The organism is Chitinophagales bacterium (assembly GCA_013816805.1).
In the GTDB taxonomy this organism is placed as follows: domain Bacteria; phylum Bacteroidota; class Bacteroidia; order Chitinophagales; family UBA10324; genus MGR-bin340.
In genome coordinates this window covers 173,014-230,684 of the sequence record JACDDS010000002.1, presented here as the reverse complement: position 1 = coordinate 230,684, position 57,671 = coordinate 173,014, and the positions used below count along the sequence as shown (strand labels likewise).

The window sequence follows — 57,671 nt, the reverse complement described above, 5'->3', positions numbered from 1 at the left end:
GCAGGCTGAAGCGGTGGCTGACCTGATTGCAGCCGATTCGGACAGCGCACACCGGGCTGCAATGAACCACATGCGCGGTGGGTTTTCTGCCGAAATAAAAAAGCTTCGTGAGGAGTTGATCCATTTTGCTTCCTTAATTGAGCTCGAACTGGATTTTGCAGAAGAAAATGTGCAGTTCGCAAATCGCAACGAGCTTACCGGACTGATCTTAAGTCTGAGAGATCATCTGCTGCATCTTAAAAGTTCTTTCCGGCTGGGAAACGTGATCCGTCACGGCGTTACAACCGTAATTGCGGGAAGGCCTAATGCCGGCAAATCAACATTGCTGAATGCATTGCTGAACGAAGAGCGGGCTATTGTCTCGGAGATTCCCGGTACCACGCGGGATGCTATTGAAGAGGTGGTCAATATTGATGGAGTTTTATTCCGGCTCATCGATACCGCCGGTATCCGTGAAGCTACGGACGTGATTGAGAAGCTGGGCGTTGAAAAAACAATGGAAAAAATAAGTCAGTCAACGGTGCTGCTCTACGTTTTTGATGTAAACGAAATGGACCGTGAGGAACTGCTAAATGAATTGTCAAAGTTACCGCAAGGAAAAGCCGCTGTGGTGGTAACAGGTAACAAAATAGATGCTCAGCGGAATAACAATTTAGAGAACCAATATTTGAATATTGAGAACCTGATTTTTGTTTCTGCGAAACAGAAAATACACCTCGACTTTTTAAGAAAAAAGCTGGTCTCACTTGTTGCCGGTGATGCACAGGCAGGCGATAAAACCATTGTCACCAACGTGCGGCATTATGAAGCGCTTTCGAAGGCAGACCAGGCGCTGGAAGATGTTTTTCATTCTTTGCAATCAGATGCTTCCGGAGAGCTCTTTGCGGCTGATATCAGGCGGGCATTGAATGCCTTAGGGGAAATCACCGGTGAAGTGACTACAGAAGATATTTTAGGGTCGATATTTTCGAAGTTTTGTATCGGGAAATAGTCTAGTCTTTCTCACAGGTTTGGCATCAGCAAAGATTTTTCTGCAGTTTTTTGGTTAAAGAATTATTAATCCTGATAATCAAGTAATTAATATTATTTTATTTAAATAAAATAATAAATATCAATCAGAAATTAGAAAATTCTGAATTTTGTATTTAGATAATATGAATTAAATTGATTTTTCAACTCCAGCAAGTCGCTGCACTTCAGTTTGGTCTTTATGAAAATCCAGTCCCGACCGGAGATATTATTTACCTGCAAGGTATAAATCTTGTAACTGAACTGCGCCACCATTCTTTTAATACATTCCTTCCAGTAGATAAGGTTTCACCTAATCATATTCTTCAGAAAAATGATATCCTTATAGCCTCCAAAGGTGTGAGTAATAAGGCCATCAAGTACGACGGCTCCTTTGGTCCGGCTGTAGCCTCATCACTTTTCTTCATTGTGAAGCCGGATATCTCCCAGGTGCTTCCGGATTATCTTACTATTTTTCTTAACGACATCAAAACCCAAAACTTATTAAAATCGCTTGCCGGAACTACAACCGTCCCGCACATAAGCAAAAAGGATTTGGCCGAAATCACTATCCCGATTCCGTCAATCGAAAAGCAGAAAAGAATTATCGTATTCATACAACATTGGCAGCGCGAAAAACAAATCACAAAACAGTTGCTTCAAAAAAAGGAACAATTCTATTCATCACTTTTCAACCAACTAATTCAGAAATAATATGGCAACAAAAATTTCCCAATCTGAGATCAACAACATGGTATGGAAAGCGTGCGACACCTTTCGCGGCGTAATAGATCCTGCTCAATACAAGGACTACATTCTCACCATGCTCTTCATCAAATACCTAAGCGATGTTTGGAAAGACAAGCGCGAAGAGTACATGAGAAAATACAACGATGATCCTGAGAGAACGGATCGTGCCATGAAGCACGAGCGCTTCGTTGTTCCCGATCACAGCACCTTTGATTACCTCTATGATCGGCGCAATGAAGGCAACCTCGGTGAACTCATCAACACTGCGTTGAATGATTTGGAAGAGGCCAATCGCACGAAGCTGGAAGGTGTGTTTAGGAACATTGATTTCAACTCAAACAATTTAGGTCCGGTTAAGGAGCGTAATCTCCGGCTGAAAAATTTGCTCAATGATTTCGCAAATGAAAAACTTGATCTGCGTCCTTCACACCTCGATGACCACGACATCATTGGCAATGCTTATGAGTTTCTGATTGGCAACTTCGCCAGCGATGCAGGCAAGAAAGGTGGTGAATTTTACACGCCAAAAGAAGTGGCTCAGTTGCTCGCAAAACTTTTGCAACCAAAACCCGGCGCACGAATTTCTGATCCTACTTGTGGTTCCGGCTCATTACTCATTCGTGTTGGTAAAGAAGTAGGCAGCAAGAATTTTTCACTCTATGGTCAGGAGAACAACGGTAGCACCTGGGCATTGTGCCGCATGAACATGTTCCTGCACGAAATGGATAACGCAGACATTGAATGGGGCGATACACTCAACAACCCCAAGTTGCTCGAAGGAGATCATCTCATGAAGTTTGACATTGTAGTTGCTAATCCTCCCTTCAGCTTAGACAAGTGGGGAGCGGATTCTGCATCATCTGATCAGTACAAAAGATTTTGGCGCGGCGTACCACCTAAGAGTAAAGGTGATTATGCCTTCATCACGCACATGATCGAGAGCACCTACGAAACGCACGGGAAGGTGGGTGTGGTGGTGCCTCACGGTGTTTTGTTTCGTGGCAGCAGTGAGGGCAGAATTCGCCAGAGCTTTATCGAAGAAAATCTTCTTGAAGCCGTGATCGGTTTGCCATCAAACCTCTTCTTTGGCACCGGCATTCCCGCAGCCATTCTCATTTTCAATCGTGGCAAGCAAACCAAAGATGTTCTGTTTATTGATGCGAGCAAAGAATATGAGCAGGGTAAAAATCAAAACCGCCTGCGTACACAGGACATTGAAAAAATTGTGAGCACCTACAATGCTTTCCGCAGTGGCACTCGTGAAGATGTACCGAAGTATGCGCATGTTGCTTCTCCTGAAGAAATCAAAGAGAATGATTACAACCTGAACATTCCCCGCTACGTGGATACATTTGAAGAGGAAGCTGAAGTGGATATTAAGGTTGTGCAAAAGGAAATTGATACTCTTGAAAATGAACTTGTCGAGGTAAAAAATAAAATGAAATCATACCTCAGTGAATTAGGATTTTAATCCAAAACCTTATGACTATAAAAGAACTCTATCAAAAAGCAGATGAGCTAAAAGGTCAACTCGCAAAACACCAACCTCTGAAGCGCGAAGATGAAGATCGCCTTTGGAAAAAATTCCGGCTCGAATGGAATTACAATTCCAATCACATCGAAGGTAATACACTCACCTATGGTCAAACTGAATTACTTCTCATTTTCGGTAAAACCACCGGCGACCATGATAAGCGTGAGTATGATGAAATGGAAGCACATGATGTCGCAGTGAAAATGATCTATGAACTGGCAAATGATAAGGAGCGTGACCTGACAGAAAATTTTATTCGCCAGTTAAATGAAGTGATCCTGGTACGTCCGTTTTGGAAAGAAGCCATTACACCGGATGGACAACCTACACGAAGAGAAATTACTCCGGGTGAATACAAGAAATTTCCCAACTCTGTCCGGCTGCAAAACGGTGAAATCTTTCACTATGCCTCTCCGGAAGAAACTCCAGCGCTGATGGGCGACCTCTTAGCATGGCATAAACAGGCTTCGTTTGAACACATGGTGCCGGTATCACTTGCAGCACAACTGCATTACAAGTTTGTTCGCATCCATCCTTTCGATGATGGCAATGGTCGCATTGCACGGTTGCTCATGAACTTCATTCTGCTGAAAACTAATTTCCCACCTGTCATCATCAAATCGAAAGATAAAAAAGGATACCTCACCGCATTGAACAAAGCGGACACCGGTGATCTTGAATCTTTCCTATTCTACATAGGTGAAGAACTACAGTGGTCTTTGGGAATTGCCATCAAAGCAGCAAAGGGAGAAAGTATAGAAGAAGCTGATGATTTGGATAAAGAACTTACATTACTCAAAGCAGAATTAAGAGGAGAAAATGTTTTAACTATTGCAGCAAATTCCGAAAATATCTGTAACGCTATGGCTCAAAACATCATTCCTCTTTTTATATTGATTGAAGAAAAATGCGAAGCGCTAAAAGATTTTTTCTTTACTACCGACCGAAAAATTGAGTTTGAAATTGATGGCGAAGATTTAAAAAGATCTGTCGGCACAAAAGATAGTGAATGGGATCAACTAAAAATAAAATGGCTGGAAAATGACCTGAGAGCACAAGGAAAAAAGTTAGGACACATTCGCTACAATTATGAATTGAAAGGGTTTAAAAAAATTGTTTCTGCCAATTCGTTCTTGCTGAGTATCGACGTGTACTTCAATGAATTCAACTACACCATTAACACTGAGCAGAACTCGCAACAACCGTTGAGTTTGCCTTACGGAACGAAACTTCCTGAAGATGAATTACGGAAAATTACCGGGCCTGTAATTAGGCATGTCATGGACCAAATCAAACAAATTAAATAATACTAAAGAATTTGTTCTCAATCACCTCAATGATTATTTGAAATGAAAGCAGTGGAAGAGATAAAGAAAAGCAATCTCAATAGACCTGAGCCAAACTCGATTCCCGAAGATTGGAAATGGACAGAGTTTGGTTCAGTGTTTAAGTTCCTCTCGACATTTTCTTTTTCAAGAGATGATCTCACCAGTGAAAAGGACAATGGTGAATTGCTGTACATCCACTACGGTGATATACATGCCAAGTTTGAAAACGAAATTGTAGATTTTGATTTGGATAACAGAGTTCCGTTTTTGATTGATGGATTTTTCTCCAAAGAAGATTTGGAGGATGATGAATTTCCACTCTTGCAAGACGGTGATTTGATCATTGCTGATGCATCAGAAGATTATGAAGGAGTTGCAGAATGTGTTGAACTGAAAAATGTGAAGGACAAAAAAATTATCAGTGGCTTGCATACGATTGCCGCACGGGATAAAAATGGAAACACCGCACAAGGCTTTCGCACTTACATTTTCAATCACCCCAAGGTTTCAAACTCACTTAAACGATTTGCACAGGGCATCTCAGTTTACAGCATTTCAAAAACACATTTGGCTGAGATCAAGATTCCACTTCCTCCGCTCGCACAGCAGCAGTCCATTGCAAAACTTCTTACCACTTGGGATAATGCCATCACCAAAATGCAATCACTCATCATCCAGAAACAACTGAACAAAAAATGGCTCATGCAGGTCTTACTTATAGGCAAGGAGCGGATCAATGGATTTAATGAAGAATGGAAAATGGATTTCATTTCGAATGTAACTAAGCGAGTTCGTACGGCATTTTCACCTGAGCTAATACAGATGTATCGTGAAATTGGAATAAGATCACACGTAAAAGGGATTTTTCATAAAGAACTCAAATCAGGTAAAGACATTGGAGAGAAATCGGTTTTCTGGGTTGAGCCCGATTGTTTCATTTTCAATATTGTGTTTGCATGGGAACATGCAATTGCTAAAACAACAATGGCTGAAAATGGAATGATTGCTTCTCATAGATTTCCAATGTACAAGCCTAAAAAAGGAGTAATGAACTTGGATTTCTTGCTTTATTATTTCAGTTCTCCGAGAGGAAAGTATTTACTCGGAGTTGCCTCTCCAGGAGGAGCTGGAAGGAACAAAACAATCGGGCAAACAGAATTTCAAAAACTTCAAATCCCGGTTCCACCTATTGAGGAACAAAATGCAATTGCAGAGTTGATGCAGTCAGCAGATAAAGAAATACAACTTCTAAAAAGTGAATTGGAAAAATTGAAAGAGCAGAAGAAGGGATTGATGCAGCAGTTGTTGACAGGGAAGTTGAGAGTTAAAAATTTAAAAACAAAAAATGAAAACCTATGATAGCATTAGGAATACAAATAGTAAGCACTGAGGCAATTCTTGTAGTTATTAAACAACGTGAAGATGATTCGTTGCACCAAATTGAGCAGTCTTGTAAGTTTGGAATAAAGAATCACAAAGACAGTTCACAGGTTCGACAGTTCAGAGACTAGGTAATCGCTGCGCTCAATACCATCAAACCTGATATTGCTGCTATCCTTTATCGCAATCCAAATGCTCCGGCGAAAATGAAGCCTTCACCAATATCCTTTAAACTCGAAGGAGTTTTTCAACTGTACGATGATATAGAGATTGGATTCATAGCTCCACAAACTGTTACAGCCTACCTTAAGAAACATCAACCTCCTATTCAGCCTAAGTACAGTTATCAGCAGCACGCGTTTAATCTCGCTTTCTATTTAATTACAAAATCATAGTCGATGATAGAACTTCTTGATGAGGATGCACCGGAACCAATTAGAAATTTTGTCCGCAATAATCACGATGTAGAGTTCACTCAATATCACAGACGCGGTCAAATGGGAGAAGTATATTTTGGAAGACGCTTGAAGCTCAATGATGATGTTGCTTACAAGTTTTATTGGGCAAAACCCGATTACGATTCTTCAGAGGAAGCCGTCATTCTTCGGCATATTTCTCACAAAAACATTCTTCGACTTTATGAACTCAAATTTTTACCGCCTTCGTTTGCATACTTCGTGACTCCGAAATTGTCTTGTGACCTCCAACAACAGATTGAGGTAGGTAGATTGTCTTCCCGTCGAGCACTTGAAATTACGGCGGATATTCTCCTGGGAGTAACAGAACTTCATTCAAAACATCAACTCGTACATAGAGATCTAAAGCCTCCAAATGTCTTACTTGATGTAAAGTTGTCTGTGATTGCTGATTTAGGAGCCGTAAAGAAGATCAGTGAAGAAAAGGACTTTGTGAATGCATCTAAAGCGACTTGCTTCTATCTGCCGCCTGAATCAATTGAAGAAAACAAATATTACTTTCAATCTGATCTCTATCAAGTAGGACTAATTTTATTTCAAAGTCTGGGTGGTTTTTTCCCTATCAACACGCCTTACGACTGGTTAACTTCTAAACAGCGCCGTGAATTATCGCTTGTACGAGATGGAACTCAACAGCAGCAAGAGTTTGATAGAATGATTGGGAAGCAGATTTTGAAAGGAACTCTTGCTGACCTTCACACTCTTCCTCAGTATTTAGATGGTGGATTCAAGCGTGTTCTCGCGAAGGCGTTGCAAATTGATCATTCGAGGAGATTCAAAAATTCATCTGAGTTTTTGCAAGCTGTTCATGGCTTGATCCGCACTTACCCAGATTATTCGCAGCAAGGGGATACATTGCTAATCATACACGGAACGCACTCTGAATATCGCGCCAACAAAGATGCACAGGGTCGATGGTCCGTTGAGAAGAGAATTGATGGTAAACAATGGCGACGAAATAACAATCACGATGGAAGATTAACTTCAATTCTACGCATTTGTAAGAATAAATAATCATGACCACTCCATCTTTCAAAGAAGATCACATCTCGCAGATACCTGCACTGCAACTGCTCATGAACATGGGCTTTCAGTATTTGTCTCAGGCAAAAGCATTGGAAGAACGCCGAGACAAAACTTCCGTTGTGCTGCTTGAAAATATTTTGCGCAAAGCATTGAATGAAATCAATACCATCCATTACAAAGGAGGCATTCACAAATTTTCTGACAGCAACATTCAGCACGCCATTCAATCACTTAAAGATTTACCCATGCAGGATGGCTACATGGCAGCGAGCCAGCACTTGTATGATCTCATTACAATGGGTAAAAGTTTTGAGCAAGCCATTGACGGTGATAAAAAGAGTTTCACGCTGCGCTACATTGATTGGGAACACCCCGAAAGAAATGTGTACCACGTCACAGAAGAATATCAGGTTTTACGCGCATTCAGTCCTGACCATTATCGTCCTGACATTATCATCTTCATTAATGGCATTCCAATCGTCGTGATCGAATGCAAGCGCCCTGACATCAAAGATTCTTTGGAGCAGGCAATCTCTCAAAGCTTGCGCAACCAGCAGGAGGATGGCATTCGCTCTCTCTATGTGTATTCTCAAATGCTGATGGCATTGGCAGTAAACAATGCACGCTTTGCAACCACAGGTACAGAAGAAAAATTCTGGAGCTTATGGAAAGAAAAATTCAGCAGTAAGGAAGAGGAGCAGCAATACAAAGTGAAGCTGCATCGCCTGAAAAACACTCCACTTAGTGAGGCAAATAAAAAAATGTTGTTCGCCGGGCGCTTCAAATACGTTCGCAGCTACTTTGAAGAACTGGAAAAACAGGAGCGCAGATACACGGCGCAGGATGAAATGCTGTTCAACCTTTGCCGTCCAGGGCGCCTGCTCGAAATGATTTTCAACTACATCATCTACGACGGAGGTGAAAAAAAGATTGCCAGGTTTCAGCAATACTTCACCGTCAAGAGCACCTTGCAGCGGGTGAAAACATTTATCCCAGGTGTAACTCCCGGAACCAAAAGAAGAAAAGGCGGAGTGATATGGCACACACAGGGAAGTGGTAAATCACTCACCATGGTGCTTATGGCACAGCAGATTGTGCTCGATAAAGACATCCGTAATCCGCGCATTGTACTCGTAACAGATCGGGTGGACCTTGATGATCAGATAACAGATACTTTCAAAAAGTGTGGCAAGCCGGTGAAGAATGCGACCATTGGTATTTCTAAGGAAGTGAAAAAGAAATTGGATGGCATACCACTTACAGAAGATGAACAGAAGAAATTGAATAATGACACAAGCTTGGTGGGCCTGTTAATGTATCATGAAGCAATAGTCACTTCAGTAATTAACAAGTTTGAAGCAGCCGTAAAGCAAATCAACAACACACTGACTTCCACAGAAATTTTTGTGTTGGTGGATGAGGGTCATCGCACACAGTACGGACAATTCAACATCAAAATGCAAAAGGTTTTTCCCAATGCCTGTTTCATTGCATTCACTGGAACTCCGCTCATAAAGAGAGAAAGAAATACAGCAGCTAAGTTTGGAGGCCTCATAGAACCATCTTACACCATCATCGAAGCAGTTTCAGATAAAGCAGTCGTGCCACTCTTGTTTGAAGGCAGACATGCGCTACAAAACGTAAATGAAAATCCCATTGATGCATACTTCAACATGATTTCTGAACCGCTTACTACGTATCAGAAAGCAGAATTGAAAAAGAAATTCAGTCGTGCCGACCATCTCAATGAAGCAGATCAGAAACTCTATTGCATTGCATGGGACATTAGCAAGCATTTCCGCGACAACTGGAAAGACACAGGTTTCAAAGGGCAATTGGTTACTCCATCAAAAGTTGCCGCACTCAAGTACAAAAATTTTCTCGATGAAATTGATTTGGTCACTTCAGAAGTTTTGTTTTCTCCTCCCGATGAACGGGAAGGAAGTGATAACGCATTTGAGGAGCCAAATGACAAGGTAGTTGCCTTCTGGAAAAAGATGATGAACAAATATGGAAGTGCAAAAAAATATCAGGACAGAATCATCAGCAGCTTCAAGAAAAGTGAAACACCTGAAATCATCATTGTTGTTGACAAGCTACTCACAGGATTTGATGCCCCAAGAAATACTGTCCTCTATATCACAAAGGAGCTTAAGGAACATACGTTACTACAAGCCATCGCAAGGGTGAATCGTGTGTACCTGGGAAAAGATTACGGTTACATCATTGACTATTATGGCATCTTGAAAAACCTCGATGAAGCATTGACAAGCTATGAAGCACTCAGTGACTTTGACGAAGAAGATTTGATAGGAACTATTACTAACATCAATGAGGAAATAAAAAAATTACCGCAAGCTCATTCTGAGCTTTGGGACATCTTCAAAGAAATCAAGAACAAGTATGATGAAGCCGCCTACGAAGAATTGCTTCGTGATGAAGCACTTCGTTCAATGTTTTACGACAAGCTCTCAAACTTTGCACGGCTCCTGAAATTAGCATTGTCATCAATAGAGTTTGAAAAAAACACACCGGAGAAACAAGTAGAGCGATACAAGGAAGATGCAAAGTTCTTCCTCCAGTTGCGCATTGCAGTGAGGCAACGTTACTCAGATGAAATTGACTACAAGCAATACGAACAACAAATACAGAAACTCATTGACACACACATCACCTCAGACCAGGTGATCAAACTCACTGAGCTGGTAAACATTTTTGACAAAGAAAATTTTCAGAAGGAAGTAGAAAAGGTAGTTGGGGCAGCAGCTAAAGCAGACACGATTGCAACAAGAACGCAAAAAACCATCAATGTAAAATGGGAAGAAGATCCTGCTTTCTACAAAAAGTTTTCTGACATGCTCAAAGAAGCAATCCGTGCTTACGAAGAAAAAAGAATTTCCGAAGCGGAATACTTAGCACGAACTCAAAAGATTCAGGATGCTATTATCAATCACACGAATGAAGACATTCCTCCGAGCTTAAGAAACCATGAAGTAGCACAGGCATTTTTCGGAATCACTATGGAAATCATCAAAGAAAAAATTAGCGATGAAGTAACATCAAAGGAAATTGCCGCGGATGCAGGACTGGAAATTGACGAAGCCATTCACGAAAAAATATTTGACAATGGACAACCAATGGTTGACTGGCAGAATAAATCAAATGTGATTGGTCAAATGAACATTGCAATTGGTGATGTACTCTACGAAATACGAAGCAAGTACAATTTCGAACTAACTAATGAGCATATAGATGCTATTGCAGAACGTGTAATTGAAATTGCAAAAATCAGGTACAGATAAAATGAAAGAACAAGTTCTTAAGAGAGATAAATTTCATTTTGGTTCCACCGAAATTGTGTACAACACTTTCTTGAAGGAAAGAAAATCCATTGGCATTACTGTAAGACCTGATCAATCAATTCTGGTTACTTCACCACTTCACATTTCAAGTGAAAAGGTAAAAGAACTCGTAAAGAAAAAAGCACCCTGGATCATAAAGCAGCAGAGTTACTTTCTTTCTTTCCATCCATTGACACCACCTCGAAGGTATGTTGGAGGCGAAACACATTTATACTTAGGAAGACAATATCGCCTGAAGCTTGTTGAATCGAAAAAGGAAGAGGTAAAAATGAAAGGCGCCTTTATTTTTGTTTACACAAAAAAAAAAGAAAACAAAAAGCAGGTGAAACAGCTCATGAATGAGTGGTACAGAATAAATGCGAACGAGAAATTTGAAAAGTATTTTGCTGAATGTAAGAAACTATTTCACCGTCAGGATTTGAAGGAAGTGAAGATTCAATTAAGAAATATGCCAAAGCGATGGGGCAGTTGCACGGTGAAAGGGAAAATTATTTTGAATCCTGAATTGATCAAAGCTCCGCGAGGGTGCATTGAATATGTGTTGATCCACGAATTGTGTCACACAAAATTCGCCAATCACAGCAATGCATTTTTTCATCTCCAATCTCAAATGATGTCTGATTGGGAAAAGTGGAAAAGCAAATTGGAAAAAGTAATGTCGTAAAACAATGACAATTTATTTACTATTTCATGTACCAAATCTTCAACCCTTCAGGCTTGAACAGAATTTTTTGAAATAATACTTTGCTTGTTAAATAAGTTTTCCTTCAAACCTTATCATTCACCACTATTCTTACCATTTAAAATCCCGCAGGTGTAACTCCATCAGCAAAACAGTCTTACAGTATTTCTCTACTGTGGTACGGACCGAGTACAAAGAACATATTAGTGTTTGATAAGAAGCGCGATTTAATTGCACATATTTAAAATTGGAGGCAAGTATGCTTCCCGTAATTTTAAGCTATTGTTTAAGTTATAAAAAGTATCAGCCATATGACACATATATATTGATAACTGGTTTCTCCGGCACTAAGTATACTTAGAAAATGGTTAGGTAAGATCATTATAATGCACAATAGACTTAAGCGCGGATCTTTTAATATTTTCGCGGTGGAGAGATGCCAGAGTGGTTGAACGGGACGGTCTCGAAAACCGTTTTACCCGCAAGGGTAACGTGGGTTCGAATCCCACTCTCTCCGCATAATTAACTACTCACTGCACCATTAATTTCACCACCTCTCTTTTTCTTTTGAAGTGATGGAAAGAAAATACATCCCTGTTTCGATGCACTCAGCATGACCTTGCAATGTGCCGCGATCAATGGTGAGTACGAGGCGGCTGCCTTGTTGCGTGGTGCGAAATTGCAGCGGCACTTCTCTTCCCAAAAAGAATTTCTTCCATTGCTCTTCTCGTTTGAAGATGCCGAAAGCAGATGAGGAGAGAAGGTGTCTGAACGACGGATGAGGGCCATTGAGATACATGGCGCGGTGTAGGTCGTGAGGTGATAGTGGTGAAATGTTGGAGAAATTGGTAATAAATTTAAAACTAATGTATTTCCCTGACGTGAAAAATTTCCTTTCTGCCAAATGTAGGGCGAATCATTTCGTGCTTTAAAGTTTTTAAGGCAATTGTATTTCCATCCGTAGAAACAAACTCTACATCGTAAGCTTCTCCGTTTTTGTAAACTGAAACTACCGTACCAACATCTCCTGCTTTCAGGTTTTCCTCCGGCAAGTCATTTATAAGAGCTACGGTTTCTAATTCGCTGATCATGCTATCAAAGTTATTTCTTTTTCGGATAAGCGATTACTAATCTTGCTATGTTAGTTCTATCCAGCACATGCCAAACCGTCTAGCATTGCAATATTTTTCCCGATGGAGTTTTGATTTCATTTGAAACGACATAAAAAATTACATACTCATTTTCGCTGATGGATTCCACTTCACAATCGGTAGCTATTTCCGTCAATTGATCATTAAGATCAGAAGCATTCTCAGTAGATAACCGAAGAATGAAAACAGCTTTGCTTTGTCTGTAGCTTTTGTTTGCGTTCCCGAAAGCAAATACTTCATCAACTTTTCATCTGCGATCAATAACTTAAACTGCTCGGTTAGTTTCATTGAGTGTAAACTAAAAAGCTTCTTCTCACTCCACCATCACCTTCACCACCTCTCTTTTTTCTATTGAAGTGATGGAAAGAAAATACATCCCGCTCGGTAATGCACCACGATCAATGGTAAGTACGGTTTGGCTACCTTGTTGCGTGGAATGAAATTGCAGAGGCGCTTCTCTTCCCAACTCATCAAACAGTTGCACGCTGAATGGCGTGAGGCAGTTGGTGAGGGTGATGGTGGTGGAGGTGGTGAAGGGATTAGGGGAGATCCTTAACTGACTTGTGTTTGCAATATTTTCTGTTTGTGTCCAAACAAAATGATCGCAATCAATAGTACTATCTCCGTAGATTTGAATTCCATTCTCAGAGAAACAATTGAGAACAGAAAGACCTTCAAAACAATCGACACCATTTATAAAACCATATGACGTTCCAATGCCTTCCATTAAAGAAATGTTCGGACAACCATCATAGAGTTCATGAAGTATAAACCGTGCGTACCAGTGATTGTTGGCATATATTGAATCGATACTGTCAACTACTGCTTCATAGTAAGCAAGGGTGGTAGTTGTATCTCCTACGGAAAGATTGAAGTCATACAATAGTGAATCACTCAATACAGGAATTCTAATGTAGATATGTTTAAATCCATCGTCCCGAAACGCTCCGGCATAATTATGATACGAAAAGAAAGAATTAAGAGTGTCTCCACCTATGGGGATAACGTAGCTGTGAATATCTGAAAACAGTTTATGGAAATTATTTCCTCCGATAATTGTGTCTCCTTCGATGCGATAAAGCCAGTTGTAATAATTATAAGCATAATCAGATCCATAAATATCGAGATGAGCGTCCGTCACGTTCCATGTTGCATTTTCCGTAGGAAAGGGAGAATACGATTGCGCAGATAGCAAGAAAGGAAAAATGAAATAACCGGTCATACAAATAAAAAAAATAGGAAAAAAGTTTTTCATCTCGTAAAACTAATTAATTACTTACTTCATTTCCATCACCTCCGAAGGAGTCTTCAGCCATCCTGCCAACCATTTCAACCCCCTTTCCACCTCTGCATCATATGGTCTTCCGAAGCTGAATCGGATACCATTTCAAATTGGACGGTTCTATGAGTAAGAACGTTTTCGGTTCAAATCCTTTATCAGCAACTAAAGAATTGGTGAAAACAATTTCACGTCCCCGCCAAAATAATTTTCCCATTCTCAAAAAAGATTTTTCTGCAGGAATGTATTTATATCGTGTTCATTTTGAAATGAAAAAGTGGATGAAGGAAAATTTGTAGTGGAATAAAGAAATGTCTTCTCTTATAGGGTCCTTCATAATTCCTACGTTATATATTTAGAGTAAGTAAGCTAACAAAAGGTTACCGTAGAATCACATCATCTCCCTCACCAATCCCCCCAACCGCTTCAGCCCCCGCTCCACCTCCGCATCATACGGTCGTCCGAAGCTGATGCGGATGCAATTTTCAAACCGCGATTGTGTAGAAAAAATTTGTCCCGGCGAAATGCTGATGTGGTATTTCATGGCGCGCTGGTACAATTCCATGGCGTCAATTTTTTTGTTCAGCTCGATCCACAATACATAGCCACCCTGAGGACGCGAGATTTTTGTGTCGTCAGAAAAAAATTGGGTGATCGCCTGGATGTACCGGAGACATTGCGTGTGCAGCGCTTTCCGCAGACGTCGCAGGTGCAGCTCATATCTTCCGTTCTGCATGAAGAAGGCAACAGCAGCCTGAGTGAGTGACGGTGTACTGATGTTGTGGATAAGCTTGAGGCGGATGATCTCGTCTTTAAATTTACCGGGGATGCACCAGCCCACGCGATAGCCCGGCGCCAGCGACTTCGACACTGAGGAGCACAGCAGCACCAATCCTTTTTTGTCGAAGCTCTTGCATGTGCGCGGTCGCTGTTTCCCGAAAAACATTTCGCCGTAGATGTCATCCTCTATCAGTGGAATGTTGTGCATCGCCAGCAGCTGCACCAGCTTCTTTTTCTTTTCATCGGGCAGGCACGAGCCAAATGGATTGTTAAAGTTGGTAACAAACAGGCACGCTTTGATTTTGAATTTCCCAATGGCTTTTGTTAAGTACTGAAGATTCACGCCATCCACTGCTCCCGAAGGAATTTCCACCACCTTCAATCCCAGTGATTGTATCATGTGGAAGATACCGAAGTAGGTTGGACTTTCTACTGCAACCGTGTCGCCGGGCTTGGTCACAGCCTTCAGGCAAAGCATGATCGCCTCCTGGCAACCCCCTGTGCTCACCACATCATCTTCATGGATGAAGCCGCCCCAGTTAAAGGCATACTTCGCAATCTGGTTTCGCAGTAATACATTGCCCTGGATATTTTCATAACCGAGACAGCTGTCTTTTGAGGCACGGATCGCCTGCACCACGGCTTTGTTCAGCTTCGCTGCCGGAAGCAATTCAAGAGCGGGAGCAGCGAGTGAAAACTTCAGAATATTTTCAGCAGAAATGTTTCTGTGAATCTCGGCGATCATCTCATCCACACTCGTCTTGCGTGCCTCATGCATGGGCATATCCTCATGCGGCACATGAGGAATTTCACGTGGCGTAAATTTTACATAGTAGCCACTCTTCTCCCGCGCCTCAATCAGCCCTTTGTTTTCCAGAATGGAATATGCCTGGAACACCGTGCTCATGCTTACGCCCTGTTCCTTACTGAGCGCGCGCACTGAAAGCAATTTGTCTCCCGACTTCAGCACATGATCATTAATCAGCCGCTCGTAGCGCTCAGCTACTTCGTGGTAGAGAAAATCTTTTTGGACAGGAAGTGTTTGCATAATTGTTAATGATTTAAATGAATGCATACCTTACCCAAACACTCTTTTCGAATGCAGCGCAGCAGTTTTAATACGCAGCTTGATTTGATCGGTTAAGAGGGGCTTGAGCAACTTCGGCTTATCAATGGTTTCATCAAGATCATCAAAGTACGTAAGCGCTTTGAGTGCCATCAATGGATTTATGTAATCATACTTCACCGAAAAAAAATGAAGCATATCATTGACTGAAAAATGTTCAAGCAAAAAATAGATATCAATAAAATCTTTTAGACGCTGACCGGATTGAATGATTGCATTTAGCTTCATAGCGGCAATATCTTCCATGGAAAGAAAGGTGATTCCGTCTTCTGCAATGGGCTCACGTACAAGAGGGTGTGGGTGTGAAATGAAATCCACTTTTACTTCATTAATGCGACTCAGCAGCGTATTCTTAATTGCCAAATCTGCCTGCAGAGAGAAATGCTGACTAAGATCTTGAGCAAGAACATTTCCAAGAAATTCATTTTCAGTAAATAGATCAAGGTCAATAGAATTTCTATGACCAAGTTGCATCGCCAATGAAGTGCCGCCGACAAGATGGTATCCTTCTAATTCAGGAAGTTCCTGTAACTGCTGTAACAGATGAAAAGTTTCAGGAGTAATAATGTGAGAACTCTTATGCAGCATGAAGCATATCGGAGTTCAAAAAGAAGCATGCAAAATCCTTGTCTCTCTTATCTAGCTGCCTTGACCAATTTACTGTCTCTAAAATCTTTTCAGGACCGTAGAACCGGAATATCTCCCTCCACTCACTTAAATCTCCCCGCTGCACTACGCGCTCAATTACAATTTTGTAAGAACGACCCCAATGAAAATTTTCATAATCATATTCCCAAAGAAGGCGGGCCGGAATCTTGGGTTTGTCATGCATAAAAGTTTGTATTTCTTTTTTTAAAGATACAAAACTACTTCTGTATTTCCACTTTTCAGTTCACATTTCTTTCAATCTGTTCTGCTCAAAATTACCAAATCTGAATCTGTTTTGTTTATAAACTTATGCTCACCTTTGTGCCGGATTTTTTCTCTGCCATGAATAGCTCTTCAAATAACAAAGCGCTCCTAGCCCTTGGAATTGTTAGTTTTTTCTGGGGAACTACCTACCTTGCATCGCGTATTGGTGCGCAGGAGATGCCTGGATTATTTCTTGCTGCGCTCCGTCAATTTATTTCAGGTACCATTTTACTTGTTTATTTCCTGGGTATAAAACGGTACTCCATTCCGGATCGAACCACACTGAAAAAGATTTTCACACAGGGATTTTTCATGCTTGTACTCGGCAATGGATTATCAACCTGGTCCGTGCAATATATCAGCAGTGGACTCGCAGCTATTATCGCTGCTTTAATTCCTCTGCTGGTAGTCTTGTTTAGTATCGTGATGCTGAAAAATGCCTCTTTTACACGAAACATAATTATCGGTTTATTAATTGGGCTGGCAGGTATCACTGCAATCTTTTATGAATACTTGAGTGACCTGCTTAATCCAGATTATGCATTTGGCCTTATTCTGAACCTTGTTGCTATTTCCTGCTGGGCATTTGGCACTGTATATACATCCAAAAATAAATTACAGATTGACGTGCTGTATGGCGTAGGCTGGCAAATGTTTCTTTCAGGATGTATTATGTTGCCTGCAAGTTTTCTGCTCGGCCAAACTTCTGACTTTACCGGAGTTCATTTAGATGGTTTTCTTTCGCTTGCATATCTAATCATCATCGGATCCCTTCTCTGTTACAGCGCCTACGTTTATTCCATTAAGCACTTGCCACCTGCCCGCGCAACCATCTATGCTTATATTAATCCCATCATTGCTGTTTTTCTTGGGTGGCTCGTGCTTGATGAGCGATTGAACCTGAACGTGGGCTTTGGGACAGCCATCACTATTGTCGGAGTTTACCTCGTAAATAATGAATTCAGAAAACAAGTAAATATAAGTTCAGGGAAGAATGTTAAAGAAAACACCAGAATACCTGAACTAATAGAAGAGAAGGGATCATTCACAACGCTACCGCTTGAAAAAGGGGAGCTGAAACGAGATTAAACTATATCTAAGTAATGAAGTGAAATGGAGACAATCAACATCTTCGAATTCGAACCCCACCTTCAGCCACATTTTGAAAGGCTGAATCGCGAGTGGATTGAAAAATATTTTGTGATGGAGCCGGTAGATGTGGAAGTGGTAACGCATCCGCAACAGCTGATCATCGATCACGGTGGTACTATTCTTTTTGCTTCATTAAATGAAGAAGTGGTAGGCACCGTGGCACTTAAAAAAGTAAATGATGATGAATATGAATTGTGCAAGATGGCGGTGAATGAGAAGGCAAGGGGCTATCACGTGGGGCTAAAATTAGGTGAGGCAGCACTGAAGAAAGCAAGAATGATGGGTGCACGAAAAGTGATTCTTTATTCACAAAGGACTTTTAACAATAGTATTGCTATCAATCTTTATTACCGCCTTGGATTTAAAGAGATTGCTCTTGAGAAAGGTGGCTACGACCGTTGCGATATTAAGATGCTTTATGATTTTGAGATTCATGATTATTGCAGGGATGTTTCGGATCGTCTTCGAAAACTCGTTACTGATTATCATGAAAAATTTAACCAGGTTCCTTTTAATGAGTGGAGCTTGAAAACAGCGCTTACCAAATGGAGTAAAAAACAAATTCTGGGTCACCTCATCGACAGTGCTTCCAATAATCACCAGCGATTTGTACGCGCACAATACACCAATAAACTTATTTCACCCAGGTATATGCAGGAAGAATGGGTAACACTTCAAAACTACCAGCATCAAAATATTGAGCAACTTATTAGCCTGTGGTTCGCTTACAACATGCAGCTTGCATGGGTAATCGAAAATATGCACTACGAAATGCTTAAAATCCCTTGCATAGTCGGGGATGAGAATCCCGTGACACTCCAGTTTTTAGTTGAAGATTATATTAGCCATTTACTGCATCATTCGTCACAAATAATATAAGATGGTATTGATTAATAATATTTGTAAGTACCTTTCTTGAACGGAATTTAATTTAACGCAGATGCTCATCCTTTAAACTACGCCGCATGAATGTTACTGAAGATATCGCTATCCGGAAAACAGCAAACTCAAAAATTGATGAAGTAGATTTTGATCATCTGGAATTTGGCAGATACACCAGCGATCACATGCTCGTTGCAGATTTTTATAATGGAGAATGGCATGCGCCTGAAATACTTCCTTTTAGTAAGCTGGAGTTAAGCCCTATTTCTCTCGCTTTGCATTACGGTCAGACAGTATTTGAAGGCATGAAGGCCTTTCGGATGCAGGATGACCAGGTAAATATTTTTCGTCCCTACAAGCATCTTGAGAGGTTTAATAAATCACTCGAACGCATGTGCATGCCAAATGTGTCTGAGGAGTTTTTTATACAGGGACTTCATTCACTCATCAACCTGGACTCACAATGGGTTCCTTATTCTGAAGGATCATCGCTTTACATACGACCCTTCATTTTTGCTTCAGAAGAAAGGTTCGGAGTAAAAGTTTCGGAAGAATATAAATACATCATCATTACCGGACCGGTTGGCCCTTACTACGCAAAACCACTTAAATTAAAGGTAGAATGTGATTTTGTGCGGGCTGCAAAAGGCGGAACCGGCTATGCCAAATGCGGAGGTAATTACGGCGGCGCATTTTATCCTACGCAGTTAGCCCGCCAGCTTGGATATGACCAGGTAATCTGGACAGATGCAACAGAGCATAAATACATTGAGGAATCAGGAACCATGAACATCATGTTTGTTATCAATAATGTTTTGGTGACACCCCAGTTATCTTCCTCTATCCTGGATGGAGTAACAAGAGACAGCATCATTACACTTGCGCAGGATTTGGGTTATGTAATTGAAGAGCGTCCTGTAAGTGTGGAAGAAGTCAAAACTTCTTTGCAGAATGGAACTATGCAGGAAGCCTTTGGCGCGGGCACAGCAGCTGTAGTGGCGCCCATCATAACTATTAATATTGAAGACGCCGATATTGATTTGCCTCTTTGGGATGAACACAGCTTTATGATAAAAGCAAAAAAGAAATTATCCGATATCCGGCATGGTTTAGAAACGGATTTTCATGAATGGAATTACATTTTAAAGTAGGCATTAACACAGGTAACCATTCATTGCTGTTTATCCGACTATTACGAAATTTTAATATTTCTCCTGATGTGATTATCATCATTATATATGTGATGCTTGTCCTCTAAGCGAACCCTGGACATCCTGAACTAAGAAATTTCTTCTTTGTTATTCAACGATCATGTCAAACACAGTTCTTTATAAAGCAAACACGCGCGGCCATGCAAACCATGGCTGGCTTGATTCTTACCACACCTTCAGCTTTGCAGGTTATAATGATCCTGGACGAATGCACTTTGGGGCATTACGGGTTTTCAATGACGATAAGGTAACAGGCGGAATGGGTTTCGGAGAACACTCACATAATAATATGGAGATTGTTTCCATTCCTCTCAAAGGTGCTTTGGAACATAAAGACAACACCGGCCGGCATAAAATAATTAAAACAGGTGATGTGCAGATAATGAGCGCAGGAACCGGAATTGCACATTCTGAATATAATGCATCGAAAACGGATGAAGTAAACTTCCTCCAAATTTGGATAATGCCTAAAGCAAGAAATATTCCACCACGCTATGATCAGAAATCATTCGATCTGAATGATCTGCAAAATAATATAGTGACAGTAGTAGAGCCTGCACAAAATACAAGTGCTGTATGGATTAACCAGGACGCATGGTTTTCTCTTGGAAATTTCAGTGCTGGTTTTAAAACAACTTATACGGTTAAGAAGACGGGAAATGGAATTTTTTTATTTATGCTGGAAGGAGACTTTGTAATAGACGAGGAAAGGCTTAGTAGACGAGATTCATTTGGAGTATGGGATACTGAAGCAGTTACACTGGAAGCATCCACTGATGCAAGCGTACTTGTGATCGATGTGCCTATGTTATTCTGAACTTTTCTTTGAGGCTTTCAGTTTTGAATTTTCATCTTACTTAATAAGTCTTCATTATGGAAACTAACACCAAAACTCAATCCATCATTATATGGAATGTTGATCCTTCACACTCTCACATCACATTCAAAGTACGTCATATGATGATCTCTTATGTAAATGGTGAGATTAAAGAATACGATCTGAAAGTTGAAACAACAGGTGAAGATTTTTCTTCAGCTAAGATTTCATTTTCAGCGAATCCTGATTCTATTACTACTGGCAGTGAACAACGGGATGGTCATTTGCTATCAGATGATTTCTTTAACACTGAAAAATTTCCAGCAATGACTTTCAAGGGTAACTCACTTATGCATGTTGGAGATGACCATTGGACTCTTCAGGGAGATATTACTATTCGTGATGTAACCCAGCCTATTTCTCTGCAAGCAAACTATATGGGAAAGATGGATGATCCCTGGGGCAACACCCGTGTTGGTTTTGAAGTGAATGGTAAAATAAATCGCAAAGAGTTTGGATTAAAGTGGGATGTAGTAACAGAGGCAGGCGGCATTGTAGTGAGTGATGAAGTCCGCATCCACTGTAACCTGGAATTTATAAGAGAGAAAACAGCGAACAGTTAAGTCGCAAAGATTTTAAGGACAAGCACACTCAGGCTTATTAATTAGCAAAGATTATCTAATGGCAACTGTGATTGCTCACATAAAAAATGATCACTATAAAACAGCAATCTCAGCTGCGAAAAACAGCTTAATTGCGGACGAGCCTATAAGCCTTGGTGGAAAGGAAGAAGGTTTTTCACCTACTGAATTATTGCTGGCAGGATTGGGCGCCTGCACTTCCATAACATTACGAATGTATGCAGACCGGAAATCATGGAAGCTCACGGAGGTGAAAGTGAGCTTATCTCTTCATACAGATAAAGAAAAAAACATAACCAATATAATACGGAACGTAGAGCTGACTGGAGACCTGTCAGAAGAGGAAAAGCAAAAACTCCTAGCCATAGCGAACAAGTGCCCCTTGCACCAGGTGCTTACGAACCCAATTAATATTGAGACTTCATTAGTTTAGAGAATGCTTTCTTGATATTTAGAGCTGACTATTGTTCAGGTCTTCCATAGATTTTGCCATCACGCCATGCCTTGTCCATTGCTTCCAATTCCTGTTGCTCCTGGGGAGTGGGCGGGAGATCTTTTAAATTACCCAGATCAGGTTTCCCCGCATTTACCCACGCTGTAAACCAAAAACTTCCCACGGCAATAATGGCATCTCTCATTTTTCTCTCTTCCATATTGTTGAGCATTTTCTGATAGGCTGCTGCGTATTCCCGTGAATAGCCACGCATGGTAAGCTCGCCGCGCTGCGTAAAGGAATATTTTTGGTCTGCAGGAAAAGTATTGCTGAGGGTTCTTTCCATGCTTAACACGGAGTCAACTTCTGATGCACTTTTAAGTATCATTTGCCAGGCATAGTCTGTAGTATTGGTAATATAGGTGGCCTTGCCCACAAAATAATCGTAATTATCACCGAATAATTCAGGTACCCGTGATTCCCAGAAACCATGTATTCCCTTTTGATTAGTCATCTGCCCATCATAATTTTCTGTGCAGTGAAGCGGAACATTTGAATCGGCGATATAATGTCCGATCTCGGCTGACAATTTTAGAATCCTGTTCTTATCTTTCTCCCGAAAGGCATCCGTAAGCCGGTAAAGCATCAGCTGTATATACCATGGCACTATTCCATAGGCATTCAGAGAATCTTCCCCATATTTAGCAACTGCTTCATCCCATCTTCTCGGCAAATCTGGATAGGGATATTTTCCGTAATGATCGATGTCAATATAATGATGGGGAGCTTCAGCAGGATTGATGTATCTTCTTTTATCCGGATCTACAGCATGTGCGGTGATGTATTCAATATTTGCTTTGTAAAGAGAAACCATCTGGGGTGGGAGTGTAAACACCGCAATATGATTAATACGCTGATGTGCCCAAAAACCCCAGCTGTAAACGATGGTGGTTATCCCCACAAGAAATGGGATAACAATAAAAGACAACAGGATTTTCTTTTTCAACGTAATGAAATTAAAAGCAAAAATTAATTAAAGCATTTTGCATTTTAAAATATTTATACGGCTGTGAAGATATTTTAATGCATGGCTCTGTTCTTGGCGGAATAATATTGCAATATTGTATTCTATCGATCTCTGCGAAAACTGATTCTAAACCATTAAAGATTTCTATTTTTATCCCGATCAAAATAAATGAGATGAATTTTCAACTGACGGAAGAGCACCTGATGATTCAAAAAGCCGCCCGCGACTTCACCCGGAATGAATTAATGCCAGGTGTGATCGAGCGTGATGATCAGCAGAAGTTTCCGAAAGAGCAGATGAAAAAGCTTGCTGAATTAGGATTTCTCGGAATGATGGTTCCCGTTGAATACGGGGGCAGCGGTTTGGATACATTATCTTATGTTCTGGCAATGGAGGAAGTTTCTAAAGTAGACGCCTCTTCATCTGTTTGCATGTCCGTTAATAATTCCCTGGTATGCTGGGGCCTTGAGGCTTACGGTAGTGAAGAGCAAAAACAAAAATATCTTATTCCCCTTGCCAAAGGCATGCAGGATGGAAACCTGTATATAGGTGCATTTTGCTTATCAGAGCCCGAGGCAGGAAGCGATGCTACTTCTCAGCGAACGACAGCAATTGACAAGGGTGATTATTATCTGATGAACGGAACAAAAAATTGGATCACTAATGGCAACACCGCTTCTGTATACCTGGTGATGGCGCAGACAGATGTGGCCAAAGGAAGCCGTGGCATCAATGCTTTTATTGTAGAAAAAAACTGGGGAGGAGTATCAGTGGGGGCTAAAGAAAATAAGCTTGGCATTCGGGGAAGTGATACTCACAGTATCATGTTTCAGGATGTGAAGGTACCTAAAGAGAACAGGATTGGAGAGGATGGATTCGGTTTTAAGTTTGCGATGAAGACATTAGCAGGAGGAAGAATTGGTATTGCATCGCAGGCTTTAGGAATTGCTTCAGGCGCTTTTGAATTAGCGCTTGCCTATTCCAAAGAACGTAAAGCATTTGGTAAGGAGATTTCAAATCACCAGGCAATTCAGTTTAAGCTGGCTGATATGGCAACCGAGATAGAAGCAGCGCGTTTGCTGGTATGGAAAGCCGCCTGGGAAAAAGATCAGCATCTGGATTATGCTTTAAGCGGCTCTATAGCAAAGGTTTTTGCGTCTGAAGTTGCCATGAAAACTACGGTGGAAGCGGTGCAGATCCATGGAGGTTATGGATATGTGAAAGATTATCATGTGGAGCGATTAATGCGCGATGCCAAGATCACTCAAATATATGAGGGTACGAGCGAAGTGCAGCGCATTGTGATATCGCGGTCCATTCTAAAATAGTTTGGATATGTACGTCGATAGAGGAAAGTAAATACATGGCAACTGGTGTTCTATCGTCATGCTGAATTTATTTCAGCATCCTACCCATCAATGTTGTTTTTTTTAAAAAATTATATTTAACCGGCATCTCTATTTGGAAATCACTCACCGTATTCGCAATTCATAACATACCTTCATCTGCAAAGCTGTAGTATTTATTATCACCTATAATAAGGTGGTCGAGAATAGAAATCTCCAGCACTGTACCTGCTTGTTTTACTTTTTTGGTAAGCTCAATGTCGGTGGAGCTTGGCTTTAAATTTCCTGAGGGATGATTATGGCATAGAACAATAGATACGGCCTGCGATTTTATTGCATGGTTAAAGATCAATCTAACATCGGCAACTGTTCCTGTAAGTCCGCCCGTGCTGATATTAATTTTTTCCATCACTTTATTCGCACGGTTCAATAGCAATATCCAAAATTCCTCATGGTTTTTATCGGCAAGATTACCGTATAAGATTTCGAAAGCATCGCGGCTTGAACCTATTTTCTCCTTTTCCTTTACTTCAGCAAACTGCTTTCTTCGTCCAAGCTCCAAAGCCGCTACTATAGTAATTGCTTTTGTTTCACCCAGACCATCAATACCAATATTTAAAATGTCTTTTACAGAAAGTTTTGCAAGCTCGTTTAAATCATTTTGAACGGAATGCATCAGCGCCTTCGCCACCTCGACTGCATTTTTTTCTTTTGTTCCGGTTCGTACCAGAATGGCGATCAATTCAGATTCACTCAGAGTATGCTTCCCTTTTAACAGTAATTTTTCTCTGGGCCTGTCTTCTTCTGCCCAGCTTTTAATGCCGGTTGGTTCCGGATAATTTTTCGCTGGCACTGGTTCGGATTCCTGCATGGTGAAAAATGATTTATTAAACTGCCGACAATATGACTTCCTATAGAGGTTACAGGATGGTTTAGGATTACTGTTTTTTTAACCGGTCGATCTGTGTTAAATGATGATCAAAATGATCTTTAAAAAATTCCAGCATGTGCAGCAGGTTCATTCTCCCGGCTAACGGATGATAGTAAACCTCCCGCTCAATTAAAGTTTCAGGCATTGAATGAATAAGCTCACTTAACCGGATTCGGGTTTCATTCCAACTATCAACCATTTTATGGTAATTAACTTCTTCAGGCATATCTCCAAGTAGTTTTGGCGCTTTAAGCTTGTACCCTGAACGAAGTACCGTCTTTACCAGCATGGATCTAAATGCTGCAGGTACTCCTGTTTTTTTTATGCTATCACCGCCCAACATCTTTTTTTGAACGTAATTAATGGATATAGATTCTGAAGAGTTGAGGTGATAAAAAACCTGTGCAATACACCATTTATCAGGTGCAGGTTTTGTATGAAAAATTCCTTTATCTTCTTTTTCAAGCTCTGCTAATAATTTTTGGCGTGACGTTTCCAATTGCTCCATTTTTTTTAACAGCAACTTTTTTTTCATCCAAATAATTTTTAGAAAGATAACAGGAAAAATTTTGTATTGTTGAGTTTAGATACACATAAACAAAACGATAAACAGCTAATATTAAAGTTAATATAATCCAGCCTAAATTCATAATATGAAAAAATTTAAAATGTATCTTTTACCTGAAAAATTTCCCGTTCAAACAAAAATTTTACTCCTTCTTCCTGCACTTTTATTTCTTTCTTTTAAGCCCAAGGAAAAGCGATATACTGTTGAGATTAAAACCGATTTCGGAATAATGAAAGTGATGCTGTATAATGAAACTCCAAAAACCCGTGATAACTTTCTAAAGCTGGTAAATCAGCACTTTTACGACAGCACGCTTTTTCACCGTGTAATCAAAGATTTTATGATCCAGGGCGGAGACCCGGATTCAAAGCATGCTCCTTCCGGAATGATGCTTGGGAATGGTGATTTGGAATATACTGTGCCCGCGGAATTTAATCCTGCAATTATCCATAAGAAAGGAGTGATTGCAATGGCACGTGATGAGAATCCACAAAAGGCATCAAGCGGGTGCCAGTTTTATATTGTGCAGGGAAAAAAGATAACAGATGAGGAACTGGAAGCGATTGAGCAGCATAATGGCATTAAGTATACGGCAGAACAAACAGAAACATATAAAACTTCAGGCGGTACTCCGCGTCTGGATCAGAATTATACGGTCTTTGGAGAACTCTACGAAGGATGGAATGTACTTGATAGTATTGCTGGTATTAAAACAGATGGAAATGATCGGCCATTGCAGGATTTAAGAATGCATATTAAAGAAGGTAAGAAAATTAAAATAAAATAAAGCAGTTCCGGATTTTAATCTAACTCAATATCAGTAACTAAATTTTTTTGATGGTGTTACGAAATGGTTAAATTGCACATATTCATCAATAAATTTTATAGTCGTGCACTCATATTATAAGACTGCAATTGCTTTTTGTCTTGGCCTGCAATTGACGGGTTTTAATGTTTCATTTGCTCAGCAAATTCAGGTACCAATTAAAAATTACAGGGTATCTATTCCGAACCTGTATCACCTTGATCCGGTAAAAGATGGATTAACTACCGCTGCTGGCATAACGCTGATCATTGCAGGCAATCTTATAGGTAACACAAAAACACATCTTACAAAAGCAGATTTGAACGATCCAGAGGCATTTAAGAGAATACCTTCCTTTGATGTAAGAGCCACCCATCAGGATAATAAAACTTTTTTAGCTGCAAGCAATGTTTTATTGTACACTGCAATGGCGCTTCCTTTTACCTCGTTTATCGATCTGAGGGTTAAGGGCCATGCAGAAACCATTATCGCCATGTATTTTGAAACACTTTCCATAAGTACCGGTCTCTATTCTATTGCCGCGGGCTCTATCACCCGTCGCCGTCCGCTTACATACAACCCCGATTTTTCTGATACGGTCCGGTTAGGTAAAAAGGGCAAAAACGTTCAGAATTCTTTTTTCAGCGGTCACGTTACCAGTGCCGCAGCTGCCACTTTCTTTGGGGCGAAGGTGTTTACAGATTTCCGGCCATTTTCCAAGCTGGTTCCCTTGGTATGGACCGCCGCGGCAAGTGTTCCCCTTTTTGTTGCTGTGGCCCGCTACAAGGCAGGCAAGCATTTTCCCAGTGATGTAATTACAGGTTATATTGTAGGCAGCACTGTAGGTTTGCTTGTTCCAACACTTCATAAAGTAAGTAATGAGCGAATTGTTTTATCACCTATTATCGGAGATGAAAAGGGTGTAAGCCTGGTATACACATTCTGAGTTACCCTTCTTTCTTTATACTATTAAGTTTTCTCACCACATTTATTTATTGTAGCCATAATAGCAAGAGTAACTATTGCTATTTAAAATATTATTCTGAATTATTCTTTCGTTCCTTTTCCTTATTTTTATGATAAACCAAACCCCTGAGATGAAAAAAGTTATACTCCTTCCAAGCGTAATGCTTTTTTGTATAAACCTTTTTGCCCAAAGCAGAATTATTTCCGGAACAGTTACTGATAAGAATAGCCATGATAGATTAATTGGAGTTACCGTAATTTTAAAAGGGACACAAACAGCCTCCACCACGGATGAACAGGGTCAATACACGCTTGCAATTCCGGAGGCGGGAGGAACATTGGTATTTTCCTATATAGGATACAAAGCGTTCACTTCAGAGGTGACTGATCAATCAATATTTGATGTGGGAATGGATCAGGGTCAGCAGGTGCTCGATGAAGTTTTGGTAGTAGGTTATGGTACGCAGATTAAATCGCAGGTTACCGGAAGTATAACGGTTGTAGGTTCTGATCAGATAGAAAATACGCCAGTTACCTCTGTAGAGCAAACCTTGCAGGGCAAAGCTGCAGGTGTATTTGTAGAAACTAATAATGGTAAGGTGGGAAGTGCGATCCGTGTAAGAGTAAGAGGCTCCACTTCCATAAAGGCAGGTAATGAACCTTTATATGTGGTGGATGGTGTACCAATCAATACAGCTCCGGTGAACGATCAGGTAAATCTTAATCTCAACCCGCTTAATGATATTAATTTCAATGAGATCGCTTCTGTAAGTGTTCTTAAAGACGCTTCCGCCTCTGCCATCTATGGTTCACGGGGTGCAAATGGTGTAGTCTTGATAACTACCAAGAGGGGAAAAGAAGGCAAGCCAAAAATTAATTTCGATCTTCAAACCGGATGGAGCAAGCCTACCCACTTGCGTGAGTTTTTAAATTCCCAGCAGTATATAAGTTTCTTTGAAGATGCAGCCGTTCGTGGTGGTAAATATGCTTACCTGACCGGCAGAGGTAACTATGGTTCTGAACAGGAAGCAATAGATCACTACACTACTACTGTTCATGATCAGTTCACCCAGCTCTCAGGCTGGGCAGACTGGACTAAAAATGAAGTTAATACGGATTGGCAATCATATGCTTTTCAAAAAGCAATGTCCACCTCTGCAAACCTTACCATATCAGGAGGCACCGATAAGCTTCAGTATCTGGTAGGTACCGGCTACTCTCAGCAGGATGGCATCCTTATAAATAATTCAATGAGCCGTGCAAACGGTATTATAAACCTCGACAGTAAAATCAGTGAAAAATTTAAATATGGTATTTCCCTGAATTTTAGTCGTAGCGTAAACCATGATATTCCGAATGACGATTATTTTTCGAACCCGGTACAAATAGTGGCTGCCTCACCCATTAGCCCCCTTAGGGATTTAAATGGAGAGTACTCCGTTGAGCCAGTTACCACCTATTCCAATCCGCTTATAGAAGCAAAATATACTACAGCACATATTTACACTTTTCGCACTATTGGTAATGTGTTTGCTGAAGTTACTCCTATTCGCGATTTTACTCTACGTGGTGAAGCAGGCGGCGATATTACGAACCTTGCACAGGACCGTTTTTCCGGCAGTAAATCGAATACAGGTTTTGGCATTGGCGGTTACGGCGAAGTCTATAATGCCCGCGTAGAAAATTACGATACAAAGCTGTTGCTGAAGTACAACCATGAATTTCAGGAACGCCATAATGTGGATGCCACAGTAGGTTTTGAATACCAGCCTTTTGTTAATTTGTATAGTGAGCTGGACGGTCAGGGTTTTCCGAATGATCAATTAAAGACCCTCGCCAGCGTTTCAGAAATTGTCTATGGAACAAGCAACCTGGAGCAATATCGGTTCCTGTCTTATTTCGCACGTGCTAATTATAATTATGAGGAAAAATACCTGCTTTCTTTAACTGCACGCATTGATGGCTCGTCCCGTTTTGGACAGGACCACCGTTACGGATTATTTCCTTCAGGCTCTATAGGATGGATAATCAGTAAAGAGTCGTTTTTGGCAAACAATCCCATACTGAGCTTTCTGAAATTACGCGCCAGCTATGGGGTTACAGGCAATGCGGAAATAGGCAACTTCAACTTTCTTGGCTTGTATGGAGTATCTACCTATAATGCAAGCGCAGGATTGTACCCTTCCACATTAGCTAACCCCGATCTTACCTGGGAAAAGACGGCACAGTTTGACGGCGGGCTTGATTTTGGAATTTTAAATGATAGGATTAACGGAGTAGTGGATTACTACATCAAAAATACTTCGGATCTATTGCTGGATGTTCCTATACCTTCTACCACAGGTTTTCTTACACAAACAAGAAATGTAGGAAAGATGCAAAACAAGGGTTTTGAATTCGAAGTAAATGGTGATATTCTTGTGAAAAATTTCAAATGGAATGCCAGCTTAAATTTTGCTGCTAATAAAAACAAAGTGGTTGCATTAGAACAGGGTCAGAGTTTGATTGACGATGCAGGAGCTTCGGGATTGAATGTAGTGAAGGTAGGTGAGCCATTAGGTGTCTTTTATGGTCCTGAATATGCAGGAGTGGACCCTGCAAATGGTGATGCATTGTTTTATGTGAATGGGCCGGAAGATGACCGCGCAACCACCAACGATTTTAATCTCGCAAATTTTGTAGTAATTGGAAACCCGAATCCAAAATTTATAGCCGGATTCACCAACAGTTTTTCCTTTAAAAATTTTTCACTGGATATTTCACTCCAAAGTGTATATGGCAATGATATTAACCTTAATGGTGATCATTGGATGAACTCCAATGGCGGATTTTGGGATAACCAAATAGTAAAAGCACTCAACTCCTGGAAGAATCCGGGAGATATAACCGATGTACCTGAATCTCGTTATGGCTTTGATAATGGAGATCAATTCCGGTCCAGCCGTTACGTTACCAGCGGATCCTATCTTCGTGTTAAAACCATTACGCTTGGATATAATATCCCGGTAAAAATTCTGCAGAAAATTAAAATCAGTCAATTAAGGGTATATGCATCTGCTTATAACCTTTTTACAATCACCAACTATGATGGATGGGATCCTGAAGTAAGTACGGACTTCTTTGCTGACAACATAAATGTGGGAATAGATTTTTATAGTGCACCACAACCGAAAACGATAGTGTTCGGAATCAGTCTTGGATTTTAGTCATTACCAACCTTATAAAAACAACAAATTTTATGGAAAAGAAAATAAACATCAGTTGTTTCATTTTAGGGCTTTTACTGCTTAACGCCTGCACTAAAAAGCTTGACCTTCAACCCGCACAGAATATCAGCAATGAATCAGCCTTAACCAGTGATGCAAGCGTAAAGCAGGTGCTGGTAGGTGCTTATGATTATTTTTCGGCATCCAGGTTATATGGAGGTCAGGTTTTGCGCAATGCAGAATTATTCGCAGGGGAAGGCGAATATACCTGGACCGGAACCTTTGAGGGCCCCCTCGAAATTTTTAATCGGCAAATACTCACTGTAAATGACGATGTAACGGCCTACTGGGAAGATGCCTATATCACCATAAACATCTGCAATAATATTCTCTCAGCCTTATCGGTAGTTACAGAAGAAGACAGGCCAAGGATAGAAGGGGAAGCAAAATTTCTCCGCGCATACATATATTTTGACTTAACCCGCTTTTTCGGCCAGCAATATGAAACAGGTCTTACAAATGATCAGTTAGCTGTTCCCTTAGTGCTGCAGCCTACGGTTAGTGCTACAGATAATATAGGTGTATCGAGAAATACAGTTGAAGAATGCTATGCACAGGTTATAGCCGATCTCAATGATGCTGAAAGCTTATTACCGGAAACGAATGGCATTTATGCAAATAAATATGCTGCAGCAGCTATTCTGTCAAGAGTGTATCTGCAGAAAGCAGATTATACAAATGCCCGTGATGCCGCTGACAGAGTTATCTCATCGGGACATTTCGCTTTGGTAAGTAACTATGCTGATGAATTTGCTACAGATGATAATACCACCGAAGATATATTTGCCATTCAGTTATCAGCGCAGGATGGTTCTAATGCTCTGAATGAATTTTTTTCAACAAATCAGTATGGTGGCAGGGGCGATATACAAATTACTACGGCATTTTATAATTTATACAGTGCCGATGATGAACGCAGGTCACTATATTACAAGCTGGCTGGAAAATATCGTACCGCTAAGTTCAATAATCAATTCGGAAATATTTCGCTGATTCGTCTTGCAGAAATGTATCTGGTTAGATCTGAATGTAACGAGCGGCTCAGTACAGCCACGGGTGCGGCCCCGGTTGATGATTATAATGTAGTCCATACACGGGCGGGGTTAGCTCCAGCCATTTCGGTAACGCTTGACGATATTTTATTTGAGCGGAGTTTAGAGCTGGCACATGAGGGATTTAAATTATTCGAAGTAAAGCGGCTCCACCAAAATGTCGGAGCCATGCCTTATAATGATCCGAAACTGGTATTCCCAATTCCGGAAAGGGAAATAGAGGTAAATCCAAACCTGGTGCAAAACCCCGGATATTGAATATCCAATAACAGACTCGTCACATCACTTTTAACGCTGTAATGTGAGCTTGTCGAAACATGTGCATGGCAATTGCCCTAAAGCCATTTAAAAATAATAAAGAACGATAAATCACTTTCGGGCCAACGCACCTCCTTATATAAGCTCAGGATGACATTTGTTTCAAAACAAAGCCAGAAAGTATTATCATAATGAACAGTTAGGGCAAGATAATTTCAACGAATAGTTAGTGTTATTAATGAACTCTATCAACAACGGTTAAAAGAGCAGTATACTTTAAAATTACAGTTGACTATATTGCTTTTGTTAAACCCTGCTTTCATGAAAAATAATTTCTGCCTCCTCTGTATTTTCATTACTTCTTGTCTTCATGCCCAAACAAAGCTTCCTATTACTATAGCCGACATGGACAGCATTCGCGACATAACTGATCCCCAAATTTCTCCTGACGGTAAATGGGTTGCTTATACAGTCAGCTCCACCAATCTTAAAACAGATGAGGCAACATCTGATATCTGGATGTCAGGCTGGGATGGAAACACTGCAATTCAGATAACTCAAACTAAAGAAGAAAGTGAAGCTTCACCGCGATGGAGCCCCGATAATAAATACCTGTCTTTTCTTTCGTCAAGGACTGACAGTAATGAAGCGGATCAGCTCTGGCTGCTGAATCGTGGCGGTGGAGAGGCAAAAAAAATTACTAGCTTTTTTGGAGGCATTGAGGAATATACCTGGTCTCCCGATGGAAAAAAGATTGCAATAATTGCCAATGTCGTTGATACTGCGAAATACATTCCCGGGACTGAAACACCGATACCTATTGTAATTGATCGATTTTATTTTAAAGAAGATTTTTCCGGATATCTTGGCAAGGAGAGGAAGCATTTGTATGTGCTTGATGTGGCTACGAATGACACGATTAGGATTGTTGATGGAAATTATGAAGAACAACTGCCCTCCTGGAGTCCGGATGGAAAATCAATAGCTTTTGTAAGCAAGCGTGCACGTGAAGACTGGGATCGTGATAATAATTTCGACATCTATGTAGCAGAAGCAAAACCACACGCGACTCCAAGACAGATCACCACAAATCAAGGCCCTGATAACGATCCCAGTTATGAATTTCCTCCCGTGTGGAGTCCTGATGGAAAATTTATTGCATACACGGCAGGTGGCCCGCTTAAACTTATATATTATGCAACACAGCGGCTTGCCGTGGTTCCGGTTGAAGGCGGTATTCCTAAAATATTAACTGCGGATTATGATCGTAACATCTGGAACCCGCAGTGGTCAGCAGATGGAAAAGAAATCTATTTTATTGCTGAAGATGATCAGAACCTCGACCTGGATAAGGTAGCAATAACAGGTGGTACCATTCAAAGAATTCTTCCAGGCCGTTATACAATTTATAACTACTCCTTGAACGGAAAAAAAGTTGCAGCGCAATACACGACACCATCGCTTCCCGGAGAGATACTTATTCAGGATGAAAAAGGGATTAGAAAGCTTTCACATCAGAATGACAATTGGCTTTCCAGCCATCAATTTGCAACTACAAAAGAATTTAAATCAACCAGTAAAGATGGAACCGGGATCAGTGGATTTATGGTGCTTCCGCTTGATTATAAAGAAGGAAAAAAATACCCTACCATTCTGCAGATCCATGGAGGTCCTACCAGTCAAAATCAGAATGAGTGGGCCCTTGATTGGCAATTGTATGCATCATGGGGTTATGCTGTAGTTTCCATGAATCCGCGCGGCAGCACTACGAAAGGTGAAAAATTTGCTACTGCCATTTTTGCTGACTGGGGCAATAAAGACATCCAGGATGATCTTTCGGGAGTGGATGAAATGGTAAAGCTTGGTATTGCAGATCCCGACAATCTTGCCGTAGAAGGATGGAGCTATGGTGGTATCAGCACCAACTATGCCATCGTGCAGGATCATCGCTTCAAGTGTGCAGTCAGTGGCGCAGGTATATCTAATATTCTCTCAGGTTTCGGTACCGACATGTATATTCGTGAGTACATTGAAGAACTTGGAACACCGTGGGGGAACACAGAAAACTATCTGAAATTATCTGATCCGTTCCTTCATGCAGACAGAATCACTACACCTACCTTGTTTATGGGTGATAGTAAAGATTTTAATGTTCCGCTCCTTAACCAGGAACAGATGTACCAGGCATTAAAAACTTTAGGCATTGAAACGCAACTCATCATTTATCCTGATCAATATCATGGCATCCAGGTTCCCAGCTATTTACGGGATCGGCTGCAGCGCAGAAAGGATTGGTTTGATAAACATTTAATGAAAAATCAGATTAAAAATTAGTATCCCTATCTCATCTTCACTCATTATATACGGATGAAGCGCCCTGCAATTACTTGCTGAAGGCTAAAAGAAGTGAAAAGCAGTAATTTCAATGGAAGCATCGGTTAATTTTTAAATTTACATCGGGATGTTTCCATGATGACAAAGATCGAAGCGTACAAACCAAAAAATAAGATCCGCATTGTTACAGCTGCCTCTTTATTCGACGGGCATGATGCAGCAATAAATATCATGCGCCGCATTATACAGGCAAGCGGTGCAGAGGTTATCCATTTAGGCCACGACCGAAGTGTTCAGGAAGTAGTGGATTGTGCAATTCAGGAAGATGCCCAGGCGATTGCCATGACTTCTTACCAGGGTGGACACCTTGAATACTTTAAATATATGTTCGACCTGCTGAAAGAAAAAGGCTGTTCACATATCAAGATTTTCGGTGGCGGAGGTGGTGTTATTCTTCCTTACGAAGTTGAAGAGCTGCACCTTTATGGCATTACAAGAATCTATTCTCCGGATGATGGCAGATCGATGGGTCTGCAAGGCATGATAAACGACATGTTGCAGCAATGTGATTTTCCTGCAGGGTCGAACCTTAATGGAGAAATTAAAGAGCTCAAAACAAAAAATCAACATGCCATAGCAGCTCTGATCTCCGGAGCGGAAAATTTTCCTGAACAGTCTCAACCTTTATTGGATGAAGTGCGATGGCTTTCGCAACAGGTAAAAATTCCCGTGCTTGGAATTACCGGAACCGGGGGCTCCGGAAAATCGTCATTAGTAGATGAGCTTGTCAGAAGGTTTCTGCTTGATTTCAAGAATCACACAATTGCAATCATTTCTGTCGATCCTACGAAAAGAAAAACCGGTGGCGCACTACTTGGTGACCGTATCAGAATGAATTCCATTAAAGATGATCGTGTATATATGCGGTCCCTCGCAACACGACAATCGAATCTGGCGCTAAGCAAATATGTAAAAGAAGCAGTGGACATTGTAAAAGCAGCACGTTACGATCTCATCCTATTAGAAACCTCCGGCATTGGACAGAGTGATACAGAAATTATTGAGCATAGTGATGTGAGCATGTATGTAATGACTCCCGAGTACGGTGCAGCTTCACAGCTTGAAAAAATTGATATGCTTGATTTTGCTGACATCATAGCACTGAATAAATACGATAAGCGCGGAGCAATGGATGCATTGCGTGATGTAAAAAAGCAATACAGGCGCAACCACCAGCTTTTTGATGTGGAAGATGAAAATATCCCGGTATTCGGAACCATTGCCTCTCAGTTTAACGATCCGGGCATGAACCGGCTTTATAAAGCGGTGATGGATAAAATCAGCAACAAAACAGGAATTGATTTAAAGCCGCACCTCAATGTCACCGGGGAGATGAGTGAAAAGATTTATATCATTCCTCCCGCCCGTATTCGTTATCTAAGCGAAATCTCTGAAAATAACCGGAAGTACGAAGAGTGGGTAACCAGGCAAAGTGCTGTGGCCACCAAACTTTTTTCATTACGCAATGCCATTCTGTTGTTTAGTGAAACAGATGTTTTGAGCGAAGAGGACAATGCGAATGAGAGATTTTCGTCTCTGCCGGCCTTCCCTGGACAACGAAAAAATTTTATTCCTGAAGGCTCTGCTGAAAGTAATGATAGAACAGCAGGTACTGCGCTGCCCGGCCTTGACACAAAGGGTCTCCATGAACACCAGATAGCCCATGAACTGATCGTAAAATATTTTGAATTAAAAAAAGATCTTGACCCATATCTGTTTGACCAGGTAAAAACCTGGAAGAAAAGAATCAGCCGGTACCACGAAGATTTGTTCATCTATAAAGTTCGGGGTAGAGACGTGAAAGTAAAGACTTACACTGAATCACTTTCTCATTTGAAAATTCCCCGGGTTGCTACGCCGGGCTTTGAATCCTGGGGTAAAATTGTTCAGTGGACTTGCAAAGAAAATTTCCCGGGAGAATTTCCATACACCGCAGGCATTTATCCTTTTAAGCGCGAAGGTGAAGATCCGACCCGTATGTTTGCCGGCGAGGGCGGACCAGAGCGTACAAATAAACGCTTTCATTATGTATCGCTTAACCTTCCTGCAAAAAGACTTAGCACCGCATTTGATTCAGTAACACTATATGGCCAGAATCCGGATCATCGGCCGGATATCTATGGCAAAATTGGAAATAGTGGTGTTTCTATTTGTTGTTTGGATGATGCAAAAAAATTATATAGCGGTTTTAATCTGTGCGATCCAAAAACTTCGGTGAGCATGACCATAAATGGTCCGGCTGCAACCATCACGGGTTTCTTTATGAATGCTGCCATAGATCAGCAATGTGAATTGTATATCAGGGAACAGGGTCTTACAGAAAGCGTTTCTGAAAAGATTAAGGAGATATATAAGAAAAAGGATGTGCTGCAGCCAGCTTATCAGGGCCGGTTACCCGAGGGTAATGATGGATTGGGCTTGATGCTGCTTGGAATTACAGGTAGTGAAGTACTTGATTACGGGATCTATAATAAGATTAAAGAAAACGCGCTGCAACAGGTTCGCGGAACGGTGCAGGCAGATATTCTGAAAGAAGACCAGGCGCAGAATACCTGCATCTTTTCCACTGAATTCTCCTTGCGGCTCATGGGCGATGTTCAGGAATACTTTATAAAAAACAAAGTTCGAAACTTCTACAGCGTATCAATTTCAGGGTATCACATTGCGGAAGCAGGAGCAAATCCTATAACACAGCTCGCCTTTACGCTTGCGAACGGATTTACCTATGTTGAATATTACCTGAGCAGAGGAATGAAGATCAATGAGTTTGCCCCCAACCTTTCCTTCTTTTTTTCAAATGGTATTGATCCTGAATATGCTGTTATAGGGAGAGTAGCGAGAAAAATCTGGGCAAAGGCGATGAAGTTAAAGTACGGTGCCAATGAACGTTCGCAAATGCTGAAGTATCACATTCAAACTTCCGGCCGCTCGCTTCATGCACAAGAAATAGATTTTAACGACATCAGAACCACATTACAGGCTCTGTATGCAATCTACGATAACTGCAATTCACTGCATACCAATGCCTATGATGAAGCTATTACCACACCAACAGAAGGAAGTGTGCGCCGGGCAATGGCCATTCAGCTCATCATCAACAGGGAGCTGGGATTGGCAAAAAATGAAAATCCTTTGCAGGGTTCTTTTATAATTGAAGAGTTGACTGACCTTGTGGAAGAAGCGGTGCTTGCAGAGTTTGATCGCCTTACAGAACGAGGCGGTGTTTTAGGTGCAATGGAAACCATGTATCAGCGCGGAAAGATTCAGGAAGAGAGTTTGTATTATGAAACATTAAAGCACAATGGTGAATACCCGATTATCGGCGTGAATACTTTCTTAAATTCGAAAGGCTCTCCAACCATTATCCCCTCTGAGATAATTCGTGCTACAAAAGAAGAAAAGGAATATCAGATAGCTATGCTGCAGGAATTGCATAAAATGCATTCAGATAAAGCTCCGCAACTCATCGCTGAGCTGCAAACTACAGCAGTGCTGAATAATAATATGTTTGAATCACTGATGGAGATAACCAAATATTGCTCGTTGGGTCAAATTACAAATTCCCTTTTTGAAGTGGGTGGTCAATACAGAAGAAATATGTAACTCACAGAATTTTTCAAGTAATATCAAGCTGGTTATAAATTATTTATTGTATTTCAGAAAATATCCCTTTATTGAAAGATGGATGAACAATTAAAATTCCCTTTTTATGCCAAAGCTTCCCTGATAATTATGGGGACATGCGCATTTATTGCTATACTTTATATAGGTCAGGATATTATAGTGCCTTTGATATATGCAACCATTTTCGCCATACTATTAAATCCGGTAGTCAACTTTTTTACCGCAAGGGGCTTAAACCGCATAATAGCTATTATCCTTACGCTGTTACTTGCTATTTTATTTACATTCGGGCTCTTCTATTTTATCTCGTCGCAGGTAAGCAGGTTCACTGAAGATTTACCGCAGCTGAAAGAGAAATTTAATACTATGGTCGACCAGGGTGTTAAGTTCATTTCTGTAACACTCAATATCAGCACTAAACAGGTTACCCAATGGATAGCCACCACCAAGAGCAGTGCCATAAATAATACCGGTGCTGTTGTAGGACAGACGCTCACTACCGTGAGCGGTGCCCTGATTATAGCAGTGCTTTTGCCGGTATACGTTTTTATGATCTTATTGTATAAATCATTATTTCTTGAATTTATCCGAAAGCTCTTTGACCGCAGTCTTCATAAAACGGTAGTTGAAGTGCTTACGGAAACAAAGGGACTTATTCACAATTATCTGGTGGGCTTGCTGATAGAGGCCGGCATTGTAGCCACATTAAATTCCATAGCACTTATGATTCTTGGAATTAAGTATGCCATCCTTTTAGGAATTATTGGTGCCTTGCTTAACATTATCCCTTATATAGGTGGCATTATAGCTGTGAGTTTACCTATGACCATGGCTTTAATTACAAAGCCACCGTCTTACGCTTTATTAGTGCTGGGCTCCTACATGATTATTCAACTAATTGATAACAATTTTCTGGTTCCTAAAATAGTAGCATCCAAGGTAAAAATTAATGCTATTGTTTCAATTGTTGTAGTATTTATAGGAAATGATTTGTGGGGAATACCTGGAATGTTTCTATCTATTCCTTTAACCGCAATCATAAAAGTTATTTTTGATCATATAGAACCTTTAAAACCCTGGGGCTTTCTTTTGGGTGACCATATGCCCTCTCCTACAAGACAAATATTTAAATTTCCTTCCCGTAAATCAAAGGCAATTAACCCTGCTGAAACTCAGGAAACAAAAAATTAATCCTGTTTACTAACGGTGCAGGGTCAAAAATTTTCAGGTATACCCAGCTGCGATCTTAAGGATCTGTCGGCATTGTTATGATGCGTCCAGTAATTGGTCATAATCGTTTTGTCCAGAGTTGCAATGGTGGTAAGTAATTTTCCATCGAAACCTGGAAATGTTTCATCCCACCCCAATATCTTATGCGGAAAGCTTTTTTCGAATTTAATATCTATTATATGCTGCTGTGTTTTATAATTAATGGTATAAAGCATGGTATCTCCATTTGCCTTTAGGGCCAACACAGCATTTTCAACATTCAGAGGAATGTGAGTCATGCGGGTGTAAAGGCTTCCCGGCAGAACCTTCTGTTCGCCAACCGGTAAGTGATCAGGCGTTATACGTATTAGATTCCACAGTTCATCTTCGAGAAAACACTTTTCAAAGGTGACATTTTTATCTCCCTCATCTTCAAAATAAGAATTCCACGTAACCAGGTATTTTCCATTACGGTTATTAAGCTGAGTATAGGTGCTTCCGCACCATTCCTGCACCGATGCAGCTATTTTTATTGCATGAGGATAATTAACAATGTCAACAGGTGAAAATGCAGACATCATCATGGAATAAGGATAAATGCCTGTTACGAACTTTTTCACAAGATTTAACTTCAATACCGGCAGCCGGTCATCACCTGCTGTTTCAGGATGGTCAAGCTTTACCTGTTTCGCTTTGGAGAAATCTTCCGTAACAAAAATGGTAACTGCGCTGCCATCATGAATTTCACCATAGCGGGCTTGTTTTAAATGATAAGAGCATATTTCGGCTTTTCCGGCATACCAGTAATTTTTAAATTGATCAGAAAGCAGCATTGGCATTAAAGCCACGTTATCTTCCTTTTGAACAGCCGTGGTGTCACTTGCGCCTGCATCATTCGTGCAGCTTTGAATTAAAGGAATGTTTATGATTATTAAGAAAACAGCAAAACACTGTATTGATAAAAAGTTACATTTCATATATTGGAATTAAGATTTTTCTTACTTTCAAAAATACTCCAAATAAAAAATTAAAAAGTCTTCACCAAATTAATGATGAAGACTTTTTTTTGAAATGAAATCAGATTAATAACTTTTTTCTGCAAAGTTATCTGCAACCTTCTCACCCTTTTTGAATAGTTTGTTCTTGGCATCGGAAATAGCGTTTGTACTATTTTGCGCAAATTCCTTTACATTTTCCGCAGCATCTTTTACACCAGTCACAAGTTTGCCAGATGTCTCTGCAACTTTTCTCCTGGTTTCGGATCCCTTATCAGGAGCAAATAAAAGTCCTGCCACAATACCCGCTGAAACTCCTATTAAAACAGAGATAAAAATTTTTGAATTATTCATTGTTAAAATTTTAAGATTGATAAAGTTTAATATACAGAATGCGGTTGAAAAAATCCTGCCAAAAAATATTCTGTCCGCATAATTATTAAACTTAACAGCACTTAAATACATTCAAAAGAATTATTAATTATATAATAGCTTATAATACTCATCTGCCATCCTGTTCGATTCAAACACTGGAAAAATATCTTTCATGCTTTGCTTCATCATTCTGATCCATGCGCCTGGTTTTTTATAATACATAGGTAAAATCCGGTTTTCGAGGATATCATAAAGATGCTGCAGGTCATGTACGTCCTGCATAGAAACAGGAGCATTCAGATCCGCCATGGGGATTACAAAGGAATTATGTGGCGTAGCAAATTCAGGGATCCATCCATCATTGGTAGATAAGTTAATAGCTCCATTCATAGCAGCTGTCATTCCTGATGTACCGGAAGCTTCCCGGGGCACACGCGGATTGTTCAACCAGATATCAGCACCCGCTTTTAGCTTCCTTGAAAGCTTTAGCTCATGGCCAACCAATACTGCCATATTTTTATATTTCTTTGACAGATGTACCAGGTTGTTAAATGTTGAAATAGCACCGTAGTCCGAAGGGTATGGCTTCCCTGCCCAGATAATCTGTACGGGGAAATCCGCCCTTGTCATCAGGTGATCAAATGCTGCTGCATGTTCGGTTATTAAATCCGGGCGCTTGTAACCTGCAAATCTCCGAGCCCAGACTATTGTCAGAATATCCGGATCAAATATTTTTCCGGTTTGATCTGCAACTGTTTCGAACAGTTTCATCTTCAAATATTTTTTTCTATGCACCAGGTTTTTAAATCGCCGGTGTGCTAAAAAATCATAGAGCTCATGGTCTGTCCAGTATCTGCCGTTTTGAGAATTGGTTATTGCTATTATAGGACAGATTTCATCATAGCTATTCCACATTTCACAGGCAACTTTACCGTGCAATTGAGAAACTCCGTTTGCAATCCGCGCAACCCGTAAAGCACTCAGTGTATGGTTAAAAACATCACCTGATGTCTTTGTCAGTTCCCGGATTTCTTCAAGCGGAAGGCCACAAAAATATCCAAGCTTATGCAGCAGGTAGATGTCGTGCTTTTCATTGCCCGCTTCTTCAGGGGTATGAGTAGTAAAAACCAGCCTTTTTCTCACTTCAGCCAGGCTTTCAAATTTTTGATACAGATAAAACGCCGATGAAAATCCGTGTGCTTCATTCAAATGGATCACTTCAGCATGATATCCTAAATGGTCCAGTAATTTTGCTCCGCCTATGCCTAACAAGATAAACTGAGCAATTTTTGCTGCTGTATCGGAATCATAAAGCCGGTGACAAATAGATTGTGCCAGATAATCATTTTCCGGAAGATCGGTTGTGAGAAAAAAAAGCGGAACGGTTTGAAAAAAACGAGGAGCCAGATATTTTGCCGATACGGTAACCGGTTGCCCATTTATTTCGATGGAAAACTTTATGCCTGTTTCTTCTAAAAATGAATAGTTTTTTTCGAGAAATAAAACATCCATGGATTGATCCTGCTTACGGATCTGGTCATAATATCCATACTTCCACAAAATGCCAACACCTACAATATTCTGCTTTAACTCATATGCGCTTTTCATATGGGATCCTGCAAGAAAACCCAAACCACCCGAATACGTTTTCAGAGATTGATCAACCGCGAACTCCATGCTGAAATAAGCAATGCGCTTTTGATATTCATTGTTATAATTGTAGGGATGTTTAAACTTCGTATCAAAAAAATCCATTCTTATAATTTTTTTTCAGTTATATTTAAACGGTGCTAAACTATCAGAAGATTTTGTTTTGTGCGGAAATAGTTTTGAGCATCTTTTTTTAATTTCCAGTATCATAAAAAAATAATTTCATATTTAGGGAAAGAAAGTATTTTTGGATTGGAAATTGTTAATGCGGTCTTAAAATTTTACATGAATCAACCGGATAAATTATTAAAGGATTATAGTGATGTAGAAAAAGGTGCTTACCTTGGAGCGATCGCCTCCATCGCCACTGCAGATCACGAAGCCTCTGATGATGAAATGGAATTTATAAGGGCTCTGGTAGCAACCGCTGATCTTTCACCTCAGCAGGAACAGGCCGTTGAACGGGCGGCCCGCGATCTTTCTAAAGAAGAACTGACCCGTTGCCTGGATATTATTAAGCAAAGCGATCTTCGGTTTTCCCTGGTTACCGACATCATTAGTTTTGCAAAATCCGATGGGCAATATTCCGAAGAAGAAAAACAAAATATTCAGTCTATAAGCCAGTATCTGAACATAAATGCAAAACAATTTTCGCTTCTCGATGAGTTTGTGGATAAATCGGCTGACAGCGGCAAAAGCGGGGAAGAAGTTACTCATCCAGGCTTTCTTGAGTCGCTTGGATTAAATGATAAGCTAAGCAAAGCAGGAATAAATACCAAAAGTCTTTCATCGGGTTTGTTGGGGATTTTAGGACCAATGCTGGTTGCCAAATTTTTAACAGGAAGAATGACTTCAGGCGGAGGACGTGGAATAGGAGGAGGTCTTCTTGGTTCCGGTGGAGGGCTTCTCGGAAACCTGATGGGAAACCGCGGGGGAGCGATGGGCAATCGGGGAATGGGTTCTTCTATGATGGGTCACGGCTCCCTTATTTCTTTATTAAGCGGCGGCCGTGGTTATGGGGGGATTGGCAGCTTACTGCAAAATGTTATAAGAAAATAATTTAATTCATAAAAACAATTTATATGGGACTACTGGATTTCTTAAAAAAAAAGGGGGATGAAAAACCTGTTGAGCAGCCAAAGGTTACTGCGAATACTCCTAATGTTTCTGCGGCTCCACAGGCAGCTACAGTAAAGCGGGAATATGTTATTAAAAGTGGTGATACACTATCAAAAATTGCCAAAGAGTACTATGGCCAAGCCGATGACTGGAAAAAAATATTTGAGGCAAATAAAGATGTAATCAAAAATCCCGATAAAATTTTTCCGGGACAGAAAATTATCATACCCTAAACAGAAATATTACCATGAAAAACAAAATCTCCTGTTTACTCGTCTTTTTTCTTATTATCGGCGGGTGTAAAAATGGTGAAAAGTCCGGCGCTGCGTCAGGTGCTACTTTCAGCGAAGTGGTTGCTGGCAGTAACCAGAAGACATGGCGTGCTACAGATGAAACCACCTCACAGGGAAATAACGATAAGCTTAGCCACAGTGAAAAAAAAGAATACATCACGTTTTTTAATAATGGAAATATGGTGATGGGCGGTGAAGGCGTGGAGCGGAAAGGAACATGGAAGAATGAAGGAAGCACTTTGAGCCTACAATTTAGCGGTGAAGGTGTTTCGGAAAATTTTACCATACTTGAATGGAATACCAAGAGCCTCAAACTCCGTGCGGCAGATGGCTCTGAGCTTACCATGAAGCCTGATTAACCATGCATTTTATTTTTGAACTTTTGCTGGATGCCGGAGTATTGCTGATTGTCGCATATTTATTACCCAGCGTGTACGTCAAAAATTATGGGACCGCTATTGCCGTATCTCTTGTAATCGGTGTTTTGAATGCAACCATTGGATTTTTGCTCCGGTTGCCTATTAATGTTGTAACTCTCGGACTGCTTTCTTTTTTTGTCCGGCTCATTGTGATGGCGATAATTATCAAAATTGTTGACAGTCTGTTCAAGGGCTTCGAAGTAAAGAACTTTGCTGCTGCCGTATTACTTGCATCCATTCTCGCTGTAGTCGGAACTTTAGCAACCAATATTTTTTAATTCATTTAGAATCTTTTAAGGCAGATAGGCCAATCTTAATGTCTGTTACTGCTGCTGGAGTCTTTTCCCTTCTTTCTTATTGATCATCCGTAATATTTACGGTAAATTAATTCCTCAGAATTTCTACATTTATTAACCCAATCAAAGATTTAGGATCGGGCGCACAAGAATCATCAAAACATAATGCTCGATAACATTCACCTCAACAATCTTATCTGTATTGATATTGAAACAGTGCCGGGTTACCCCGATTTTGAATCTGTTCCTCTTGAATTAAAAGAACTTTATCTTAACAAGTCTGCTCGTCTTAAAGCAGAAAATGAATCGAAGGAAGATCAGTATTTTAACCATGCAAGTATATATGCTGAGTTTGGAAAAATCGTCTGTATCTCTATTGGGATTTTTAATCCCGGGAAACAGGAAATGGAAAGATTCCGCATTAAATCATTTGCCGGAAGTGATGAAAAGATATTGCTGCAATTATTTACAGAACTATTAAATACTTATTATAAAAAGCCTGATAAATATTTTTTTTGCGGATATAACATTAAGGAGTTTGATATTCCCTACTTATGCCGCCGAATGCTGATTAATGGATTAGAACTACCAAAAGTGCTGGACATTTCCGGCAAAAAACCATATGAAGTATATGCTGTTGACATTATGCAGCTATGGCGTTTCGGGGATTATAAACATTTTACAAGTCTAAAGCTGCTCTCAGCAGTAATGGGAATAGCATCTCCCAAAGATGATTTGGACGGGAAAGATGTTGGAAAAGTTTTCTGGAAGGAGAATGATTTATCGCGCATTGTCACCTATTGCCAGAAAGATGTAATTACTGTGGCACAGCTTCTTCTCAGGTTTAAGGGCCTTCCATTACTGAATAATGATGATTATAAGATCGTAGAATAATTTCAGAATTGATTCTTTGCAATCGTTCCCAACAATTTAGACCGGTTACTTCATGGTGCCGCCTTTGCAGTATTAACCGGCATTCACTTTTTTATCATAAAAAAATATTCTATCATTGATTTCTCAATCGGTATCACGTATTCGCTGAATGTATGGTTCGGAAGTTTACTTCAACACTGCTTATCACTTTTTTTTAGAACCTAAACCTATCATATGGATTCTCCTGGAACAGCCCTGATTGAAGATTTCATGAAAAAGATAAAAGAAAAAAATCGCGATGAGCCGGAATTTCATCAGGCGGTGTTCGAGGTCGCTGAATCGCTGATTCCTTACATTGAAGAAAATCCTAAATATAAAAAAGCGAAGATCCTGGAGCGTATAGCGGAGCCGGAACGTGTAATTATGTTCCGTGTACCGTGGATTGATGATAAAGGTGAATTTCAGATCAACCGTGGCTATCGCATACAGATGAACAGTGCAATAGGACCCTATAAAGGAGGCCTGCGTTTTCACTATTCAGTATATCTCGGTATTTTAAAATTTTTAGCTTTTGAACAAGTGTTTAAGAATTCGCTTACCGGCTTGCCGATGGGGGGTGGTAAAGGAGGCAGTGATTTCGACCCGAAGGGAAAATCCGATAATGAGGTAATGCGGTTTTGCCAGAGTTTTATGAGCGAGTTATTCCGTCACATCGGACCTGACACGGATGTGCCGGCAGGTGATATTAATGTAGGGGGAAGAGAAATAGGATTTTTGTTTGGCCAGTATAAAAGACTGAAGAATGAATTTACCGGGGTACTTACCGGCAAGGGCATTACTTTTGGAGGAAGTCTCATCAGGCCTGAAGCAACAGGGTATGGTTGTGTCTATTTCACACATGAAATGCTCACTACGCGCAGGGAAAGTTTAAAAGATAAAACGGTGGTGATCAGTGGTTCGGGTAACGTGGCACAGTATGCTGCAGAAAAATGTATACAGCTCGGCGCAAGAGTAATTACGCTTTCCGACAGCGATGGCTTTATTTTAGATGAATCCGGAATTACGCAGGAGAAGCTCGCACATTTAATGTGGATCAAAAATGAGAAGCGCGGACGTATTAAAGAATACACGGAAAAATATAGTTGTGAGTATATTGAAGGAAAGACTCCATGGGGCGTAAAGTGTGATGTAGCATTGCCCTGTGCCACTCAAAACGAGTTAAATGGTGATGATGCAACAGCATTGCTGAACAATGGCTGTATCGCTGTTGCTGAAGGTGCTAATATGCCTTCAACACCTGAAGCGGTAACCGTATTTCTCAGCAGGGGAATTTTATATGCGCCGGGCAAAGCCTCTAATGCAGGTGGTGTGGCAGTATCCGGTCTTGAGATGAGTCAGAATTCGCAACGCCTGCGGTGGCCAAAGGAAGAGGTAGATAAAGAATTGAAAGGCATCATGGAAATTATTCACAGCACCTGTGTAAACTACGGCAGCGAAAACGGGCGCATCAATTATGTTAAAGGGGCAAATATCGGTGGCTTCGTGAAGGTTGCAGATGCCATGCTGGCGCAGGGCTTGGTTTAAGTACTAATTGTGGAAGTTGCCCATTGGTGCATAGTAGTTTGTAAGCAAAGTGGCAAACAATCTTAAGAGTCAGCTAATGCAATCTCACGTAACGAAAATAGCTGATGTAGATCAGTATATAGCTGCCTTCCTGAAGAAACTCAAAAGATGAATCAGGTGCTTACAACAATTCTAAAAGCGGCGCCCGCTCTGAAGAAATTATCAGTTAGCGGATCCCAGCTTATAAATATTATGGTATGCTGGTTTATTTCGCAGGTTATATAAACCATATTGGATTTTATCCTACAGCATCAGGAATTGAACCTTTAAAAAGGAGCTTTCTGTATTTAAAGGCGCAAAAGGTTCCGTTCAATTCCCTCTCGATAAATCACTTCCATTAGCATTGGTAACAAGAATTGTAAATTGAGGGTGAAAGAAAATATGCAAAAGGAGAAAACAAAGAGGAAATAATTCCAATAACTACCCGTAATAGCTTCTTTCGTAAAAAGTTATTAGAGAGACACATCCTAAATTAGCACACCACGAAAAATTGAATCTATCTAATTTTAGGCAATGGTTAGCCTCGAAACATTTCATGAGAAATCTGATATTGATGTACCTAAACGCTGGATGAAATATGTACTCATCTGGTGCTTAAAAGGGAATACAACAATTGTAGTGGATGATAAAGAACTGGAGTTAAAACAATTCCAGGTTATAACTATTACGTCAGGGCAGATACATTATTTTAAAAAATTAAATGCCGCAGAAGGGTTTATTCTTGAATTTACGTTTGGGTTTTTTTGTAAAGACGACAAGGACATTGAACTGATTTTTCACAATGGTCTGTTTTGTCATTTTGATTTAAATGAAGTAATTACCATTCAGAATTTCCAAACCATTGAAACGCAGCTCAAGCTTATTCAAGAAGAACTTTTGCAGCAACCTTACCAGTACCTAACATCCATACATTCAAGAATAGAATTGATATTGGTGGAGATCAACCGTGCAAAAGTTAATCGCGGAGATGAAATATATAAGCCAGATGCTTTGTTCCTTAAATTTTTAGAATTAGCCAGGGCTAATTTTAAAAGTAATTTTCCATTAAGCCATTTTGCTTCAGTCTTAAATACAACAGAAGCTAAATTGAATGAGCAATCAAAGCTGCACACTGGAAAAACTGCCCAAAATGTTATTTACGGATTAATTATTTCCGAGGCAAAACGGCTGCTTATTTATCAGGACCTTTCAATAAAAGAAGTTGCCTTTGAATTAGGCTTTAACGACCCGTTTTATTTCTCCAACTTTTTTAAAAAGCATACCCGTCAATCTCCCAAGTATTATAAAAGCAACCCGGCTTTGTAAATCTTACATGCTTTTCCTTGCATTGTCTATTCTTTAAGCTTCAGGTCTGTCCTATTTTTGTCTACTAGCGGCAATCCCGGATTAAACGGAATGCTGAAGAATTGGTTTTAAAGAAGAAATAAAAAAAATAGAGAATGAAAAAAAGAATTGATTTTAATGTTGTGCAACCGACTGCTTATGCTGCAATGGAAGCATTAGACAAATTTGTGAATGAATCTTCCGTCGATAAACTGCATAGGGAATTTATCAGAATAAGGGCTTCGCAAATAAACGGTTGCGCTTATTGCGTAGATATGCATTCGAGAGATGCCCGGAAATTGGGCGAATCAGAACAACGTATTTTTTTGATAAGTGCATGGAGGGAGGCCGGAGAACTATTTTCAGAAGAAGAAAGATTATTATTTCAGTTGACTGAGGAAGTTACCCTGATACAGCAGCATGGTTTAAGCGATGCTGTTTACGAAAAATCGATTGCAATTTTTGGGGAAGAAAAAACAGCGCAAATTATTATGGCTATTGCTACCATCAATGTATGGAACAGGATTGGAGTTGCTACGCTATTAAAACCATTGTTAAGAAAAAACTAAACAAATGAACAATTATGAAATCTTTCATAACCTCCATCAACAAAATAAACCGTTGATAATAGCGAATGCCTGGAATGTAACGAGTGCCCGGGTTTTTCTTGACAATGGATACAAAGCTATTGCTACATCAAGCTCCGCAATCGCTAATTCATTAGGTTATGAAGACGGTGAAAAAATTTCTTTTGGAGAAATGTTTTTTGTAGTGCAAAGAATAATTTCCGGTATAGACATTCCATTGTCTGTTGATATGGAAACCGGCTACAGTCCAAACATCAGCGAAGTAATTACCAACATTGAAAAGCTCTTTGATATTGGAGTGGTAGGAATCAATCTTGAAGATTCTCAGGGAAAAGACTTGTTTATCGAAAAACTCACCAGGATTAAAAATCATTTGGCTAGAAAAAATATGCAGCTTTTTGTAAATGCCAGAACGGATAGCTTTTTAGAAAACCTGCCTGCTGCCCTCGAATTAACATTAGACAGACTACATCCGTATGAAGAGGCAGGCGCAGACGGAATTTTCGTTCCCTTTGTAAAAGAGAAAGATGAAATAAAAAAAATAACTTCTGCTACCACATTACCGGTTAACGTGCTTTGTATGCCTGATCTGCGTTCCATTGAGGATTTAGCGGAATGCGGGGTGAGAAGAATAAGCATGGGAAGTTTTTTATTTAAAGCGCACTACAATCAGTTAGACAAGCTGATTAAAAATATTATTGCCAAGCAATCATTTGCCCCGCTATTTTAAATTAAGCAGCCAAACTTTAAACATTTAGTTATTACAGAAAATGGACGCGTGCTGTAGCTTATAATACCTGAAGAAGTTGAGATTTTATAAAGCAACCGTTTAATAACAATGATTGTAATGTAAATGCATCTGCATGAACCAGCAAAAAATTTGTACTGCTTGTGGCACCCAATTTCCTTCTGGCATGGATGAATAAAGCCTATACCAGATCTGTAATGACGACCGTCAGTATATTCCCGAAGAAGGGCAAACCTGGACGACACATGATAAATTGCTAACGACTAACCGGGTTCGGATCAATAAGATAAAGGATCGGGTGTATGAGCTTGAGATTTTCCCAAGGTTTGCAATCGGGTCAGCGCGCATTACTTATTTTATCTGGTGAAGGAAACATTTTATGGAATTCATTGCTTTGCTTGATGAACCTGCTAGAGATTTCATAAAATCAAAAGGTGGGCTGAAAGCAATTGCTATCTCACATCCGCATTATTACAGCAATATGAATGATTGGGCTGAAATGTTTGATTGCCCCATTTATATTCATCGTAGCGATGAACAGTGGATTATGGATAAAGGAAGCCACATCAGTCTTTGGGATGGAAATGAAAAATCTTTGTGGGATGAAATACGGATCATCAATATCGGTGGACATTTTCCAGGCAGCTGCATTTTCCAGGTTCCTTTTCTTTCAAAGGACTGAACAGTGTTTTGTGGAGACACTTTATATCTTTCGCCGAGCATGAAACATTTTGCCGTCATGTACAGTTATCCCAACAAAATACCTTTGTCGCTTCAGGAAGTAAAGCGCATTAATAAGCGATTAGAAGCAATACCGTTTGATACGCTCTATGGGTTCTATAGTTATCAAAACCTTTCGAAGGATGTAAAAGAGATTTTGAAGAGATCAATGGAAAGATATTCAGGAGACTGATGACACTTAACTACTAACAACAACTTAGCAGAGGCTGAATAAGCCTCATTTGCTGTCTGAAGTGCAAAATGATTCAACCAATTGATTATGATTCAGGATTACTATTATACGTAGACCGTAATAGGTGACCTGCCCGGGCGAGCCTCATTTGCTTATAAAGTCCTGGTAGCGTCATCGGCTGCGGTTGCTAATTTCGTCATATAATCAAGGAACTCCTGGCTCTGTCCTTTGAATACGTTTGATTTGATCAATCCTTTTACAAGGTGCATCGCACCGCCATTTACTGTGGCTGTTGGGCGAATCACAGTTACTAAAGGCAGCCCCTCACGAAGAAACTTGCAGGGACGCGGAAAGTGATGTCCGCCAATGTGATTTTTTTTCATGTCAGGAAATACCAAACCGTCGCCTGAGATTGCCTGAACCCCTTCCAGTGACTGATGAAAAGAGGCGAAAAAGTATGCCTCAGTAGGTCCAATGCTTGTTAGAATCTGAAGAACCTCAAGATTGCTGGCCTTCGGAATCATCGAGGGGTATATACTTGCTCCGTTCTGCTCGGTGGCAGCAAAATGGAATGCAGCACAATTGGCAATAAGCTGCATCTCCTTCTCCGATACATTATCAGAAAGCGGAATAACGGGTTTGCCCACAATGTCAACGGACTGGGGATAGATAGTACCAAAATCAGGGTTTCCAGTGTCGCGTTGGCGATTAAACCAGGTAGTATCCACCGTAACCTCCATAAGGTTGGTGAGCCTGCCTATGTCCTTAGCCCCTGTAGCTTTGCTGCTCGGAAGAGTGCGAAATTTATCCAGGCTTATTTCCGGATGGCCATTTGCTACGAGGTATGCGTTGATGAATTTCGCATGGCTTTGCTCGTCGTCGGTTACATCACAAACATAAGGAACCATCTCAGCTTCTATCAGGTTCAGGGCTTTTGCGTAAGCCTTATTGCCTGCTGCTAATTCGCAGTATTGAACCCAGAGTTCAGTCTCAATTAATTCACCTGCAGCAAGGAAGCTGAGTATTGCCACATCCCCCGCAGTCATTCCCGGACCTTCATTTGGAGATGCAAAGGCGGATAAGCCTCTGAACGTGCCCATTCCCAATCCAAGCCCGCCTACAAGAGCAGTTTTCTTCAAGAAAGAACGGCGGGATGTCATTGACTTATAAATTGTGTCAGTCAATTCCTGTTCTCCCATTGTGTTTTTGATTTTGTTTGTCATTACTTTTTTTTTAATTGTTCAGAGAAAATTTCAATTTCTATTGATCTTGATTTACTACTGCTTAATGATTTTATAATTCACCGTCTTTCTATTTTCAATTATGCTGATGTTATAAACCCCTGCCGGCAGCATTTTTACATTGAATGTGTAATCACCACTCAGAGCAGTTGCTTTTTCAAAAACTTTTCCTGATACATCAGTAATTAAAATAGTATTTGCGGCAGATTGGGATAAGCCTTGAACATGCAGAACATCTGTAACCGGGTTTGGGTAGAGACGAAAGAATGGTGATTTCCTTTCATTAATGATATCTGTAACATTTAATCTGCTTACATTATTTGTAAGCAAAGTTGCATCTCCGTTATATCTTGCCACAGCAAAATCATTGCTTCCGCTAATAGCTCTGGTGTCGCCTGCCGCTACAATTTTACCGTCTGGTTGAATAGCTATAGCAAATGCATCATCACCACTGCCGCCACTAAAATCAGTAGCAACTTTTCCATCTCCGCTAAATGTATTGTCGAGCGTTCCATTTGTATTGTATCGTGCCAAAGTAAAGTCGTAGTCGGTACCTGGCTTGGAATATCCTGCTACTACGATTTTACCATTTGCCTGGATGGCTACTGCATAAGCATCGTCAACACCCCCAAATTCTGTTGTAACTTTTCCAGATCCGTTAAATAAATTATCAAGTGTGCCATCAACATTGAATCTTGCCAAAGCCCAATCTTCATCACCCTGAATGGTATATCCTGCCACTACAATTTTTCCATCAGGTTGAATAGCAACAGATTTTCCAAAATCATAACCCCCAATATCTGCGATCACTTTTCCATCTCCGCTGAACGTATTGTCAAGTGTACCGCTAACATTGTATCGGGCTAACCCAAAATCACTAAAATCATTTCCGGCATTTGTATCTCCTGCTACTACGATTTTGCCATCTGGCTGAATAATTACAGCATATGCTTCAGAATACGTATCTACCCCAAAATTTGTAATAATTTTCCCGCTTCCTCCGAATGTATTGTCGGGAGTGCCGTTAGCATTGTATCGTGCTAATGCATAATCAGAACCAAACTTATTTGTAAAGCCAATTACTACAATTTTACCGTCTGACTGAATAGCGACAGAGTGAGCCTCATCTGAACCGCCGTTATTGAAATCCGTAGTCACCTTTCCGTCTCCGCTGAATGAATAGTCCAGCGTGCCATTTATATTATATCGGGCTACTGCAAAATCATACACTCCGGTTGAACTCGTATTTACATTCGTTTTCCCTGCTACCACAATTTTTCCATCGACCTGAATGGCGACAGAGTAAGCTAAGTCCTCAAGGCCAAAATCTGTTGTAACTTTTCCGCTTCCACCAAAGGTTTTATCAAGCCTGCCATTTTTATTGTACCGTGCTACTGCAAAGTTGTTTCCTGTAAGTGTATAACCCGCAACCACAATTTTTCCATCTGGTTGTATGGCAACTGATCTTCCAAAATCATTACCACCAAAATCCGTAATAACTTTTCCTGTTTTTTTAAAAGTCGTGTCCAAAGTACCTGCCTGCCCAAAGATTAAATTGATGTTCAATATCATTAAACATGTGATGAGTAAACTAATCAGTTTCATTTTTTTTGAGTTTTTAAATGGAAAATATTGTGTATTAATTTTTTAAATTTTGAGATCAATAAATAATCTCAGTCCAAAAGAAAGAAGCATAAGCTCCAAAAAAAAAACATTTACATTAAGCAACTGAACTTCTTGATTAACGCATTTGCTTTTACTTAATAATGTTTTTGATATAGGTGATGTAAAAGATTAAATGAAGGCTGAACGCTTTAGTATTTTTGTAATATGATGAATCACAAATGGAAAATGACAGGAAAGGAAAATTGGTTGCAGCTTTTGTGGTGGCTGTGTTTATATATTTTTTGGATAATTGTATTTCAAAAAAGAGAGTTTTCGTTTTCCAGAACTGCTACTGTAGAATTTTGCTACCTTATATTTATTGCAGCTAATTTCTATTTCAATATTTATTTCGCAATTCCCAGGTTCTTATATCAAAAGAAATATGTTGAGTTTGTGTGCATAGCGCTTGCAGGTATTATAATTGCAGCCTTATTAAGAGTTCCGTTAGCCACTTATCTTAACCAACATCGTTTTCTTGTTGGCAAACCACAACCTGGTTTTTCAAAACTATTTATAAATTCATTGCTTAATATTTTTATTTGGGTTGTTTGCATTATATCCGGCAAACTAATCATAGACCGGTTCCGGTTTCAGAAATATGTTGATGCAATGGCAAAAGAAAAAGAAAAAGCAGAGCTTGATTTTTTAAATGCTCAATTCAATCCGCATTTTTTATTTAACTCCATAAATTCTATTTACGGGCATATTGACAAACATAATGCTACTGCCAGGGATATGCTTCTTACTTTTTCTGACATGCTGAGGTACCAGTTATACGAATGCAATAGCAATTCCATCAATATTGATAAAGAAATAAATTATATTAAAAACTATGTGGCGTTACAACAGTCACGAAAAGAAGAAACTCTTTCAGTCAATCTTACCATTGCCGAAAATATAAAAGGCTTTACGATTGCCCCTTTATTGTTTATCGCATTTATTGAAAATGCTTTTAAATATGTTGGCGGCAGCGATGAAAAAGAAAACAGTGTTAATATCTCATTTCAACAGGAAGAAAATATTTTACTTTTTAAAGTGAGTAATACCAAAGAAACCAGCAATAACAATAGCATAAAGCATGAAGGGATTGGAATTGATAATGCAAAACGCAGGCTGGCATTGCTTTATCCTCAAAAATACACGTTGGTTATTAATGAGAAAGAGCATCTTTATGAGGTACTTCTAAATGTGCAATTAACATGAAATTAAACTGCATTATAGTAGATGATGAGCCGGTAGCAAGGAAATTACTGGAAGAATATATGGAAGATGTAGATTTTTTGCAGTTGGTTGGCAAAGCCGAAAATCCTATAAAAGCCGCTATTTTGCTTAACAGCAATAAAACTGATTTACTATTTCTTGACATTAATATGCCCAAAATGAATGGCATTGAATTCCTGCGCAGTTTAACAGTATTACCACTAACCATTATGACAACCGCTTATACCGAATATGCCATTGAAGGTTTTGACCTGGCTGTTGTAGATTACCTTGTAAAGCCATTTTCTTATGAACGGTTTTTAAAAGCTTGTATCAAAGCAAAAGAATATTTCGAACTCAAAAACAGGCAAACCAAAAGCAAAGGCAATGAAACCGACCTGAACTATTTTTTTGTAAAATGCGAAGGTAAAATAGAAAAGATTTTATACGATGAACTAATGTTTGTAGAAGCCATGCTAAACTATGTAGTGCTGCATACAGAAGATAGAAAGTTGATTGCTTACTTAACAATTAAGGGAATTGAAGAACAACTTCCTGGCAGTATTTTTTTGAAAATTCATAAGTCAACGATTGTCAATATAAATAAAATTAAAAGTATAGAAGGCAATGAAATAAATATGGGCAAAGCAAAAATCGCTATCAGTCAAAACCTGCATGAAAGTGTAATGAAAGAAATCCTGAAAGATAAAATGATAAAGAGGTAAATATCAATTTAGGACACTGAACAATTTATAAGTTATCAAATAGTAAAATAAAATTAGAAAGAGCAGAACAAAAGCGAGGAAGAAAAAATATAAAGTGAATTATAAGCATGCTTAACGCTTATTTCCAATAATAACCAGCATCTTAAGATAAAGTATAAGTAAAGACCTCTTTCGAACCTTCTCCCTTTTTCATCGGTTTAGTCCTTAACTTTGCAGACTTTTTTATTTCACCATACTTATTTAACAGGTATCAAAGATAGGTTTGATACTTCCTGCCGAATGCCCGTAACAAAAACCAAAATACAGAGTGCTTCTCCTATTAGTGAGCCGGAACAGGAATTCCTTGAAGTGCTGGGTGCGCGCGTGCACAATCTGAAAAATATTGATGTGAAAATCCCACGGAATAAATTTGTGGTGATCACCGGTATCAGCGGCAGCGGAAAATCTTCCCTGGCCTTTGATACCATCTATGCTGAAGGTCAGCGCCGTTACATGGAAAGTCTGTCTGCGTATGCGCGGCAGTTCATCGGCGGCATGGAGCGCCCCGATGTGGACCAGATCACAGGGTTAAGTCCTGTCATTTCAATAGAGCAAAAAACGGTAAATAAAAATCCGCGATCCACAGTAGGCACCATCACAGAAATTTATGATTTCATGCGCCTGCTTTTTGCCCGCGCAGGAGAGGCCTACTCTTTTGAGACCGGCGAAAAAATGGTTCGCTATACGGAAGATCAGATCCTTGAGCATGTAAAAGAAAATTTCAGGGATGAAAAAATTGTTTTACTCGCTCCTTTGGTAAGAGGCCGAAAGGGACATTACCGCGAGCTATTCGAGCAGATCCGGAAACAGGGTTATTTAAAAGTGCGGGTAAACGGTGAAATAGTGGAAGTGAAAAGCAAAATGCAGGTAGACCGCTATAAGGTACACGATATTGAAGCTGTAGTGGATCGCATTGAGATTACGGACAAATCCACAGAACGGTTAGAGAAATCGGTTTCCCTTGCTTTGAAAATGGGAAAGGGATTGGTGCTGATTATGTCAGTAGATGATAATAAAGTGCAAAGCTTCAGCAAGACATTGATGGATCCCGTGTCGGGCATCTCCTACGAAGAGCCTTCACCGAATACTTTTTCTTTTAACTCGCCGTACGGAGCTTGTCCCCACTGCAAGGGATTGGGATTTGTATATGAGATTAACCGGAATGTCATTATGCCTGATGATTCAAAAAGCATAAACGACGGCGGTATCATTCCTCTTGGCGAAGTGCGTGATAATTTCATTTACCAGCAGGTTCGCGCAATTGCAAATAAATACAAGTTTACTCTTGCAACTCCCATAAAAAAAATCCCTAAAGAAGCATTAAACATGATTCTCTATGGATCAAAGGAAGAGAAAGTGGAAGTTGCTTTAAGTTATAGTGAGGCAGGGAACCAGTTGTATTCTACCGAATTCGAGGGTCTCATCAATATGATTTACCGGTATTACCGTGAGGCGAGCTCTGACGGATTGAGACTATGGGCGGAAGAATTTATGGACGCCATTGCCTGCCCGGTGTGTAACGGAACGCGCCTGAAAAAAGAATCTCTGTTTTTCAAACTTGCAGGAAAAAATATTTCTGAGCTGGCGCAGCTGGGTATCTCTGAATTGAAAAAATGGTTTGATGAAGTAGAAGCTCTTCTTACCGAAAAACAACTGTTGATTGGAAAGGAAGTAATAAAGGAAATCCGTTCGCGGATCGGGTTCCTGCTGGATGTAGGGTTGGAATACCTCACACTTGACCGTGCATCCCGGTCGCTTTCAGGCGGTGAATCACAGCGCATCCGGTTAGCTACTCAGATCGGATCTCAATTAGTCGGTATTACTTACATTCTGGACGAGCCAAGCATTGGTCTTCACCAGAGAGATAACCAGCGCCTTATTAAAGCATTAAAGGAATTAACGGAAGCAGGCAATTCAGTGTTAGTGGTAGAACATGATAAAGATATTATGCTTGCTGCCGACTACGTAATTGACTTGGGTCCTGGGGCTGGGGAGCACGGAGGTTATTTGGTAAGCGAAGGTGCTCCGCAGGAATTTAATGAGCAATCGTCACTCACAGTAGATTACCTGGCGGGAAAAAAATCAATAACAGTTCCTGAAAGAAGAAGAAAAGGGAATGGACAGTTTCTTCACCTGATCGGTGCAAAAGGAAATAATCTGAAAGATGTTTCAGTAAACTTACCCTTGGGAAAATTAATTTGCATAACGGGT

At 40.2% G+C, this 57,671-nt stretch carries 52 protein-coding genes and 1 tRNA gene (2 of these 53 only partly in view); 39 read left to right on the top strand and 14 right to left on the bottom strand.

What is annotated here, in order from left to right:
- The 10 genes from mnmE to H0W62_02725 form a co-directional block, all read left to right on the top strand.
- Nucleotides 1-991: the 3' portion of a tRNA uridine-5-carboxymethylaminomethyl(34) synthesis GTPase MnmE gene (gene mnmE, locus H0W62_02770; protein ID MBA3647465.1), read on the top strand. The gene continues 377 nt to the left of window position 1, outside the view; only the last 991 of its 1,368 coding nucleotides appear in the window; the start codon falls outside the window, past its left edge; the stop codon is at nt 989-991.
- A 173-nt stretch (nt 992-1,164) separates the two neighbouring features.
- On the top strand, nt 1,165-1,722 hold the full coding sequence (locus H0W62_02765; protein ID MBA3647464.1) for a restriction endonuclease subunit S: 558 nt from the start codon (nt 1,165-1,167) through the stop codon (nt 1,720-1,722).
- 1 nt (nt 1,723) lies between these two features.
- A complete protein-coding gene (locus H0W62_02760) occupies nt 1,724-3,229 on the top strand; it encodes a type I restriction-modification system subunit M (GenBank protein ID MBA3647463.1) in 1,506 nt (501 codons plus the stop codon).
- Nucleotides 3,230-3,240: 11 nt separating this feature from the next.
- On the top strand, nt 3,241-4,599 hold the full coding sequence (locus tag H0W62_02755) for a Fic family protein (GenBank protein MBA3647462.1): 1,359 nt from the start codon (nt 3,241-3,243) through the stop codon (nt 4,597-4,599).
- A 42-nt stretch (nt 4,600-4,641) separates the two neighbouring features.
- Nucleotides 4,642-5,979 carry a restriction endonuclease subunit S gene (locus H0W62_02750; GenBank protein MBA3647461.1) on the top strand — a complete coding sequence of 446 codons (1,338 nt, stop codon included), beginning with the start codon at nt 4,642-4,644 and terminating at the stop codon, nt 5,977-5,979.
- A 227-nt stretch (nt 5,980-6,206) separates the two neighbouring features.
- Nucleotides 6,207-6,395: a DUF3010 family protein gene (locus H0W62_02745; GenBank protein MBA3647460.1), complete on the top strand. Its 189-nt coding sequence runs from the start codon at nt 6,207-6,209 to the stop codon at nt 6,393-6,395.
- Nucleotides 6,396-6,398: 3 nt separating this feature from the next.
- Entirely contained in the window at nt 6,399-7,490 is a 1,092-nt protein-coding gene (locus tag H0W62_02740) for a protein kinase (GenBank protein MBA3647459.1), read from the top strand.
- 2 nt (nt 7,491-7,492) lie between these two features.
- The gene (locus H0W62_02735) at nt 7,493-10,804 is read left to right on the top strand and encodes a type I restriction endonuclease subunit R (protein ID MBA3647458.1); all 3,312 of its coding nucleotides are present in this window, start codon (nt 7,493-7,495) and stop codon (nt 10,802-10,804) included.
- 1 nt (nt 10,805) lies between these two features.
- Nucleotides 10,806-11,528, top strand: a complete 723-nt coding sequence (locus H0W62_02730) for a M48 family metallopeptidase (protein MBA3647457.1) — start codon at nt 10,806-10,808, stop codon at nt 11,526-11,528.
- A 448-nt stretch (nt 11,529-11,976) separates the two neighbouring features.
- Nucleotides 11,977-12,063 (top strand) — tRNA-Ser (locus H0W62_02725).
- 30 nt (nt 12,064-12,093) lie between these two features.
- Here H0W62_02725 and H0W62_02720 read toward each other — a convergent pair.
- From H0W62_02720 to H0W62_02710, 3 genes are all read right to left on the bottom strand, one after another.
- Nucleotides 12,094-12,450, bottom strand: a complete 357-nt coding sequence (locus tag H0W62_02720; GenBank protein MBA3647456.1) for a hypothetical protein — start codon at nt 12,448-12,450, stop codon at nt 12,094-12,096.
- Nucleotides 12,410-12,637 carry a DUF4926 domain-containing protein gene (locus H0W62_02715; protein MBA3647455.1) on the bottom strand — a complete coding sequence of 76 codons (228 nt, stop codon included), beginning with the start codon at nt 12,635-12,637 and terminating at the stop codon, nt 12,410-12,412. Before H0W62_02715 ends, H0W62_02720 begins: the two co-directional genes overlap by 41 nt.
- Nucleotides 12,638-13,010: 373 nt before the next feature.
- Nucleotides 13,011-13,952 (bottom strand): T9SS type A sorting domain-containing protein, encoded by a 942-nt coding sequence (locus H0W62_02710; protein MBA3647454.1) that lies wholly within the window; start codon nt 13,950-13,952, stop codon nt 13,011-13,013.
- Nucleotides 13,953-14,101: 149 nt separating this feature from the next.
- On the opposite strand from H0W62_02710, the gene H0W62_02705 reads away from it, so the two are divergent.
- Nucleotides 14,102-14,275, top strand: a complete 174-nt coding sequence (locus H0W62_02705; GenBank protein MBA3647453.1) for a hypothetical protein — start codon at nt 14,102-14,104, stop codon at nt 14,273-14,275.
- A gap of 92 nt (nt 14,276-14,367) precedes the next feature.
- Here the strand turns inward: H0W62_02705 and H0W62_02700 are convergent, their stop codons facing one another.
- From H0W62_02700 to H0W62_02690, 3 genes are read right to left on the bottom strand one after another with little or no spacing between them, the layout of a single operon-like run.
- Nucleotides 14,368-15,804, bottom strand: coding sequence for a PLP-dependent aminotransferase family protein (locus H0W62_02700; protein ID MBA3647452.1), 1,437 nt, complete (start codon nt 15,802-15,804; stop codon nt 14,368-14,370).
- Between the two features lie 30 nt (nt 15,805-15,834).
- Nucleotides 15,835-16,470, bottom strand: coding sequence for a nucleotidyl transferase AbiEii/AbiGii toxin family protein (locus H0W62_02695; protein MBA3647451.1), 636 nt, complete (start codon nt 16,468-16,470; stop codon nt 15,835-15,837).
- Complete coding sequence (locus tag H0W62_02690; protein ID MBA3647450.1) at nt 16,460-16,714, bottom strand: hypothetical protein; 255 nt, start codon at nt 16,712-16,714, stop codon at nt 16,460-16,462. Before H0W62_02690 ends, H0W62_02695 begins: the two co-directional genes overlap by 11 nt.
- A gap of 125 nt (nt 16,715-16,839) precedes the next feature.
- Between H0W62_02690 and H0W62_02685 the strand changes: the two genes are divergently transcribed.
- From H0W62_02685 to H0W62_02660, 6 genes are all read left to right on the top strand, one after another.
- On the top strand, nt 16,840-17,883 hold the full coding sequence (locus H0W62_02685; GenBank protein ID MBA3647449.1) for an EamA family transporter: 1,044 nt from the start codon (nt 16,840-16,842) through the stop codon (nt 17,881-17,883).
- Nucleotides 17,884-17,907: 24 nt separating this feature from the next.
- Nucleotides 17,908-18,825 carry a GNAT family N-acetyltransferase gene (locus tag H0W62_02680; GenBank protein MBA3647448.1) on the top strand — a complete coding sequence of 306 codons (918 nt, stop codon included), beginning with the start codon at nt 17,908-17,910 and terminating at the stop codon, nt 18,823-18,825.
- 86 nt (nt 18,826-18,911) lie between these two features.
- Nucleotides 18,912-19,979, top strand: a complete 1,068-nt coding sequence (locus H0W62_02675; protein MBA3647447.1) for a branched-chain amino acid aminotransferase — start codon at nt 18,912-18,914, stop codon at nt 19,977-19,979.
- A gap of 160 nt (nt 19,980-20,139) precedes the next feature.
- The gene (locus tag H0W62_02670; protein ID MBA3647446.1) at nt 20,140-20,856 is read left to right on the top strand and encodes a pirin family protein; all 717 of its coding nucleotides are present in this window, start codon (nt 20,140-20,142) and stop codon (nt 20,854-20,856) included.
- A 56-nt stretch (nt 20,857-20,912) separates the two neighbouring features.
- Complete coding sequence (locus H0W62_02665; protein ID MBA3647445.1) at nt 20,913-21,479, top strand: YceI family protein; 567 nt, start codon at nt 20,913-20,915, stop codon at nt 21,477-21,479.
- Between the two features lie 58 nt (nt 21,480-21,537).
- Nucleotides 21,538-21,930 (top strand): OsmC family protein, encoded by a 393-nt coding sequence (locus H0W62_02660; protein ID MBA3647444.1) that lies wholly within the window; start codon nt 21,538-21,540, stop codon nt 21,928-21,930.
- Between the two features lie 28 nt (nt 21,931-21,958).
- Here H0W62_02660 and H0W62_02655 read toward each other — a convergent pair whose 3' ends face one another.
- A complete protein-coding gene (locus H0W62_02655) occupies nt 21,959-22,921 on the bottom strand; it encodes a S1/P1 Nuclease (GenBank protein ID MBA3647443.1) in 963 nt (320 codons plus the stop codon).
- Nucleotides 22,922-23,130: 209 nt separating this feature from the next.
- On the opposite strand from H0W62_02655, the gene H0W62_02650 reads away from it, so the two are divergent.
- The gene (locus tag H0W62_02650) at nt 23,131-24,285 is read left to right on the top strand and encodes an acyl-CoA dehydrogenase (GenBank protein ID MBA3647442.1); all 1,155 of its coding nucleotides are present in this window, start codon (nt 23,131-23,133) and stop codon (nt 24,283-24,285) included.
- 160 nt (nt 24,286-24,445) lie between these two features.
- Here H0W62_02650 and radC read toward each other — a convergent pair whose 3' ends face one another.
- Nucleotides 24,446-25,174, bottom strand: coding sequence for a DNA repair protein RadC (gene radC / locus H0W62_02645; protein ID MBA3647441.1), 729 nt, complete (start codon nt 25,172-25,174; stop codon nt 24,446-24,448).
- A 67-nt stretch (nt 25,175-25,241) separates the two neighbouring features.
- The gene (locus H0W62_02640) at nt 25,242-25,769 is read right to left on the bottom strand and encodes a DinB family protein (GenBank protein MBA3647440.1); all 528 of its coding nucleotides are present in this window, start codon (nt 25,767-25,769) and stop codon (nt 25,242-25,244) included.
- Nucleotides 25,770-25,902: 133 nt separating this feature from the next.
- Between H0W62_02640 and H0W62_02635 the strand changes: the two genes are divergently transcribed.
- The 7 genes from H0W62_02635 to H0W62_02605 all read left to right on the top strand — a co-directional run bounded on the left by H0W62_02635 (nt 25,903) and on the right by H0W62_02605 (nt 39,358).
- Nucleotides 25,903-26,589: a peptidylprolyl isomerase gene (locus tag H0W62_02635; GenBank protein ID MBA3647439.1), complete on the top strand. Its 687-nt coding sequence runs from the start codon at nt 25,903-25,905 to the stop codon at nt 26,587-26,589.
- 103 nt (nt 26,590-26,692) lie between these two features.
- Entirely contained in the window at nt 26,693-27,553 is an 861-nt protein-coding gene (locus H0W62_02630; GenBank protein MBA3647438.1) for a phosphatase PAP2 family protein, read from the top strand.
- Between the two features lie 151 nt (nt 27,554-27,704).
- The gene (locus tag H0W62_02625; GenBank protein MBA3647437.1) at nt 27,705-30,779 is read left to right on the top strand and encodes a TonB-dependent receptor; all 3,075 of its coding nucleotides are present in this window, start codon (nt 27,705-27,707) and stop codon (nt 30,777-30,779) included.
- A gap of 32 nt (nt 30,780-30,811) precedes the next feature.
- Complete coding sequence (locus H0W62_02620; protein MBA3647436.1) at nt 30,812-32,149, top strand: RagB/SusD family nutrient uptake outer membrane protein; 1,338 nt, start codon at nt 30,812-30,814, stop codon at nt 32,147-32,149.
- A 321-nt stretch (nt 32,150-32,470) separates the two neighbouring features.
- On the top strand, nt 32,471-34,483 hold the full coding sequence (locus H0W62_02615; GenBank protein ID MBA3647435.1) for a S9 family peptidase: 2,013 nt from the start codon (nt 32,471-32,473) through the stop codon (nt 34,481-34,483).
- A 138-nt stretch (nt 34,484-34,621) separates the two neighbouring features.
- Nucleotides 34,622-38,146, top strand: a complete 3,525-nt coding sequence (locus tag H0W62_02610) for a methylmalonyl-CoA mutase family protein (GenBank protein MBA3647434.1) — start codon at nt 34,622-34,624, stop codon at nt 38,144-38,146.
- Between the two features lie 78 nt (nt 38,147-38,224).
- Complete coding sequence (locus H0W62_02605) at nt 38,225-39,358, top strand: AI-2E family transporter (protein MBA3647433.1); 1,134 nt, start codon at nt 38,225-38,227, stop codon at nt 39,356-39,358.
- A 23-nt stretch (nt 39,359-39,381) separates the two neighbouring features.
- Here the strand turns inward: H0W62_02605 and H0W62_02600 are convergent, their stop codons facing one another.
- From H0W62_02600 to glgP, 3 genes are all read right to left on the bottom strand, one after another.
- Nucleotides 39,382-40,353 (bottom strand): hypothetical protein, encoded by a 972-nt coding sequence (locus H0W62_02600; GenBank protein MBA3647432.1) that lies wholly within the window; start codon nt 40,351-40,353, stop codon nt 39,382-39,384.
- Between the two features lie 105 nt (nt 40,354-40,458).
- Nucleotides 40,459-40,836 carry a YtxH domain-containing protein gene (locus H0W62_02595; protein ID MBA3647431.1) on the bottom strand — a complete coding sequence of 126 codons (378 nt, stop codon included), beginning with the start codon at nt 40,834-40,836 and terminating at the stop codon, nt 40,459-40,461.
- 12 nt (nt 40,837-40,848) lie between these two features.
- The gene (glgP, locus tag H0W62_02590; protein ID MBA3647430.1) at nt 40,849-42,501 is read right to left on the bottom strand and encodes an alpha-glucan family phosphorylase; all 1,653 of its coding nucleotides are present in this window, start codon (nt 42,499-42,501) and stop codon (nt 40,849-40,851) included.
- A gap of 180 nt (nt 42,502-42,681) precedes the next feature.
- On the opposite strand from glgP, the gene H0W62_02585 reads away from it, so the two are divergent.
- The 11 genes from H0W62_02585 to H0W62_02535 all read left to right on the top strand — a co-directional run bounded on the left by H0W62_02585 (nt 42,682) and on the right by H0W62_02535 (nt 50,590).
- Entirely contained in the window at nt 42,682-43,455 is a 774-nt protein-coding gene (locus tag H0W62_02585; protein ID MBA3647429.1) for a TerB family tellurite resistance protein, read from the top strand.
- 23 nt (nt 43,456-43,478) lie between these two features.
- Nucleotides 43,479-43,748 carry a LysM peptidoglycan-binding domain-containing protein gene (locus H0W62_02580; GenBank protein MBA3647428.1) on the top strand — a complete coding sequence of 90 codons (270 nt, stop codon included), beginning with the start codon at nt 43,479-43,481 and terminating at the stop codon, nt 43,746-43,748.
- Nucleotides 43,749-43,762: 14 nt separating this feature from the next.
- The gene (locus tag H0W62_02575; protein ID MBA3647427.1) at nt 43,763-44,167 is read left to right on the top strand and encodes a lipocalin family protein; all 405 of its coding nucleotides are present in this window, start codon (nt 43,763-43,765) and stop codon (nt 44,165-44,167) included.
- 2 nt (nt 44,168-44,169) lie between these two features.
- Nucleotides 44,170-44,505: a phage holin family protein gene (locus H0W62_02570; protein MBA3647426.1), complete on the top strand. Its 336-nt coding sequence runs from the start codon at nt 44,170-44,172 to the stop codon at nt 44,503-44,505.
- 183 nt (nt 44,506-44,688) lie between these two features.
- Nucleotides 44,689-45,417 (top strand): ribonuclease H-like domain-containing protein, encoded by a 729-nt coding sequence (locus tag H0W62_02565; GenBank protein MBA3647425.1) that lies wholly within the window; start codon nt 44,689-44,691, stop codon nt 45,415-45,417.
- Between the two features lie 213 nt (nt 45,418-45,630).
- Nucleotides 45,631-46,980: an NADP-specific glutamate dehydrogenase gene (gene gdhA, locus H0W62_02560; GenBank protein MBA3647424.1), complete on the top strand. Its 1,350-nt coding sequence runs from the start codon at nt 45,631-45,633 to the stop codon at nt 46,978-46,980.
- 552 nt (nt 46,981-47,532) lie between these two features.
- The gene (locus H0W62_02555; GenBank protein ID MBA3647423.1) at nt 47,533-48,324 is read left to right on the top strand and encodes a helix-turn-helix domain-containing protein; all 792 of its coding nucleotides are present in this window, start codon (nt 47,533-47,535) and stop codon (nt 48,322-48,324) included.
- A gap of 134 nt (nt 48,325-48,458) precedes the next feature.
- Nucleotides 48,459-48,911, top strand: a complete 453-nt coding sequence (locus H0W62_02550; protein ID MBA3647422.1) for a carboxymuconolactone decarboxylase family protein — start codon at nt 48,459-48,461, stop codon at nt 48,909-48,911.
- A gap of 4 nt (nt 48,912-48,915) precedes the next feature.
- Nucleotides 48,916-49,659, top strand: a complete 744-nt coding sequence (locus H0W62_02545) for an isocitrate lyase/phosphoenolpyruvate mutase family protein (protein MBA3647421.1) — start codon at nt 48,916-48,918, stop codon at nt 49,657-49,659.
- Nucleotides 49,660-50,056: 397 nt separating this feature from the next.
- Nucleotides 50,057-50,359: a hypothetical protein gene (locus H0W62_02540; GenBank protein MBA3647420.1), complete on the top strand. Its 303-nt coding sequence runs from the start codon at nt 50,057-50,059 to the stop codon at nt 50,357-50,359.
- Between the two features lie 39 nt (nt 50,360-50,398).
- On the top strand, nt 50,399-50,590 hold the full coding sequence (locus tag H0W62_02535; GenBank protein ID MBA3647419.1) for a hypothetical protein: 192 nt from the start codon (nt 50,399-50,401) through the stop codon (nt 50,588-50,590).
- Between the two features lie 152 nt (nt 50,591-50,742).
- Here H0W62_02535 and H0W62_02530 read toward each other — a convergent pair whose 3' ends face one another.
- Nucleotides 50,743-51,813: a ferritin-like domain-containing protein gene (locus H0W62_02530; GenBank protein ID MBA3647418.1), complete on the bottom strand. Its 1,071-nt coding sequence runs from the start codon at nt 51,811-51,813 to the stop codon at nt 50,743-50,745.
- Between the two features lie 54 nt (nt 51,814-51,867).
- The gene (locus tag H0W62_02525) at nt 51,868-53,436 is read right to left on the bottom strand and encodes a T9SS type A sorting domain-containing protein (protein ID MBA3647417.1); all 1,569 of its coding nucleotides are present in this window, start codon (nt 53,434-53,436) and stop codon (nt 51,868-51,870) included.
- A gap of 225 nt (nt 53,437-53,661) precedes the next feature.
- Between H0W62_02525 and H0W62_02520 the strand changes: the two genes are divergently transcribed.
- From H0W62_02520 to uvrA, 3 genes are all read left to right on the top strand, one after another.
- The gene (locus tag H0W62_02520; protein ID MBA3647416.1) at nt 53,662-54,699 is read left to right on the top strand and encodes a histidine kinase; all 1,038 of its coding nucleotides are present in this window, start codon (nt 53,662-53,664) and stop codon (nt 54,697-54,699) included.
- Nucleotides 54,696-55,421, top strand: coding sequence for a response regulator transcription factor (locus tag H0W62_02515; GenBank protein MBA3647415.1), 726 nt, complete (start codon nt 54,696-54,698; stop codon nt 55,419-55,421). Before H0W62_02520 ends, H0W62_02515 begins: the two co-directional genes overlap by 4 nt.
- 279 nt (nt 55,422-55,700) lie before the next feature.
- Nucleotides 55,701-57,671: the 5' portion of an excinuclease ABC subunit UvrA gene (uvrA, locus tag H0W62_02510; protein MBA3647414.1), read on the top strand. The gene runs 903 nt beyond the window's last position; only the first 1,971 of its 2,874 coding nucleotides appear in the window; the start codon lies at nt 55,701-55,703; its stop codon lies beyond the right edge, outside the window.

What these genes read in the sequence shown, in the direction of transcription:
- H0W62_02760 (MBA3647463.1), top strand. Translation starts at nt 1,724, where the DNA reads ATGGCAACAAAAATTTCCCAATCTGAGATCAACAACATGGTATGGAAA.
- H0W62_02755 (MBA3647462.1), top strand. Translation starts at nt 3,241, where the DNA reads ATGACTATAAAAGAACTCTATCAAAAAGCAGATGAGCTAAAAGGTCAA.
- H0W62_02750 (MBA3647461.1), top strand. Translation starts at nt 4,642, where the DNA reads ATGAAAGCAGTGGAAGAGATAAAGAAAAGCAATCTCAATAGACCTGAG.
- H0W62_02745 (MBA3647460.1), top strand. Translation starts at nt 6,207, where the DNA reads ATGAAGCCTTCACCAATATCCTTTAAACTCGAAGGAGTTTTTCAACTG.
- H0W62_02740 (MBA3647459.1), top strand. Translation starts at nt 6,399, where the DNA reads ATGATAGAACTTCTTGATGAGGATGCACCGGAACCAATTAGAAATTTT.
- H0W62_02735 (MBA3647458.1), top strand. Translation starts at nt 7,493, where the DNA reads ATGACCACTCCATCTTTCAAAGAAGATCACATCTCGCAGATACCTGCA.
- H0W62_02730 (MBA3647457.1), top strand. Translation starts at nt 10,806, where the DNA reads ATGAAAGAACAAGTTCTTAAGAGAGATAAATTTCATTTTGGTTCCACC.
- H0W62_02715 (MBA3647455.1), bottom strand. Translation starts at nt 12,637, where the DNA reads ATGATCAGCGAATTAGAAACCGTAGCTCTTATAAATGACTTGCCGGAG.
- H0W62_02710 (MBA3647454.1), bottom strand. Translation starts at nt 13,952, where the DNA reads ATGAAAAACTTTTTTCCTATTTTTTTTATTTGTATGACCGGTTATTTC.
- H0W62_02705 (MBA3647453.1), top strand. Translation starts at nt 14,102, where the DNA reads ATGAGTAAGAACGTTTTCGGTTCAAATCCTTTATCAGCAACTAAAGAA.
- H0W62_02700 (MBA3647452.1), bottom strand. Translation starts at nt 15,804, where the DNA reads ATGCAAACACTTCCTGTCCAAAAAGATTTTCTCTACCACGAAGTAGCT.
- H0W62_02695 (MBA3647451.1), bottom strand. Translation starts at nt 16,470, where the DNA reads ATGCTGCATAAGAGTTCTCACATTATTACTCCTGAAACTTTTCATCTG.
- H0W62_02690 (MBA3647450.1), bottom strand. Translation starts at nt 16,714, where the DNA reads ATGCATGACAAACCCAAGATTCCGGCCCGCCTTCTTTGGGAATATGAT.
- H0W62_02685 (MBA3647449.1), top strand. Translation starts at nt 16,840, where the DNA reads ATGCTCACCTTTGTGCCGGATTTTTTCTCTGCCATGAATAGCTCTTCA.
- H0W62_02680 (MBA3647448.1), top strand. Translation starts at nt 17,908, where the DNA reads ATGGAGACAATCAACATCTTCGAATTCGAACCCCACCTTCAGCCACAT.
- H0W62_02675 (MBA3647447.1), top strand. Translation starts at nt 18,912, where the DNA reads ATGAATGTTACTGAAGATATCGCTATCCGGAAAACAGCAAACTCAAAA.
- H0W62_02670 (MBA3647446.1), top strand. Translation starts at nt 20,140, where the DNA reads ATGTCAAACACAGTTCTTTATAAAGCAAACACGCGCGGCCATGCAAAC.
- H0W62_02665 (MBA3647445.1), top strand. Translation starts at nt 20,913, where the DNA reads ATGGAAACTAACACCAAAACTCAATCCATCATTATATGGAATGTTGAT.
- H0W62_02660 (MBA3647444.1), top strand. Translation starts at nt 21,538, where the DNA reads ATGGCAACTGTGATTGCTCACATAAAAAATGATCACTATAAAACAGCA.
- H0W62_02650 (MBA3647442.1), top strand. Translation starts at nt 23,131, where the DNA reads ATGAATTTTCAACTGACGGAAGAGCACCTGATGATTCAAAAAGCCGCC.
- radC (MBA3647441.1), bottom strand. Translation starts at nt 25,174, where the DNA reads ATGCAGGAATCCGAACCAGTGCCAGCGAAAAATTATCCGGAACCAACC.
- H0W62_02640 (MBA3647440.1), bottom strand. Translation starts at nt 25,769, where the DNA reads ATGAAAAAAAAGTTGCTGTTAAAAAAAATGGAGCAATTGGAAACGTCA.
- H0W62_02635 (MBA3647439.1), top strand. Translation starts at nt 25,903, where the DNA reads ATGTATCTTTTACCTGAAAAATTTCCCGTTCAAACAAAAATTTTACTC.
- H0W62_02625 (MBA3647437.1), top strand. Translation starts at nt 27,705, where the DNA reads ATGAAAAAAGTTATACTCCTTCCAAGCGTAATGCTTTTTTGTATAAAC.
- H0W62_02620 (MBA3647436.1), top strand. Translation starts at nt 30,812, where the DNA reads ATGGAAAAGAAAATAAACATCAGTTGTTTCATTTTAGGGCTTTTACTG.
- H0W62_02615 (MBA3647435.1), top strand. Translation starts at nt 32,471, where the DNA reads ATGAAAAATAATTTCTGCCTCCTCTGTATTTTCATTACTTCTTGTCTT.
- H0W62_02610 (MBA3647434.1), top strand. Translation starts at nt 34,622, where the DNA reads ATGACAAAGATCGAAGCGTACAAACCAAAAAATAAGATCCGCATTGTT.
- H0W62_02605 (MBA3647433.1), top strand. Translation starts at nt 38,225, where the DNA reads ATGGATGAACAATTAAAATTCCCTTTTTATGCCAAAGCTTCCCTGATA.
- H0W62_02600 (MBA3647432.1), bottom strand. Translation starts at nt 40,353, where the DNA reads ATGAAATGTAACTTTTTATCAATACAGTGTTTTGCTGTTTTCTTAATA.
- H0W62_02595 (MBA3647431.1), bottom strand. Translation starts at nt 40,836, where the DNA reads ATGTATTTAAGTGCTGTTAAGTTTAATAATTATGCGGACAGAATATTT.
- glgP (MBA3647430.1), bottom strand. Translation starts at nt 42,501, where the DNA reads ATGGATTTTTTTGATACGAAGTTTAAACATCCCTACAATTATAACAAT.
- H0W62_02585 (MBA3647429.1), top strand. Translation starts at nt 42,682, where the DNA reads ATGAATCAACCGGATAAATTATTAAAGGATTATAGTGATGTAGAAAAA.
- H0W62_02580 (MBA3647428.1), top strand. Translation starts at nt 43,479, where the DNA reads ATGGGACTACTGGATTTCTTAAAAAAAAAGGGGGATGAAAAACCTGTT.
- H0W62_02575 (MBA3647427.1), top strand. Translation starts at nt 43,763, where the DNA reads ATGAAAAACAAAATCTCCTGTTTACTCGTCTTTTTTCTTATTATCGGC.
- H0W62_02570 (MBA3647426.1), top strand. Translation starts at nt 44,170, where the DNA reads ATGCATTTTATTTTTGAACTTTTGCTGGATGCCGGAGTATTGCTGATT.
- H0W62_02565 (MBA3647425.1), top strand. Translation starts at nt 44,689, where the DNA reads ATGCTCGATAACATTCACCTCAACAATCTTATCTGTATTGATATTGAA.
- gdhA (MBA3647424.1), top strand. Translation starts at nt 45,631, where the DNA reads ATGGATTCTCCTGGAACAGCCCTGATTGAAGATTTCATGAAAAAGATA.
- H0W62_02555 (MBA3647423.1), top strand. Translation starts at nt 47,533, where the DNA reads ATGGTTAGCCTCGAAACATTTCATGAGAAATCTGATATTGATGTACCT.
- H0W62_02550 (MBA3647422.1), top strand. Translation starts at nt 48,459, where the DNA reads ATGAAAAAAAGAATTGATTTTAATGTTGTGCAACCGACTGCTTATGCT.
- H0W62_02545 (MBA3647421.1), top strand. Translation starts at nt 48,916, where the DNA reads ATGAACAATTATGAAATCTTTCATAACCTCCATCAACAAAATAAACCG.
- H0W62_02540 (MBA3647420.1), top strand. Translation starts at nt 50,057, where the DNA reads ATGGAATTCATTGCTTTGCTTGATGAACCTGCTAGAGATTTCATAAAA.
- H0W62_02535 (MBA3647419.1), top strand. Translation starts at nt 50,399, where the DNA reads ATGAAACATTTTGCCGTCATGTACAGTTATCCCAACAAAATACCTTTG.
- H0W62_02530 (MBA3647418.1), bottom strand. Translation starts at nt 51,813, where the DNA reads ATGACAAACAAAATCAAAAACACAATGGGAGAACAGGAATTGACTGAC.
- H0W62_02525 (MBA3647417.1), bottom strand. Translation starts at nt 53,436, where the DNA reads ATGAAACTGATTAGTTTACTCATCACATGTTTAATGATATTGAACATC.
- H0W62_02520 (MBA3647416.1), top strand. Translation starts at nt 53,662, where the DNA reads ATGATGAATCACAAATGGAAAATGACAGGAAAGGAAAATTGGTTGCAG.
- H0W62_02515 (MBA3647415.1), top strand. Translation starts at nt 54,696, where the DNA reads ATGAAATTAAACTGCATTATAGTAGATGATGAGCCGGTAGCAAGGAAA.